Raw genomic sequence first — 55,547 nt, forward strand, 5'->3', positions numbered from 1 at the left:
ACCAACTGGCCTTTCAGGCTGCCCTGCGGCAAGCGCCCTTCCAGCACGTCGCTGGCGGAGATATAGCGAAACGAGCCACCGGCAACGTCACCCGGGCCGCGGTAGGGCACCAGGGTTGCCAGATTGGGATCGACCGGCAAGCGGATCCCGCGCTGGCCTTGGCGCAACAGGATGCCCTGCAACACGTCGTGGTCGAATTCCGACGAGGCATAGAGGGGCTCCACGTCCTTCACCCCCGTCGCCACACGCAGCATCGCCAAAGCCAGCGACTCGTAGTAGCGGCCCTGGAACTCGGCCAGCAGCGGCAGGGAGCGCACGACCCCATCGGGATCGGTGATGGAATTGAAAAACCCCGCCGCAGGCGCTGCCCGAGCCAGCACCCCGATATTGCTGCCATGGCCCTGCCAGGAGGTGGCCCTCAAGGGCTTGCCACGCAGCCGGTCCAGGGGCAGGGCAGGCTCGGGCAGGACGCCCCGGGCCTGTCCGTCCCGGTCGCTCGTGAAATAGTAGCCCAGCACCACGGGCCGACCCTGCAGCGACTGGGCAAACAAGGCGTCGTAGTCCAGCTCCGGTGACAACCGTGCCAGCTGTTCGGCAAAACCGGGATTCCCATTCAGCGGACCCTGCGCCAGGCGCTGCAGGCTGGCCAGGCCCGAACTGCCGTCGGGCTCGGCAAAGACCACGTCGAAGCCGAGCACGGACACCTGTTGGCGCTCCAGCAACTCGCCCGCGAAGCGGGCCATCTTGTCACGGCCCCAGGGCCACTGCCCGATGCGTTCCAGGCTGCGCTCGTCGATGTCGACGATGGTGATGCGCTCGTCCATCGTCCCCGGCATGGTGGCGCGCAGGCGGGTGTCGTAGATGATGTTTTCCAGCCGCTCGAGCACCTGCAGGTGCAGGACTCCGCCCACATGCAGCAGGGCGAACAGCAGCGGCAACAGGGTGACGGCGATGCGGCGCCAGCGGCGCGCCAACCAGGAGCCAGTCCGTGGCCGCATCAGAATGGCTCAGTGTGGTGGCGCCCGGCGCTGGGCAGACAGGGGGCCGAGCCAGGCGGGCGGCAAGGCGCGCGCCCGTCAGGTCTGCTCGAACTGCATCTCGGTGCCGGCCAGCTCCAGCTTGTCGCCGTGCTTGAGCGGTACCGGCGACAAACCGATGGCCGAGCCGTTGAGCAGCGGCATGTCCGGGCCTTCCACATGCGCCAGGACGAAACCGTGGTGGCGCTTGGTGATCGAGGCCACGGCCACGCCCGGCTTGCCGATGGTGGTCACCACCTTGAGCAGCGAGACCTCGCGCCCGGCGGCGGCGCCGGACATCACCTTGATCACGGCCGTGATCGGGGCAGGCGCGGGCGCTGCCGGCAGACCGGCAGGGCGCGACGCCGTGCCCAGCGGCGGCACCATGCCGGGCTTGAAGATCATGGTCTTCTCGAAGTTCTCGCCCTCGGCCTCGTGCAGGAAGCGGATCTTGTACTTGCCCACTTCCACCGTATCGCCATTGCGCAGTTCCTGGCGCTTGACGGCCTTGGCATTCACATAGGTGCCATTGGTGCTACCCAGGTCCTCGATCTCGACGTCATGCCCGACCATGTGGAAGATCGCGTGCTCGCCGCTCACCGCCAGGTTGTCGATCACGATATCGTTGTACGGCCTGCGTCCAAGGGTGGTGCGGTCCTTGGTCAACTGAACTTCCTTGATGACGACGCCGTCGATCGAAACGATCATTCTGGGCATGATCCACTCCTGATTTGAGATTTGTTATGGGGTCGGCACCGTCAGGCAGCGCCCAGCAGGCGGGACATGAGGCTGCGTTTCTTGCCCCCCGCGCCGGCCTGTACCAGCAGTACGCTAACGTTATCACGACCACCGTGTGCATTGGCGGTATCAATAAGCAATGTGGTTTTTTCCTCCAGCGGGAGGGCTGCACGCACCATCTCCGCCAGATCGGCATCCGACACCATGTCCGTGAGCCCGTCCGAGCACATCAGGAACAGGTCGTGCGGCGCCACCTGGAATTCATTGACTTCCATGAGCACGTTGGGCTCCACGCCCAGGGCGCGGGTGACCAGGTTGCGGTTGGAAGAGATCGCCGCCTGGTGCGGCGTGAGGATGCCGGCATCCACCTGTTCCTGCAGCCAAGAGTGGTCGCGCGTGATCTGCTGCAGCACCCCGCCGCGCAGGCGGTAGCAGCGTGAATCTCCGATGTGCCCCAGGATCAGCCGTGATCCCTGGAAGATGCCAGCCACCAGCGTGGTGCCCATGCCGGCATACTGGGGGTTCGACAGCGACGCCCCCAGAATGGCGTGATTGGCGTTTTCCACGCAGATTTCCAGCGCCCGGCGCACATCCGTCGATTGGGGCGTGCTTCCAGCCTGGGCCAGCCAGCGGGCCATTTCCGTGCGGATGAAGGTCGTGGCCATGCCGCTGGCCACCTCACCGGCGTTGTAGCCCCCCATGCCATCGGCCAGGATGGCCAGCTGGGCATCCCGGTCGATCGCGACGGCGTCTTCATTGTTGCTGCGCACCCGCCCCCGATCGGTGCGCGCAAAAAAATCGTAATTCATGGATTGAGCGGCACAGGCCTCATCGGGCGCTGGATGGCGGCAGTGAAGGATCCTTCTCTACAGGATATTCCATCACCGTTTCCTGAAAATCCGCCATGTCGTGCCCTGTTGCCTTGCGAGCCGCATCATAGACGACTGTCCGCTGCTTTGTGGCGCTTTCAGCGCCCACCAGCGCCGCCAGCGCACGCCGTATCTCGGCCGCAAACTGGCGCCCGGTCTGGTAACGGGCCTCGGGGCGCTTCATCATCGACAGCGCCACCACCTCGGCCACCTCGGCCGACAGCTCGGGCCGCAGCGTGCGCACATCGGGGGCCTGCACGCTGGCGATCTTGTGCATCAGCTCAGGCATGGAAGCCCCGCGCAAGGGCAGCGAGCCGGTGAGCATCTGGAACAGGGTCACGCCCAGCGAGTACAGGTCCGAGCGCCCGTCCACCTTCTTGCCGGCCAGTTGTTCGGGCGACATGAAGCTCGGCGTGCCCAGCACCAGCCCCGTACGGGTCTTGCTGGAGTCGGTGATGCGCGCGATGCCGAAGTCGGTCACCTTGACCGCGTCGGTCGCCGCGTCGAACATGACGTTGGCCGGCTTGATGTCACGGTGCACCACCTGGTTGGCGTGGGCATAGTCCAGCGCCTCGGCCACGCGGGCCGCCACCGACAGCGCCAGCGGCACCGGCAGCAGGTTGCCTTCCTTGCAGAAAGGCGACAGGTCGGTCCCCTTGAGGAACTCCATGGAGATGTAGGCCAGGTCATGCTCCTCGCCCGCATCAAAGATGGTCACGATGTAGGGATGCTGCAGCCGCCCCGCCGTCTCGGCCTCACGGAAGAATCGCGAGCGCGCGTCGATCAGCCCATCGCCTTCGAACTCCTGGCCCAGGGCCAGCGTCTTGATGGCGACCATGCGGCCGATCTTGGGATCGCGCCCCAGGTACACCACACCCATGGAGCCCTTGCCGATCTCCTTGGTGATCTCGTAACGGCCCAGCATGGGCAGGCCGATGGTCGCGTCGCCCGGCAGGCGCGGCTTGGCGGGCACGCTGGGCATGGGCATCGGTGCCGAACTGGGTGGTGCCGTGTCAGGCTGGCCCGAAGCGGACTTGGCACGGGCACGCATCTTCCGGTAGCGCAGCTTGGCATCCTTGTACTGGCGGTCATGGCGCAGGATGCGTTCGTACACCAGCTTGGCCATGGCGTAGTTGCGCTTGCGCTCGAAATCCTGGGCCAGATGGTAGAGGTTGTCCTTGAGGGCCTCGGTCATCGGCAGCCGGCGAAAGTGCTCGAACGCCTGCTCCAGCTTGCCCTGGCCGTGCAGCGCCAGGCCCAGCATGCGCCGGGACTCGGCGGCCTCGGCCGACTTCGCGCGCGAAGCACCGCCGCGGCCGCGCAACTTCAGCGCCAGCATGACAAGCTGCCCCACGGCCACTGCCAAAGCGGCCCCCAGCAGCGAGAACGACAGCAGCGCATGCTCCAGCGCCAGCCACTGGGCACCGGCCAGCGCCAGCAGCAAGGCCACGCTCACGGCCAGGCCGGCCAAGGCGCTCACCTGGGGCAGGGCCAGTGCCAGGTAACCCAGGGCGACCACGATGGCCAGCCATGCTGCCGGTGCCGCCCAGTCCGGCGCCGTCACGGCATGGCCCTGCCGGATGGCCGACACCATCTGCGCCAGCACTTCCACCGGGTACAGCGACTGGCCGCCCGGCGTTGCCATGGGCGCCGCCTGCGCGGCCGAGGTGAAACCCACCAGCACCGTCTTGCCCTGGAAACCGGGGGCGCCGGGCGCTGCAGAGAGCGCCTGCGCGAAGGCCGTTCGGGCAAACACCGGCTGCCCTCCTTCCGGGGCATGGAACAGGGGCCGCAGCACCGAGGTGCTGTCGGTGGCAATGCCCAGGCTGCCCAGGCGCAACCAGGGCGCGCTGGCCTGCAGGCGCAGATCGGTCGGCCCCAACTGCAGGCTGCGCAGCGCCGTCAGCAGGGCGACCGATGGCACGGCGGCCTTGTCATGGGCCAGCAGCAGGGGCATGTGGCGCAGCACGCCATCCGGGTCAGGGGTCAACTGCAGGTGGCCAATCGCGGATGCCGCGGCCCCCAGCACGGCAGGGGGATGCCGCCCGGAGGCGGCAGGCACGGCATGCTCACCCGGGTCCGCCAGCACGCTGCGGCGCACGTACGACGGCAGCGCGGCAGCCGGGCCGGCGGTCGCGTACTGCGACACCAACACCACATTGCCCGCGCGCTGCAGGCTCAGGGCCAGCCGGGCATCGCCGGTCGGTGCAGCGACTTCCGCGCCGGGCACGCCTCCAGCCGCCGGTGGCTCGCCAGGCACGGCGGGGACGGGCAGGGGGCGGGCTGGCGTTTCCGGCAGCGGCATGGTGTAGACGATGGCCCGGGCGCCAGCCGCAGTGAGCTGGTCCACAAAGCGCGCGTGCACCTCGGGTTGCCAGGGCCAGGGGCCCAGGGTCTTGAAGCTGCGGTCATCGATGCCCACGACCACCAAGTCCGCCGCAGGCTCGGCCGACGCACTGCCGACGGCCGCGTCGTACATGGCCAGATCCAGCCGGTGCACCCAGCCCATCGTGCTGGCAAGGGCCACCACGACGGCTGCCACCAGTGCGCAGACAAAGCCATCGGTACGCCACCAAACCAGCTGCTGTGCCGATGTTGTTCTGCCCACTTGCGATCGATCCACGGAGGTAATGAGATACCTTTAGAAGCAATTTCCAAGCCCGGCGCCCACCAGCCCCGATCAGCCCCTTGCAGTGGTCCCAAACCCTGTGGTGGCGGGTCTTGCCTGCCGTTCTTGTCGTTGGCCTGCAGCGCCTGGCGCTGCAAATGCCATTTTTGTCAGGTCGATGCGGCGGCGCGGCTGGCGCGGCGCTGCCAGAGCTTGCCACCACCCACCACCAGGATGGCACCCAGTGCCGCAGCCACGTAGTGCAGCGACGGATGGGCGGCCACCAGGCCTTGCAGTGCCGTGTCGCCGGCGATGGTCTCGCCCGCCACCCAACCGATGAGGGCCGCGCCCAGCACCACGATCACGGGGAAACGCTCCATCAGCTTGATCATCATCGTGCTGCCGAACACCACCAGCGGAATGCTGATGGCCAGGCCCAGGACCAGCAGCGTGGTGCTGCCCTGCGCCGCCGCGGCCACGGCGATCACGTTGTCCAGGCTCATGACCAGGTCGGCCATGAGGATGGTGCGCACCGCCGCCATCAGGCTGCCATAGGTCTTGGATTCGCCCTCGTCCTCGTCGCTGTCGCTGAGCAGCTGGAAGCCGATCCACAGCAGCAGGCAGCCGCCCACGACCTGCAGGAAGGACAGCGCCAGCAGCTTGGCCGCCACCACCGTGAGCAGAACGCGCAGCACCACGGCCGCGCCCGAGCCCCAGAACACCGCCTTGCGCTGCTGCTCAGGGGGCAGCGAGCGGGCGGCCAGGGCGATCACCACCGCGTTGTCACCCGAGAGGATGATGTTGATCCAGACGATCTTGACCAGGCCAATCCAGAAATCGGCCGCTTGCAGGAATTCCATTGTCGATGACTCCACTGTTATGAATGCAAGAAGCGCCCGGAACCGGGGTTCCGGGCGCTTCTCTTTTTTGGAGCGGCCAGTGTATCGGGCGCCTGCGCCCGATGCGTCCGTAATTGTGCTTACGAACGGATGCGCGTGGCTTACTTCAGCTGGGCCTTGAGCAGCTTGCCCAGTTCCGAGGGGTTGCGCGTGATGATGAAGCCGGACTCTTCCATGATGGCCAGCTTGGCATCGGCCGTGTCGGCACCACCGGAGATCAGCGCGCCGGCATGGCCCATGCGCTTGCCGGGAGGGGCCGTCACGCCAGCGATGAAGCCCACGATAGGCTTCTTCATGTTGGCCTTGCACCACTGGGCGGCCTCGGCTTCATCGGGTCCGCCGATTTCGCCGATCATGATCACGGCGTCGGTGTCCGGATCGTCGTTGAACGCCTTCATCACATCGATGTGCTTGAGGCCATTGATGGGGTCGCCACCAATGCCCACGGCGCTCGACTGGCCCAGACCCACTTCGGTCAGCATGGCCACGGCTTCGTAGGTCAGCGTGCCGGAACGGCTCACCACGCCGATGCGGCCCTTGCGGTGGATATGACCGGGCATGATGCCGATCTTGATCTCGTCAGGCGTGATCAGGCCGGGGCAGTTGGGGCCCAGCAGCAGGGTCTTCTTGCCACCGGCGGCTTCCTTGGCCTTCATCTTGTTGCGCACTTCGAGCATGTCACGCACGGGAATGCCTTCGGTGATGCAGATGGCCAGGTCCAGGTCGGCTTCGACGGCTTCCCAGATCGCGGCAGCAGCGCCTGCGGGCGGCACGTAGATCACCGACACGGTGGCGCCGGTCTGCGTCGCAGCTTCCTTGACGGAGGCGTAGATCGGGATGTTGAAGATCGACTCGCCGGCCTTCTTGGGGTTCACGCCTGCCACGAAGGCGTTCTTGCCGTTCGCGTATTCCTGGCACTTTTCAGTGTGGAACTGGCCCGTCTTGCCCGTGATGCCCTGGGTGATGACCTTGGTGTCTTTGTTGATGTAGATCGACATGTGTGTTCTCCGGGCTTACTTGACGGCAGCAACGATCTTGGTCGCAGCTTCGGCCATGGTGTCTGCGGCGATGATGGGCAGGCCGGACTCGGCCAGCATCTTCTTGCCCAGCTCTTCGTTGGTGCCCTTCATGCGCACGACCAGTGGCACGTTCAGGTTCACGGCCTTGCAGGCGGTGATCACGCCGGTGGCGATGGTGTCGCACTTCATGATGCCGCCGAAGATGTTGACCAGGATGCCTTCGACCTTGGGGTTCTTGAGCATGATCTTGAAGGCTTCGGTGACCTTCTCGGGGGTGGCACCGCCGCCCACGTCCAGGAAGTTGGCCGGCTCGCCGCCGAACAGCTTGATGGTGTCCATGGTGGCCATGGCCAGGCCGGCGCCGTTCACCAGGCAGCCGATGTTGCCGTCCAAGCTGATGTAGGCCAGGTCGAACTTGGAAGCTTCCACTTCGGCCGGATCTTCTTCGTCCAGGTCACGGAAGGCCACGATCTCGGGGTGGCGGAACAGCGCGTTGGCGTCGAAGTTGAACTTCGCGTCCAGGGCCATCAGGTCACCCTTGGAGTCGCAGTTCAGCGGGTTGATTTCCACCAGCGACGCATCGGTTTCCATGTAGCACTTGTAGATCTTCGCGAAGATGTCCAGGGCCTGGTCAACGGAAGCACCGGTCAGGCCGATGGCTGCAGCCACCTTCTTGCCTTGCTCGGGGGTGATGCCGGTCAGGGGATCGATCATCTCGGTGATGATCTTCTCGGGCGTGGAGTGGGCCACTTCCTCGATGTCCATGCCGCCTTCGCTCGAAGCGATCAGGGCGACCTTCTGCGTGGCGCGGTCGGTGACCAGCGAGACGTACAGTTCGTTCTTGATGTCGGCGCCGTCTTCGATGTACAGGCGGCGGACCTTCTGGCCTTCGGGGCCGGTCTGGTGCGTCTTGAGCTGCATGCCCAGGATCTCACCGGAGATGCGCTTGACGTCTTCAATGGTCTTGGCGACCTTGACGCCGCCGCCCTTGCCACGGCCACCGGCGTGGATCTGGGCCTTGACGACCCACACGGGGCCGCCGAGTTTCTGGGCTGCTTCGACGGCTTCTTGCACCGTGAACGCGGGAATGCCACGCGGAACGGGCACACCAAAATTGCGCAAGATTTCCTTGCCTTGGTATTCGTGAATCTTCATGAGGTCTCTCTCAGGGAAGGGTGGTATTTACCCGTTTACCATGAACAGGTGTCTGGCCGCGGGCTTGGGGCATGGCAACCTTCGACTGTATCATGCTGCGACGCACCATCCCTTGTGCCTAACACGTACAGCGTTTACGTCCATCCATTCTTACCCGGCAGTGCACGCTGCCAGACCAGCAGGAGCAACCCATGTCCAGAGTCTTTATTGATGGCGAAGCCGGCACCACGGGCCTGCAGATCCGCGAGCGCCTGCAGGCCATGCCCGAGGTCGAGCTGGTCAGCATCGCGCCCGAGCTGCGCAAGGACCCCGCCGCCAAGCGCGAGCTGATCGCCGGCGTGGACCTGGTGGTGTTGTGCCTGCACGACGACGCCGCGCGCGAGACCGTGGCCATGGTGGACGGTATCGAGCAGGCCGGCGGCCGCAAGATCAAGATCATCGACGCCAGCACCGCGCACCGCATCGCGCCCGGCTGGGTGTTCGGCTTTCCCGAACTCACCGCCGGCCAGCCCGAGGCCGTGGCCGCCGCCACGCGCGTGGCCAACCCCGGCTGCTATGCCACGGGCGCCATCGCCCTGTTGCGCCCCCTGGTCGACGCCGGCCTCATCCCTGCGGACTTCCCGCTGGCCCTGCCCTCGGTCAGTGGCTATTCGGGCGGCGGGCGCACCATGATCGAGGCCTACCAGAAAGGCGAGGCCCCGCTGTTCGAGCTGTATGCCCTGGGCCTGGCGCACAAGCACCTGCCCGAGATCATGCGCTACACCGGCATCACGCGCCGGCCCATCTTCGTGCCCTCGGTGGGCAATTTCGAGCAGGGCATGCTGGTGCAGTTGCCCCTGCACCTGGACACCCTGCCTGGCGCCCCCAAGGCCAGCGACCTGCACGACGCGCTGGCCGCCCACTACGCCAAGAGCAACACGCCCGAGCAGTGGGTCAGCGTGCTGCCGGCCACGGCCGACGGCAAGCTCGATGCCCTGGCGCTCAACGACACCAACAAGCTGGAGCTGCGCGTGTTCGCCAACGAGACCTACCGCCACGCGGTGCTGGTGGCGCGCCTCGACAACCTGGGCAAGGGCGCCAGCGGCGCCGCGGTGCAGAACCTCAAGCTGATGCTGGGCATCTAAACTTCATCATCCCCCACGCCGCGCACCACGCGGCGCACGACATCGCTGGAAAAACCGCGCGCCATCAGGAACCTGACCTGCTTGGCGCGCCCCTGGGGATCGGCAGCCGGCTCGCCGAAGCGGCGGCGCCACACCTCGCGGGCGCGGGCCAGTTCCGTGTCCTGCAGCTGTGCCAGGGCCTGCTGCACGGCCTCGCCGCCGATGCCCTTGGCCTGCAGCTCCTGGCGGATGCGCGCCGCCCCCATGCGGCCCGCGCGCTGGTGCACCACCGAGGCCACCACACGCTCCTCGCTGATGAAGTCCCTGGCCTCCAGCTCGCTCAGCACGGCCTCGAGGTCCTCGCCCTCCTGCACATGCGGGCGCAGCTTGCGCAGCAGCTCGGCGCGCGAGTGCTCGCGCTGGCCCAGCAGCCGCAGCGCGCGGCCCTTCAGGGAAACGGTTTCAAAGCCCATGGGTATGGTTGGCAGGCAGCCAGGCAATGGTCCAATGCACAGCGGCCATTGCCGCAACACTGCGCAATGGCCGCCCAGGTGTGTTGCGGTGGCGCCCAATGCGCCGCCGCATCACTCGTCCGAATCGCCTGCCGGGGCAGCCGCTTGCAGCCCGTCGGGCAGCAGCGCAATGCCCAGCCCTTCGCGCACCTTGTTCTCAATCTCGCGGGCGAGGTCGGGGTTCTCGCGCAGGAACTCGCGCGCGTTGTCACGGCCCTGGCCGATCTTCTCGCCGTTGTAGGCGTACCAGGCGCCCGACTTCTCCACGATCTTGGCGGTCACGCCCATGTCGATGATCTCGCCCTCGCGGCTGATGCCCTCACCGAACAGGATGTCGAACTCGGCCGTCTTGAAGGGCGGGCTCACCTTGTTCTTGACCACCTTGACCTTGGTCTCGTTGCCGATGGCTTCGTCGCCCTTCTTGATGGTGCCGGTGCGGCGGATGTCCAGGCGCACCGAGGCGTAGAACTTGAGCGCATTGCCGCCGGTGGTGGTTTCGGGGCTGCCGAACATCACGCCGATCTTCATGCGGATCTGGTTGATGAAGATGACCGTGCAGTTGGTCTTCTTGATCGTGGCCGTGAGCTTGCGCAGCGCCTGGCTCATCAGGCGGGCCTGCAGGCCCGGCAGGGCATCGCCCATCTCGCCTTCGATTTCGGCCTTGGGCGTGAGCGCGGCGACCGAGTCGATGACGATCAGGTCCACGGCGCCCGAGCGCACCAGGCTGTCCACGATTTCCAGGGCCTGCTCACCCGTGTCGGGCTGGCTGATCAGCATGTCGGACAGCTGCACGCCGAGCTTCTGGGCGTACTGCACGTCCAGCGCGTGCTCGGCGTCCACGAAGGCGCAGGTACCACCCAGTTTTTGCATCTCGGCAATCACCTGCAGGGTGAGCGTGGTCTTGCCCGAGGATTCCGGGCCGTAGATCTCGACCACACGGCCACGTGGCAGTCCGCCCACGCCCAGGGCGATGTCCAGGCCCAGCGAGCCGGTGGAGACGACCTGGATGTCCTCGATCACCTCGCCTTCGCCCAGGCGCATGATGGTGCCCTTGCCGAATTGCTTCTCGATCTGGGCGAGCGCAGCCGCCAGCGCCTTGGCCTTTTCGGTGTTGACGGGGAGGGGGGGGTTGGTGCCTTTGACTGCGACGTCCATGGAAAACTCCTTGAGAAACAACGGGTTGGGTGTTTGCACTTCGTCTGCAATTAACTACAGGCTGGATGCTTGAACAGTAGTTTATGCGAGCCATTGCACGGCAGCAATGCACTATTTAGTCAGTTTGCCTGACAATATTGCATGCCTGATTTCTTGCCTGCGGCACCGCCGCCCACCCCCGCCGAGGACGGCTGGCGCCAGACCCACCTGGGTCGCCTGCTCGGCCATGCCATGCGCCGCTTCGACGCCCGGGTGCTGCAGCTCATGGCGCACAACGTGGAGGTGCCACTGGCGCTGTCCAACCTGGCCGCGCGCGACCAGGTGAGCGCCGCGCACGTGCACATCACGCGCCACCTGGCGCTGCAGGGCGACCGTCTGACCGATCTGGCCCAGCGCGCCGGCATGACCAAGCAGGCCATGGCCACCCTGGTGGACCAGTGCGAGGCCTGGGGCCTGGTCACGCGCTCGGCGGACCCGCTGGACGCGCGCGCGCGCCGCGTGTGCTTCACCTCCACAGGCCTGGCGTGGCTGCAGGCCTTTCGCGATGCGGTGGCCCAGGCCGAGGCGGAGTTCCGCAGCGAGGTGGGCAAGGACGTGGCCACGGTGGTGGCCATCGGGCTGGAGGCCTATGCAGGCGGCGATGCCGCCGGCATGCAGGCGCCGTGAACCCCGCTCAGGCGGCCGACGGCACCTGGGCCCGGGCGGCAGCCACCAGCCTCGCGGCATCGATCCCCAGGGCCCGCAGCGTGCGCGCGGCCACGCCCTGCGGCATGGCCGCGATGGCGGCCACCACATGCGCCCCCAGCAAGGGGCCCGCCTGCTCCTTGCTAGAACGGGCGAGGGCCTGCACCAGTTCCTGGCCCGAGGGCTGGGCGCGGTAGAGGCCGGCCGCCGCTGGGGCGTCCAGAGCGGCCGCGGGCGCCAAAGGGCCTTGCACGCCCACGGCCTGCAAGGCCTCGCGGTACTGGCGCTCGATGGCCTCACCCACGGCCGCCGGATCGGCACCGACACTCTCGAAGGCACGCCGCGCCGAGCCGTCGGGCAGGTCCATGGCTGCGAGCAGAAAGTGCTCGGCGCCCGGCGCGGGCTGGCCACGCGAACGGGCATGGGCCTCGGCATCCGTGCACAGCCGGCTCAAGGTGCGCATGCTCTGGAAACGGTGCTGCAGCTTGCGGAACATGGTGGAACTCCTTTGTCTCAGGATCGGGGGACATGGGCGGACAGCCGCTTGTGCGCGGCCTGCTTGCTGACACCCAGCGCCTGCGCGATCTGCGCCCAGGACCAGCCCTGCCGCAGCGCCGCAGCGACGGCATTGGCCTCGAGCCGGTCGGCCATCTGGCGCAAGGCCACCACGGAAGCGAGCGCGGCTTCGGGATCTTCGGGCGACGGAAGGGAGGGGAGTGCCTGCATGACGTCAACTGTAGTTGACGACTCGAAATCCGTCAACAACAGTTGACCCTGGGCCAGCCAAGCTGCCTATGCAGGCGGCAGCAGTGCAGCGGCGGACGCAGGCTCGGCACAAGCCAGCAGCCACTGACGGAACTGCTGCAGGGTCTGCAGCTGGTTGCGCCCCTCGGGGTAGCAGAACCAGTAGCCCACCTCGCTCTGGTAGCCGCAGCCGGGCAGGGGCTCGCGCACCAGGCCGCTGGTGATCTCGTCCTGCACCAGGCAGCGCGGCACCAGTGCCAGGCCCATGCCGGCCATCACCGCACGGATCATCGACTGGAACTGGTCGAACTGCGGGCCGGCCAGCGGGTTGAGCCCCTGCACCCCATGCGTTTCGCTCCAGCGCAGCCAGGCCTCGGGCACCGTGACATGGCGCAGCAAGGTGTGGCGCGCCACATCGCGCGGGTGGTCGATGGCCCAGTCCGCCACGCGGGTGCGCGGTGCGATCAGCGCCACGTCCTGACCCGTGAGGTAGTGGGCATGGGCTCCAGGCCAGTGGCCGTCGCCGAAGAGGATGGCGCAATCGAGCTCGGGCCGCTCGAAGTTGTAGCTGTGCACATAGGGCACGAAGTGCAGCGTGACCTGCGGGTGCTGCTGCTGGAACTGCGGCAGCCGCGGGATGAGCCACTTGGCCGCGAAGGTCGGCAGGCTCGACAGGTGCAGCGCGCCACCCCCATCGTCGCTGGTGATCAGCTCCAACGTGGCCGCTTCGAGCTGCGCGAGCACGGCGCGCACGGCCTTTTCATAGCGCTCGCCCGCCGGGGTCAGGGCCAGGCGCTTGCGGCTGCGCTCGAACAGCGGCACACCCACCCAGCCCTCCAGCTCCTTGACCTGCTTGCTCACAGCGCTCTGGGTCAGGTGCAGCGCTTCGGCTGCGCGCGAGACGCCCCCGAACCGGGTCACGGTGGAGAACGCACGCAGCAAGTGCAGGGGTGGAGACAGGCGGCGAAGAGACGACATAGTAAGTTCTCAAATCATTCCATATTGGAATGTTATCAGGCACATCCATTGCTTGGTAGAGGGTACCGGATCCATTAACCTCAAAGCCCCTCCATAGGAAAACCGCTCATGAAACGCCGTCATCTGCTCACCACCCTGGCTGCCGCATCTTTCGTTCCTGGAATATCCCTGGCGCAAGATGCCAAGCCCCTGCGCATCGTCGTGCCCTTTCCGCCCGGGGGTGCCACCGACATCACCGTGCGCGCACTGCAGGAGTCGCTGGTGCGCATCCTCAAGCAGCCCGTGGTGCTGGACAACCGCGCCGGCGCAGGCGGCTCCATCGGCATGGCCGAGGTGGCGCGCGCCCCGGCCGACGGCCTCACGCTGGGTGTGGCCACCTTGTCCACCCATGGCGTGAACCCGGCCGTGTACAGCAAGCTGCCCTACAACCCGATCAAGGATTTCGTGGGCGTGACCGAGATCGTCAAGGCCCCCGGCGTGGTCGTGGTGAATCCGACCGCACTGCCCGTCAAGGACTTCGCCGACCTGGTGAAGTACCTCAAGGCCAACCCCGGCCGCGTGTCGTTCGCGACGCCCGGCAACGGCACCATCGGCCATATGTGGGGCGAGCTGTTCAAGAGCAGCACGGGCACCTCCATGGTGCACATCCCCTACCGTGGTGCAGGCCCGGCCATCAACGACGTGCTGGCCGGACAGGTGGCCGTGTACTTCGACCAGGTGGCCTCCTCGCTGCCGCACATCAAGGCCGGCAAGCTCAAGGCGCTGGCGGTCTCGTGGCCCACGCGGCTTGACGTGCTGCCCGACGTCCCCACCTATGCACAGCTGGGTTTTGCCAACAACAACGACCCGTCGTGGTTCGGCCTGGTGGCCCCTGCGGGCACGCCCGCGGCCGCCGTGGACCGCATCCAGCAGGCCGTGGCCCAGGCATTGCAGGAACCTGCGGTGCGCGAGCGCCTGGCCGGCCAGGGCCTGTACCCCTCGGGCACCACGCCCAAGGACTTCTCGGCCCAGCTGGTGCGCGAGATCGAGAAGATGAAGCGCGTGGCGGCCTACGCCAGGATCGCGCTGGACTGATTTTCCCCAGGTCCCCGACAGGGGGCCTGCAAAGGCCCTAGCTGGTGAGGCCCATGGCATCCCTTCAGGGATAACCATAGTCTCCAACCGGTCCGGGCGGCTAGGCCAGCCGCCCCTTATTGCGCACACTCTGCCTATGCATGCCGCTTTGAAACTGATCAACCGACGATTCCAGCAGGCCCAGCCCGGTGCCACCGGTTCCCCCGGCACCCCGCTGGCGCCTGCGACAACCTTCACCTACCTGCCCGGCACCACCGCCCTGGTGCTCGACTCGCCGCACAGCGGCACCCGCTACCCCGACGATTTCGGCTCCGCCTGCGAGCTGCCCACGCTGCGCCGCGCCGAAGACACCCACGTCGAAAAGATCTACGACTTCGCCCCGCCGCTGGGTGTGGCCTGGGTCGAAGCCCACTTCCCGCGCATCTACCTCGATGCCAACCGCGACACCACCGAACTGGACACCACGCTGCTCGACGGTGAGTGGCCCGACCCCATCTCCACCGACCCGCGCGTGCTCTCCAAGGTGCGCCTGGGCAAGGGCCTGATCTGGAAGTTCACCGACGAAGGCGAGCCCATCTACCAGCGCCTGCTCACGGTGGACGAGGTGCGCGCGCGCATCGAGCGCTGCTGGCGCCCCTACCACGGCGCGGTGCAGCAGGCCATCGATGCCGCGCACGCACGGCACGGCTACAGCATCCACATCAACTGCCACTCCATGCCCGCCGTGGCCGCCAGCCACGCCACCGACTTCCCGGGTCTGGTGCATGCCGACTTCGTGGTCGGGGACCGCGACGGCACCACCGCCAGCCCCGCCCTCTCGGCCCTGGTCTGCGAACACCTGCGCGGCTGCGGCTACAGCGTGGAGCACAACCACCCCTACAAGGGCGTGGAGCTGGTGCGCCGCTACAGCGACCCGGCTGCGCACCGCCACAGCATCCAGCTCGAGATCAACCGCCGGCTGTACATGGACGAGACCACCCTGGCCCAGCACCCCGAGGGCATGGCACGGCTGCGCACCGACCTGCGGGCGCTGGTGGACAAGCTGCTGGCCCACGACCCGCGCTGACCCTTCAGGACAGCAGCCCGGTGACCGCCTGGAACAGCCGCGGCAGGCTGTCCCCGGCGACCGCGTTGGAATGGGCCAGGCCGGCACGGGATCCGTCCAGGGCCACGACGGAGACGGCCTGGAATCCCAGCGTCTGCCCGGTGTGCACCAGCCACCCCGAACCCTGCTCGGTCTGCGCCACCCAGCCCAGCACACAGTTGTCGGCCGGTGTGCGGCCCAGCCCCTGCAGCGCCTGCACATAGCTTCGGGGCAGGGGTGTGGCCTCGCCGCGCAGGGCCCGCAGGTGCCACTGCAGCCACAGGGCATCGTCGCGCACGGTCAGGCTCACCGCTCCGGCGGGTTCCAGGATCTCGAACCAGGCCCGCTCCGGCGCCTCGGGCAGGGCCTGGGGCTGCAGGCGCCCACCCACGACCTCGTGGCCCTGGGGCTGGTGGCCCCCATGGCGCAGGGGGGCACCCACGAACAGGGCCAGGCCCAGGGGTTGGGCAACGCGCTGGCGCAGCAGGTCTGCCCAGCCGAGGCCCGTGGCAGCGCGCAGCATCCGGGCCGCCAGTGCATAGCCGGCGTTGGAGTAGGCATAGCCCGGCAACGCCCCCGTGGCAGGGATGGGCGGCTGCTGCAGCAGCCAGCGCAGAAAGAACGCCTCGACCTCGGCAGGCTGCTGCAGCCCCACCAGCACCGGCTCCCCGGCCTGCTGCTCGAACAGGCCAATGTCCGCCGGGGCCGTGAAGGCCATGACACCGGCACGGTGGTCCAGCAGAGCCCGCAGCGTGATGTGGCGGTAGGCGGGTAGCGCGTCACGGGCCAGTTCAGGCAGCACCTGCGCCAGCGTGCTGTCCCAGCGCAGCAGCCCCTGGTCCACCACGCTGGCCGCCACGCAGGCCGTCATGGCCTTGGTGTTGGAGCCGATGGCCATCAGGTCGCCTGGCTCCAGCAGTGCACGGCCCCCCAGGCGGCGCAGGCCGGCCACCGCCGTGCGGACCTCACGGACATCGGCCCAGCCCACGGCGGTGCCGACCAGCCCCTCGGTCACCAGGGCGCTGGCGTGCGACTGCAGGCGCACCTGCTCCGGATCGAAGGACTCACCAACACCACCGCCGCCGCAGGCGGTGAGCAGGGTACCCAGTCCCAGGAAGGCCAGCCACTGGCGGCGAGGGAGGGCGGCACGGGGCGCCGCGGGAAGGATCGGAAGCTGCATGGCATCTCGTACAAAAAAAGAAGATGCCCGATTGTTGGAACCCGAACCTTGGGCTCAGCCAAAGGCCGCGGGCCAGCGCAGCGTGAACCCCACGCCGCGCCCGTGCAGGCCCGGCCCCAGGGTGACGCTGCCGCCCAGGTGGGCCACGGCCTGCTGTGCGATGGTGAGCCCCAGGCCCGATCCGCTGCTGCGCGCGCGCGGCGAGCGCCAGAAGCGCTCGAACACCTGCGCCTGTTCGTTCACACCGATGCCCGGCCCGTCGTCCGCAATCCAGACCACCACCTCCGCGCCCTCCTGCGTGGCCCGCACCAGCACCTCGCGCCCGGCGCCTGGCCCGCATCCGTGCCGCAGGGCGTTGTCCAGCACATTGCCCAGCGCCGACCACAGCAGTTGGCGGTCAAGCGGCAGCACCCAGCGTTCCGGTGCCTCCAGGGACAGCTCCACGCCCAGGCCGTCGGCCCAGGGGCTGCGCTGCACCACGCAATCCTGGAGCAGGGCCACCAGGTCCAGTGGGCCCGCCCGCAGGCTGGGGGACTCCTCCAGTGCCGCCAGGGTGAGCAATTGCTCGCTCAGGTGCGCTGCACGCTGCAGGGCCTGCACCAGGGCGTCGGCGGCCTGCGCGCGCACCGGCCCCTCCGGTGCCTGCAGCAGGACATGGGCCTGGGCGGCGATCACCGCCATCGGCGTGCGCAATTCGTGGGCCGCGTCGTGCACCAGGGCTTTCTCACGCGCCAGGTGCCCGCGCAGCCGGCCCAGCAAGGCGTCGAAGGCCTGGGCCAGCCCCCGCAACTCCCGCTCGGCCGGCAGGTTCTGCAAGGGCCGCAGGTCCTGCGCCGAGCGCGCGGCAATCTGCGCCCCCAGCTTTTCCAGCGGGCGCAGGCCGGTGCGCACGGCCAGCCACAAGGGCAGGCCCACCAAGGGCAGCGCCAGCAGCACCGACATCGCCAGGTCTTCGCCCATGAAGCCCAGCAGGCGCGCATCGGACAGGCGCGGCTCGGCCACCAGCACGCGCCAGGCGCCGGCGGATTCCCAGGCCGCCCAGTAGGTTCGGCCGGCAATCTCCATGGGCGCATGGCCCGAAGGCCCGGCCAGGGCCACCCCGGGCACGTCTGCAGCGCTGCTGTGCACCAGCCGTCCCTGCGCGTCCTGCAGTTGCAGCACGACTTTATCGCCCTGCAGCAGGGCCACGTCGGTGCGCATGGCATTCAGGGCCTGGGCCATGCCGCGCACGAGCGCCCGCGCCTCGACCACATCGGGCATGGCCTTCAGAGGGACCGCCAGGCCCTGGGCCAGCTGGCGCACCCCCGGGTTGCTGTCCATCGCTGCGTAGTGGTTGCGAGCCTCCTGGGCCAGCAGCACCAGCCATACCAGCGCCATGGCCGCCAGCAGGGCCAGCAAGGTCCGGCGCGTGAGGCTGGGGCCCCACCAACGTGGCCGCAGCGCCGGCGCCGTCATGGCTGTTGCAGCCGGTAGCCGACGCCGCGCACGGTGGCGATGCGCTCCGCGCCGATCTTCTTGCGCAGGTTGGAGACATGCACCTCCAGCGTGGCGGCGTCCAGGGCATCGCCCAGCGGTTCGAGCCGCTGGGCCAGCACGTTCTTGGCGATCACCGTGCCGGGCTCGCGCGCCAGCTCCAGCAGCAGCCGGAATTCGCGCGGCGACAGCGCCAGGGGTACCTCGTCCAGCCAGGCTTCGTGCCGCCGCGGTGCGATCCGCAGGGCGCCCAGCATCCACTCGTCGCTGGTCTGCCGGGCGCTGCGCCGCAGCACGGCATGCAGCCGGGACAGCAGCTCGGGCACATGGAAGGGCTTGAGCACATAGTCATCGGCCCCGCCGTCCAGGCCGTCGATCCGGTCCTGCAGCGCCGTGCGGGCGGTGATGACGATCACGGGCAGCGCCAGGCCAGCGCGGCGCCAGCGGCGCAGCAGCGCCATGCCCTGGCCGTCGGGCAAGGTCAGGTCGAGCAGCACCGCGGCCACCTCGTCGGCATCGGGCACGGGCGGCGTCGCCGCCGCGCTGCGCAGCCATTGCACGGTGAAGCCATCGAGCTGCAGGGCCTGCAGCAGCGCCTGCCCCAGGTCCAGGTCGTCTTCGATGAGCAGGATGTGCATGGCGCGCATTGTCCATGCGCCAGGCTTGCACCCAGCCAAAGGCCGCGCGCTTTCGGCGCCAACCGGCGAGGGCCGGCACTGAACCGATGGCACGCCCTAGAATCCAACCCAGAACCTGCCCTACAGGCCGCCCACCAGGAGACACCCGCATGCGCATCCTCATTGCCGAAGACGACCAGGTGCTGGCCGATGGCCTGCTGCGCACCTTGCGCAGCTCCGGTGCCGTGGTGGACCACGTGGCCAGCGGCAGCGAGGCCGATGCCGCGCTGCTGACCAACAACGAGTTCGACCTCCTGATCCTGGACCTGGGCCTGCCGCGCATGCACGGGCTGGAGGTGCTCAAGAAGCTGCGCAGCCGGGGTTCGGCCCTGCCGGTGTTGATCCTCACCGCGGCCGACAGCGTGGAAGAGCGCGTCAAGGGCCTGGATTTCGGCGCCGACGACTACATGGCCAAGCCCTTCAGCCTGCAGGAGCTCGAAGCGCGCGTGCGCGCCCTCACGCGCCGCGGCATGGGCGGCACCAGCAGCGCCATCAAGCATGGCCCGCTGGTCTACGACCAGGCCGGCCGGGTGGCCACCATCGACGGCAAGATGGTGGAGCTGTCCGCGCGCGAGCTCGGCCTGCTGGAGGTGCTGCTGCAGCGCGCCGGGCGCCTGGTGAGCAAGGAGCAGTTGGTCGAGCGCCTGTGCGAATGGGGCGAGGAGGTGAGCAACAACGCCATCGAGGTCTACATCCACCGCCTGCGCAAGAAGATCGAGCGCGGCCCGATCCGCATTGCCACGGTGCGCGGCCTGGGTTACTGCCTCGAAAAGATCCCGGGCTAGTCCTTGAAAATCTTCCAGCGCGAGCAGCGCTCCCTGTTCGGCGAGATCCTGGACTGGATGCTCACCCCGCTGCTGCTGCTGTGGCCCGTGAGCCTGGCGCTGACTTGGCTGGTGGCCCAGGGCCTGGCCAACAAGCCATTCGACCGGGCGCTGGAGTACAACGCCCATGCCCTGGCCCAGCTCGTGGGCGTGCAAAAAGGGGCCGTGCAGTTCAACCTGCCCCAGCCGGCCAGCGAAATCCTGCGTGCCGACGATTCCGACGTGGTGTACTACCAGGTCAAGGGCGTGAGCGGCGAGTTCCTCTCGGGCGAGCGCGAACTGCCGGCACCCCCTTCCGACGAAGTGCCCATGCCCGGCGAGGTGCGGCTGCGCGATGCCGAGCTGCGCGGCATCGACATCCGCGTGGCCTACATCTGGGTGCGCCTGCCCCTGAAGGACAGCCCCCTGGCGCTGGTGCAGGTGGCCGAGACGCGCGAGAAGCGCAGCGTGCTGGCCACCGAAATCATCAAGGGCGTGATGCTGCCGCAGTTCGTGATCCTGCCGCTGGCTGTGCTGCTGGTGTGGCTGGCGCTGGCGCGCGGCATCCAGCCGCTGAACCAGCTCGAGCAGCGCATCCGCGCGCGCAACCCCGACGACCTGTCGCCGCTGGACGACCGCACCGTGCCGCTGGAGGTGGCGCCCCTGGTCTCCTCGGTGAACGACCTGCTCACGCGCCTGCACGATTCGCTGGCCACGCAAAAGCGCTTTCTGGCCGATGCGGCGCACCAGCTCAAGACCCCGCTGGCAGGCCTGCGCATGCAGGCCGACCTGGCCCAGCGCGAGGGCACCAGCACCGAGGAGCTCAAGCGCTCGCTGCAGCAGATCGGGCGCTCCAGCATCCGCGCCACGCACACCGTCAACCAGCTGCTGGCCCTGGCGCGCGCCGAGGGCAGCGGTGTGGGGTTTGCGCGCCAGCCCTGCGACCTGGCGCGCCTGGCCATCGAGGTGGTGCGTGACTCGGTGCCGCGCGCGCTCGAAAAACGCATCGACCTGGGCTACGACGGGGCCGAGCCCGGCTCGCCCGGCGTCTGGGTGGACGGCAACCCCACGCTGCTCAAGGAACTGGTGCGCAACCTGGTGGACAACGCGCTCAACTACACCCCGTCGGCACCCGACCGGCCCGGCGTGGTGACCGCGCGCGTGCTGGCCGACACCTTCGGCCGGGTGCTGCTGCTGCAGGTGGAGGACTCGGGCCCGGGCGTGCCCGAATCCGAGCGCGATCTGGTCTTCCAGCCCTTCTACCGCGCGCTCGGCAGCGACGCCGACGGCTCGGGCCTGGGCCTGCCCATCGTGCTGGAGATCGCGCGCAAGCACGGGGCCGAGGTGCAGCTCGAAGACGCCCACCCGGGCATGCAGCCGCCAGGGGCACGTTTCAGCGTGCGCTTTGCAGCCAGCGAGCACGCCCCCACCTGAGCAAGCACCGGGAACGCCAGTCCAAGGCACCATGCAACCCCCTTCCGCCAGAGACCCCATGCCCCCTTCCGCTTCGCCGCCGCGCCGCTTTCGTAACACCGATGCCCAGGTCGTGATCGGCAACTTCCCCTGGTACGAGATGGCCTGGCGCTCGCTGCGCGGTGATTTCAAGCCGCGCACCGAGCCCGCCGGGGGTTACGCACGCTTCGTGCGCGACTGGACGCAGCCCGTGGACCATGCGCTGCTGGCGCAGCGGCACGGGGCGCCGGTGGTGACCTGGCTGGGCCATGTCTCCATGCTGCTGCAGGTGGCGGGCCTGAATGTGCTGATCGACCCCACGCTGGCCAGCCATGCCGGGCCGCTGGGCCGTTTTGGCGCGCCGCGGCGCGTACCGCCGCCGCTCACGCCCGAGCAATTGCCGCGCATCGACGCGGTGCTGGTCTCGCACAACCACTACGACCACCTGTGCAGCGCCACCTTGAAGCGTTTGCGCGCAGCGGGGCAAAACCCGCGCTTCATCGTGCCCCTGGGGCTCAGGGACTGGTTCCTGCGCCGCGGGATGGCCGACACCACGGAGCTCGGCTGGTGGGACAGCGTGGAGCTGGCGCCCGGTGTACGCGTGCACTTCACCCCGGCCCAGCACTGGAGCCGGCGCAGCCTGAACGACACCAATGCCTCGCTGTGGGGCGGCTACCTGCTGGAATGGAACCGGCCGGATGTGGCGCAGCCCTGGCGCTTCCTGTTCCCGGGCGACACGGGCTACAGCGGCGATTTCAAGGCCATCCGCCAGCGCCTGGGCGCCGTGGACTTCCTGGCCCTGCCGATCGGCGCCTACCTGCCGCGCGACTTCATGAAGCCCATGCACGTGAACCCCGCGGATGCCGTGCAGCTGATGCTGGACGTCGAGGCACGCCAGGCCATGGGCGTGCACTGGGGCACCTTTGCACTCACCCAGGAGGCCTTCGACCACCCGCCGCGCGACCTGGCCGCGGCGCTGGCCGAGCGCGGCGTGCCGGCCGAGCGCGTCTGGCTGCTGCGGCACGGGGAGACGCGGGCGATCCCGCTGTAGCCAGGGCGCCGCACCAGGCGGCCCTCAGAGCCTGTTCAAAGTCTTTTTGAAACCGCGCAAGTCCCTTTTCGGGATGGGATGCTAGGCGCGGTGCGCAGTTGATAGCTCAGCTATCAACAAGCGCCGCAACGCCGCAAACCGCCCGAAAAGGCACTTGCCCGAAGGGTTGGGGCGAAATCGGGCGATTGGACGCCCCGGCTGCTTGTATGGGCATGAGCCCATGCAGCGCATCCAAAGCATCCACTCATCCCGATTGCGCCCCAACGCGGCTGCAAAAAGACTTTGAACAGGCTCTTACCCCACCGCACGCACCGACATCAGCGCCATGAAGAGGTAGCCATTGTCGGAGGGCGCGCGGTACACCCCGCGCGCACCGAGCACCTGGGCGGCGACGCCCGAGAGCTCCCAGCCGTCCGTCACGTCCGCATCCCAGCGTGGCACGGTCAATGGCAGAAAGCCCTGCACCTCACCCCATTCGCGCACGGCCGGTATGCGGGTGCTCACCTTGGCATGGTTGCCGAAGTTCGCCCAGGCCCAGAGCCAGGTGCCGCTGGCCTTGGAGACCGAGCCGATGAACTCGATGTCCGCCACGACCTTGGGGACCCCCTCGTGCGAGAAGGTCAGCGTGCCCTGCGCCTGGTCGTAATCCCAGCGCTCGAAGCGCGAGATGCCGTGGTCCGCTTCGAGCGCCTGCTGCTTGTGGACCAGCGCATGGTGGGCGTCGACCACGGCATCTTCCCAGGCATGCTGCTGCGGCTCGGCCATGGCGCCGACGCTCTGGGCCATGGCGTTTTGGTAGCAATGGTGGCAGAGGATCTTCAGGTCCAGACAGCCTTCGTTGCGCTCGTTCCACTCGCCGCCTTCCTTCATCAGCTCGGCATTGCAACTGGCGCACCAGGCGTCGGGAAAGGGGTAGTCGACCTCGGGGGCGTCGCAGAACCAGCGCTGCGCGGGGTTGCCGTGCAGGTGGCCGCAGACATAGGTGGGTGTGGCTTCGCCGTGCTCGCCGCACTGGATGGAAGAGGCTTCTTCGGTCATGGGATCAGGTTCGCAAGGAAAAAGGGGACGGCATCGGACGCCTGTGTGCGCACGGCCCGCATGCGCCGGCAGCTCAGCTGCAGCTGCGCAGCGCCTTGCCGGCCAGCGCGCCGCGCAGCGTATCGAGTTGCGGACGCAGCCCCTCGGTCACGGCCGGCAGGCGCAGCGTGAAGCCCGTGGACTCGGGCCGCTCCTGGATCACGCGGGCGGTGCGCACACCTTTCTCGCCCAGGGCCACCAGCTCGCGCTTGGCGGCCTCCTCGGTCGCAAAGCGGCCCAGGGACAGGCCGATCTCGAGCGTGCCGCCCGGCCGGTCGAAATCCACCTTGCGCGCACGCAGCTCGGCGCGCTTCTTGTCCAGGGCCTCCTGGTCTTCGAAGCGGCCCATGTAAACCATCCAGCGGCCGGGCAGGGGCGTGGACTCCAGCGCCCAGCTGCCCTGCGGCAGGCCACCGGCAGCGCTGCGCAGTGCATCGGCCTGGCGCTCGTCGAACACACCGGCCTGCAGGCACTCGGTGGCCGTTGAGGCAGGTGCGGCTTCGGCCACGGGGGGCGGGGGAGTCGGGCTGTTGGAGCGGGCCCGCAGGATCTGCAGCGTCTCGGGGCGCAGCTGCTGGCCCATGCGCTGGGGCTCGCCTTCCTGCACGGGCGCCAGGCCCCATTCGCGCAGATGCCCATGCGACCAGGCGAAATAGCCGCCATTGGCCAGCAGCAGGATCAGGATGAGCAGGCGCAGCATGCAGCTCCCTCTTTCATGACGGCAGCACGGGGCTGGGCCGCACGCTGATTTCCGAGCTCGTGACGGCCTGCATGCCGCTGGCGGTCTGTACCAGCAGGGCACCATCCTCGCCCACGCCGTGGGCCGTGCCCGCCTGCCCATCGCTGAGCGCCACGGCGCGGCCCTGCAGGATGTCGCGCTGCGCGAAGCGGGCCTGCATCGGGGAGAAGCCGTAGCCCTCGAAGGACTGCAGCATGGCCACCAGGGGCGGCACGATGCGCAGCAAGGCCTCGGGGGCCGTGAGGCCAGGTTCCAGCTCCTGCAGACTGGCCGGCGGCATGCTCATGCCCTCGCCGCTGCGCGGCAGCACATTGATGCCGATGCCCACGACCACATAGCGGATCGCCGGGGCGCGCTCCGCCGGGGCACCCTGCGGCGCCACGAAGCTCGCGGTTTCGACCAGGATGCCGCCGAGCTTGCGGTCGCCGGTGATCCACAGATCATTGGGCCACTTGAGTCCGACGCGGGGCGCCTGCCCGGCGGCAGGCAGTACGGGCTGCAGGCTCTCGGCCACGCTGACCCCCACGGCCAGCGACAGGCCCGACCAGTCGGCCGGAGCCAGGGGCAGGCCCAGGCTCATCATGAGCGAGGCGCCCACGTCGCTCTGCCAGGCCCGGCCCAGGCGCCCACGCCCGGCCGTCTGCTGCTCGGCCACGAGCAGGGTGGGGTCGCACAGGCCCGCGCGCGCACGGCGCATGAGTTCGGTGTTGGTGGAGTCGATGCTGGGCAGCACCTCGACGGAAAAGCCCGGCAGTTGGGGCACCACGGCTTCCCAGAGGGCTTCGGCAGGCCAGCGCAGGGAGAGTGCGGTCATGGCCTGGCGCCCTGCGCGGGCTGCGCCGTCTGGAGGGCCTCGGCGCCGCCGTCGCTCTTTTTGTTACTTTTTTTACGCGCCGGTGCAGCAGGCTCGGGCGGCATCGGAGGACGCCAGCCGCGCTTGGGCGCCAGCAGGGTACCCCGGCAGTTGTCGCTGCCGCACCAGCAGGGGTACTCGGCCTTGAGCTTCTTGGTGTAGGGTTCGTCGATGATCAGGCCATAGTCGTAGTTGAGCTCTTCACCGGCAGCGATGTTGCGCAGCGCGGTGATGAAGATGCGGCCATCGCGCTCGTCGGCGTAGCAGTTGGGGTTGCAGCTGTGGTTGATCCAGCGCGAGGAGTTGCCGCCGAACTTCGCGTCGATCACGCGGTCTTCATCCACATGGAAATAGAAGGTATGGTTGGGCTGCAGGGGATCGTGGGGGTGGCGGTCTTGCGCCTCCTCCCAGCCGATCACTTCGCCCGTGTATTCAACAAGGACTTCGCCCTCTGCAATATCCTGCACGGCAAAAACGCCGTTGCCGTGCACGCCCGAGCGCCTGGTCTGGATGCGGCGGCCCGATGGATGGGAAGGGGCGGCGGTCGATGCGGTGCGGGGCATGGCAAAAACTCTGTTAACTTGAATATGCACACATGCGCGTGCGCGTGTACGCGTGAGGCAACGAATTGTAGAAGCGACCGGCCGGATGCCGGACAGCCAGACTGGCGAGAAACCAAAAAATGACCAAGACCCTGGTAATTGCAGAAAAACCTTCGGTGGCGCAGGACATCGTGCGCGCACTGACCCCGGTGGCGGGCAAGTTCGACAAGCACGACGACCACTTCGAGAACGACCGCTATGTGGTCACCAGCGCCGTGGGCCACCTGGTGGAGATCCAGGCGCCCGAGGAATTCGACGTGAAGCGCGGCAAGTGGAGCTTTGCCCACCTGCCGGTGATCCCGCCGTACTTCGACCTCAAGCCGGTGGACAAGACCAAGACGCGCCTGAACGCGGTGGTCAAGCAGGCCAAGCGCAAGGACGTGACGCAGCTCATCAACGCCTGTGACGCGGGCCGCGAAGGGGAGCTGATCTTTCGCCTGATCGAGCAGTACGCCGGCGGCGCCAAGCCCCTGGGCAAGCCCGTCAAGCGGCTGTGGCTGCAGTCCATGACGCCCCAGGCCATCCGCGATGGCTTCGACGCCCTGCGCAGCGAGCAGCAGATGGCGGGCCTGGCGCATGCCGCGCGCAGCCGCAGCGAGGCCGACTGGCTGGTGGGCATCAACGGCACGCGGGCCATGACGGCCTTCAATTCACGTGACGGGGGCTTCTTCCTGACCACCGTGGGCCGGGTGCAGACGCCCACGCTGTCGCTGGTGGTGGAGCGCGAGGAGAAGATCCGCAAGTTCGTGAGCCGCGACTACTGGGAAGTGCACGCCAGCTTCGCCGCCGAGGCGGGCGAGTACCCCGCCAAGTGGTTCGACCCGAAGTGGAAGAAAAGCGAGGACGTGGAGCTGCGCGCCGACCGCGTCTGGTCGCAGCGCGAGGCCCAGGCGATTGCCGATGCCGTGCGCGGCCAGAAGGCCACCGTCACCGAGGAAAGCAAGCCCACGACCCAGGCATCGCCCCTGCTGTTCGACCTGACCAGCCTGCAGCGCGAGGCCAACGGCAAGTTCGGCTACTCGGCCAAGACCACGCTGGCGCTGGCACAAAGCCTGTACGAGCGCCACAAGGCGCTGACCTACCCGCGTACCGATTCGCGCGCGCTGCCCGAGGACTACCTGCCCGTGGCGCGCCAGACCTTCGAGATGCTGGCCGACAGCAGCATGCGCCACCTGGCACCGCACGCGCGCACGGCGCTGACCAACAACTACGTGCGCCCTTCCAAGCGCATCTTCGACAACGCCAAGGTGAGCGATCACTTTGCCATCATCCCCACGCTGCAGGCGCCGAGCGGCCTGTCCGAGGCCGAGCAGAAGCTGTACGACCTGGTGGTGCGCCGCTTCATGGCGGTGTTCTTCCCGAGCGCCGAGTACACGGTGACCACGCGCATCAGCACCGCCGTGGGCCACAGCTTCAAGACCGAGGGCAAGGTCCTGGTCAAGCCGGGCTGGCTGGCCATCTACGGCAAGGAAGCGGCCGACGAGGTCGAGGGTGGTAAGGACGGCGACAAGGGCCAGAACCTGGTGCCCGTGAAGCCCGGCGAGACCGTGCGCACCGAGCAGGTAGACCCCAAGGGCCTCAAGACCAAGCCCCCGGCACGCTACTCCGAAGCCACGCTGCTGGGCGCCATGGAAAGCGCCGGCAAGCAGATCGACGACGACGAGCTGCGCGAGGCCATGCAGGAAAAAGGCCTGGGCACGCCTGCCACGCGCGCGGCCATCATCGAAGGCCTGCTGACCGAGAAGTACATGCTGCGCGAAGGCCGCGAGATCATCCCCACGGCCAAGGCCTTCCAGCTCATGACGCTGCTGCGCGGGCTGGAGGTCGAGGAGCTGTGCCGCGCCGACCTGACGGGCGAATGGGAGTTCAAGCTCTCGCAGATGGAAAAGGGGCAACTGAGCCGCGAGTCCTTCATGGCCGACATCGCCGCCATGACCGAGCGCATGGTCAAGAAGGCCAAGGAATACGACCGCGACACCATCCCGGGCGACTACGCCACACTGGAAACCCCGTGCCCCAACTGCGGCGGCGTGGTCAAGGAAAACTACCGCCGCTTCGCCTGCGTGGGCAAGCCCGGTGCCGAGCCCTGCGGCTTCAGCTTCGGCAAGTCGCCTGCGGGCCGCACCTTCGAGACCGCCGAGGCCGAGGCCCTGCTGCGCGACAAGAAGATCGGGCCACTCGAAGGATTCCGCTCCAAGGCGGGCTGGCCGTTCACGTCCGAGATCGTCATCAAGTACGACGACGAGGCGCACAACTACAAGCTCGAGTTCGATTTCGGCGACGACAAGAACGCCGAGGAATCGGGCGAGCTGGTGGAGTTTGCCGATGCGTCCCTGGGCCCCTGCCCGATCTGCGGTGCCGGCGTGCACGAGCACGGCGCCAACTACGTGTGCAGCAAGGCCGTGCCCACCGCCGCCCAGCCCACGCCGAGCTGCACCTTCAAGAGCGGCAAGATCATCCTGCAGCAGCCGGTGGAGCGCGAGCAGATGCACAAGCTGCTGGAAACGGGCAAGACCGATCTGCTCGACAAGTTCGTCTCCATGCGCACGCGCCGCGCGTTCAAGGCCTTCCTGGCCTGGGACAAGGAAGCCGGCAAGGTGAACTTCGAGTTCGCGCCGAGCAAGTTCCCGCCGCGCAAGCCCGCCGCTGGCGCCTTTGCCGGCAAGACGGCCGCAGCCAAGGCCCCGGCCAAGGCGGCTGCCGCGAAGAAAGCGCCGGCCAAGAAGGCCGCGGCCACCAAGACCGCCGCCGCCAAGGCGCCGCGCAAGGCCACCGCAGGCGCTGCCCCCAGTGCCGCGCTGGCGGCCGTCATCGGCACCGAGCCGGTGGCCCGGCCCGAGGCCGTGAAGAAGCTCTGGGAGTACATCAAGGCGAACAACCTGCAGGACCCCAAGGACAAGCGCACCATCGTCGCCGACGACAAGCTGCGCGCGGTGTTCGGCAAGGACTCGGCCGGCATGTTCGAGCTGGCCGGCATCCTGGGCCAGCACCTGGGCTGATGGGAGGGGGCCACGGCCATGCGCAACCCCTGGAAACCCACGCTCTGGACACTGGCCGTGCTGGCGGCCGCCGGGACGGCCTGGTGGACGGCCGACCAATGGCTGCCCCAGGTCCGGCCCTGGGTCGACAAGGCCTGGAGCAAGATGAACCGCCCCGGTGAGGATTCCCTGCCTCCCGAGAAGAAAACCGCGCAGGGTGCTGCCGCGGGTACGCGTGGGGCAGCCTCGGCCCCAGTGCCCCAGCTGCGCAAATGCACCCAGGACGGCCGCACGGTCTATACCGACGAGGCCTGCCCGCCGGGCAGCCAGGAACAGAAGGTGGAAGGTTCGGTCACCTCCTTCCCGCGCGCACAGTGAGCACGGAGCCGGCACGCAGCGCGCCGGCCATGTCGCATTTTTCCTATCGCCAGAGGGCTTGCAAGCCTAGTCTCAGGGGTCCTTGATCCACCCAACGCCTGCCACGGTGCGGGCCCCTGACACATGCAGCAAAAACACCTGCGCGGTTTTCTTTTCCTCCTGGCCATTGCCGGCATGGCCGTCCCCTGGTACTTCAACCTGGTGTATTTCCAGGGCGGGGGCAGCGTCGCGCCCGACGTGTACTGGCGCGATGCCGCCGCCAACGCGTTGACCACCGGCATCACCGTGGACGTGTACCTCGCAGCCGTGGCGTTCTCGGCCTGGGTGGCCAGTGACCGCCGCCTCGGGGCGTGGCGCTGGGCCTACGTGGCGGCCTGCTTCGGCATCGGCCTGGCGTTCGCGCTGCCCCTGTACCTGGCTCAGCGCCTGCGCGGCGAATCTGCCGCCTGATGCGCCTGCGCGCCGACCTGCAAGGGCCAATGCGCGCTGGGTGAACTCCGGGCCGCCTCCTGCACCAGCCCCTGCAGGGGCTGGCCTGCCAGCCTGCGCATGTCACGCGCCATGTGCGATTGGTCGTAGTAGCCCTGGTCGGCCGCGAGGTGCGCACCGGGCTCCGTCGGTACGGCCATCGCGTGCTGCAGCGTGGCGCTGAACCGGGCGATGACCTGGAACTGCTTGGGCGTCATGCCCCACTCGGCGACAAAGCGCCGCTCGAACTGGCGCGGCCCCACGCCCGAAAACGACGCTGTGCCCTGCGCGCTCGCGCCTGCGTGCTCCAGCAAGGCCCTGGCCTGCACCAGGCGCTCTTCGCACTGCGCTTGTGAGGCCCGCTCCTGGCGCACGAACTGCCACAGCGCGCCGATGCGGCCCTCGTCATCGGGCGCCGCACGGATGGCCTGCTCGGCAAGGGCCCAGGACGCTGCGGCCATTGTCGCCATGGGCCGCACCGCGTTCACGACGCCCCGCCCGGCGGCCAGCAGCGACGGCACCGCCTCGGGCCGCAGCATCAGCCCCACGGCGCGCACACGGCCCTGGTGCACATAGGCCGTGGCCACCGTGCTGGCACTGATCCAGGCCGCGGCAGGCAGCACCGTGCCGTCACGCAGCACCTCGCCTTCGAGGCGCACGACCAGCATGCTGCCCACCATGGCCGGGAACTGCGAGCCCTGCAGTTCGGCCGGGCTGTCCACGGCCACCGCCCCCTCCAGCCAGGGCTGCAAATCGCAAGGGGAAGGGACAAAGCGCTGCACCGCCCAATTTTGCACAATTTGGCACAACTTCGGCAGCACCGACGGGGGGTGGCAGGCCCGGGGCCTGGGCCAGAATGGCGGCTCCTTCGCCGCCCCTCCTGCATGAACCGCTCTCTGCTCCGCACCTTTGCGCTCCTGACCATGTCTGCCATGCTGCCCCTGGCCGCCGGCGCCAGGCCGTCGGCACCGCCTCCCGACTACCCGCGCCTGTCCGACAACACCGCGGCATCGCAGAACCTGGAAGTGCGCAAGGTGCTGCACGGCCAGGTGGAGGGCCTGTTCGCGCTGCCGCGCACACGCCAGCTGGTGGCCGTGGCCGGTGGCTACCTGTGGAAATTCGGCCCGCAAGGGGAACTGCTGGACAGCCTGCGCGTGCCCAGCGGAATCCACACCTCGGGCATCGTCTTCACGCCGCAGTACTACACCGACTGGGTGTACAGCGGCGAGCGGCAGCGCAAAGCGTACGCCCCCACCGTGGACGGCAACCGGCTGTCGCAGGGCGAGCTGTTTGCCGAGCTGGACCGCGCCGAACACGTGGAATTCGGCCGCAACGAAACCAGCGCCTGGGCCTACCTGCTGTCGGGCGGCAAGGCATGGGTCCTGGACATCACCCGCTGGCGCGACAAGGTGGACACCTACTGCCGCCAGCGCAGCCATTCGGACGAGAAACTGGGCTGGAACGCCACCTGCCTTGATGGCTACCGCCCCGCCCGCAAGGGCTGGCAGGAGATCGAGCCCGAGGACTTCTACCGCTCGCCGCCAGATGCCTCGCACGCCCGGGTGGTGGACTTCCAGCGCCGCCGTCTGCACCTGGAGGAGGGCATCAGCGGGCAATTGCTCGGTGCCACCGTAGGCGTGGCCCTCAAGGCCCTGGGCGTGCCTGGCAACCTGCCCAGCCGCTACTGGTTCGGCGATGCCTCCACGGAGCTGCGCGTGGGCGGCGAGGTGCTCAGGTTCAAGGCTTTCATCCCCCGCGAGGATGGCAAGTACCACTTTCCCAACATGGCCTGGTGGGACCTGTCACCGGCACTGCCGGGCGCGAACCCCTGGTTCACGGTGCACCCGCGCAGCTACCTGCACCACCCGGGCGAGGAGGCCTTGCTGCGCCACTACGAGAAGGACATCGGCCTGTACGTGGTGCGCCCCCGCGGGGCCGTGCCGGCGCCTGCCACGGACCGCGAGGCCGGCACCTGGCGCCCGGTGTTCAACGGACCCACGACCCACTCGTACGCGGTGAGCGGCAACGTGGAGTTTGCGGCCGCGCCTGCCGCACACACCTGGCTGCGCAAGCCCGAGGCACGCCAGCGCATCGCCGGCCTGGGACCGCAGATCCCGATGGAAGCGCTGTGGCCTGCGCTGCGCGAACCACCGGTTGCGCTGACGCTGCAGTGGACCGCATCGTCCGAGGAAGAAGAGACCCGGCTGCGCATCGACCTGCCCGCGGCGCCAACCCGAGCGGCCTTCGAGCGGCTCGCTGGCGGCAAAGGCCCCGTGGAGCTGGTGGTGCAGGTGCCCGACCTGCAAGGCCCGGTGTCGGGCATATCGGTGCTGCTGCGCAGCGGCAGCCTGCAGCAGGCCCTGCCAGGCGCCCGCATCGCCTACCTGGGCCAGCCGCCACGCCCCGCGTCCACGCGCGCCGAGACGCTCCGCGTGCTCAGGGAAGCGAACAGCGCCGCGCAGCGCTCGCCCGGTGCACTGCCCGCCTTCCTGCAGGCCGCCCAGGACCTGGCGCAGGACCTGCAGCGCGCGCAGGACCTGTCCTCGGACATCACCCACGCCTATGCGCAGCTGGTCAACCACTTCAACGGCCAGCGGGATTTCGCCTCGTCCTCGCGCCTGGTGCGCCACTACCTGGCCCAGGTCTACCCGCACGTGGGCAAGTACCGCCGCGACGACAAGGAGGTCTACAACGTCGGGGTGATCGCCAGCCAGACCCTGGCCTTTGCCCTGCACACCAACGAGCCCGACCTGGCCCAGGCCGTGATGGCAACCCTGATCGGTTCCGGCTTCGACCCGGCGGTGCAGACCAACGCAACGCTGATGTACAACCTGGCCTGCTACTACGCCCTCACGGGCGACAAGGCGCGCATGCTGCAGGCGGCAGCCAGGGCGCGCAGCCTGGGCAAGCCCCCTTCACAATTCCTGCAGGACACGGATTTCGACCGGTACCGGCAGGACGCCGACTTCCTGCAGGTCGTCAACGCCAGCTAGCCCTCAGTGGGCTGTGCCTGCAGCGGGGCGGGCGGCCTCCACCTGGGCGTTCACACGCTCGGCCAGGGCCATGTCGCCCGGAGTCTCGGGCGTGAACTTGTCCACCGCACGGGGTGCACCGTCCTCGTCCAGTGCTGCGTAGACGGCTGCGCAATGGGTGACCTGGCGCAGCTCCTTTTCCCGGATGCCGCCGCTGCGCACCTCGATCAGCATGTTCATGCTGGTCTCGCCCGTGTGGGCCAGGCTGGCCTGCACCTCCACCAGGTCACCGGGGTGGATGGGCCGGTCGAAACTGGCGTTGCCCATGAAGGCCGTCACGCAGTTGTCCCCGGCCCAGGCGCTGGCACAGGCAAAGCCGGCCTCGTCCATCCAGCGCAGCACCGTGCCGCCGTAGATGCGGCCGGACGCCGACGGGGCGGTGTGCGACGCCAGAAAGCGCAGGGTGATGGAATGCATGCGGTGGTCTCCTCGGAAGCTGCTGTCGGTATATCCGATTAAGCGCCCTGCACCCTGTAGGAACGCACCGCCACCCACCGAACGGGCGTGTTGGGGCGACCTGCGGCGCAGCACCGGCGCATCTGGCATGTCGCTTGCTGAAAGGCCGGGGACCCCCCCTGCCCCCGACCCGGCGCCGCGCCGGGGCCGCAACCCCGCGCATGCAACGGCTGCCGCTCTTCGCCATGTCCTCCTTGCACCGCCTGCCTCTGGCCCGCAAATTCCTGGTTCTCGGGCTGATCGCCCTGGGGATGATCGCCTTGCCGACCTCCATGCACGTGCGCGATGCGCTGCAGGACATGGCCGCCGCACGCCAGGAGGCGCGCGGCGCCCCTGCGCTGCTGGCGCTCAACAAGCTGGTGCAGGGCATGCAGGTGCACCGGGGTCTCTCGGCCAGCATGCTGGGCGGCAACGAGGCCCTGGCCGCGCGCCGGCCCGCCGCGCGCGAGGCGGTGGACAAGGCCCTGGCAGAGGCGAGCACCCGGCTGGCACAGGCCGGCGCGCCCGCTGCCGAAGACAGCACCTTGAAGCAGCTGCACCAGACCTGGCAGGCCCTGGAGCAGGCTGTGGCGGCGCGCAACCTGCAGCCGGCCCAGAGCACAGCGCAGCACACCCAGCTCATTGCCGGGGTGATGCGCCTGAACGAGACCCTGCTCCACCACTACGGACTGGCGCTCGACCCCGGCCAGGACACGAATGCCCTGGTCCAGGCCTCGCTGGTGCACGTGCCCATGCTCGGAGAAAAGCTCGGCGTGATGCGCGCGCAAGGCTCTGCCGCGCTGAGCAGCAAGGCCCTGGCCCCCGAGGGCAAGGGTGGGCTGGTGGCGCTGCAGCAGCGCGTGGTGGAGCTGCAGGGCGACACGCTGCGCAGCCTGGAACGCGCCATGGGCCACAACCCGGCCTTTCGCCTGGCCCTGGGCGGCGCGGCCCAGGCGGTGGACACGCAGGTCCAGCAGGCGCTGCAGCGCGCCGGCAGGGACATCCTCCAGGCCACCGAGCTCTCGGCGCCGGCCTCGGACTATTTCGACGAGTTCACGCGCACCATCGACGCACTCTATGCCCTCAATGCCCAGGCCATGGACCTGCTCAACGGCGCCCTGCAGGAGCGCGTCGCAGGCCTGCAGCGGCAGTTGCTGTGGCAGCTCGGCCTGCTGGCGCTGGCCCTGGTGGCGGCCATCGTGCTGGCACGCGGCTTCGCGCGCTCCATCACCGTGCCGCTGGCACAGGCGGTGCAGCTGTCCAATGCCGTGGCCCAGGGCGACCTGCGCGCCACGGCCACGGCAGAGCCCCATGGCAGCGATGAAGTGGGCCAGCTCATGGCGGCCCTGGTGCAGATGCGCCGCCAACTGACCGACGTGGTGGGCCAGGTGCGCGCGGGCTCCGAGGGCGTGGCCACGGCCAGCGCCCAGATCGCGCAGGGCAACCACGACCTGTCGGCACGCACCGAGAGCCAGGCCAGCGCTCTGGAAGAAACCGCCGCCTCGATGGAGGAACTGGGCTCCACCGTGCGCCAGAATGCGGACAGCGCGCGCCAGGCCAGTGCATTGGCCGGCGAAGCGCGCACCGTTGCAGTGCAAAGCGGCGAGGTCGTCACCCAGGTGGTGCAGACCATGCAGGGCATCAGCGCCGCGTCGCAGAAGATCGCCGACATCATCGGCGTGATCGACTCCATCGCCTTCCAGACCAACATCCTGGCGCTCAATGCCGCCGTCGAGGCGGCCCGCGCCGGCGAGCAGGGCCGGGGCTTTGCCGTGGTGGCCAGCGAGGTGCGCAGCCTGGCCGGGCGCAGTGCCGAGGCCGCGCGCGAGATCCGCACGCTGATCCATGCCAGCGTGGAGCGTGTGCAGCAGGGCAACCAGCTGGTGGAGCGCGCCGGCAGCACCATGCACGAGGTGGTGACGGCCATCGGCCGGGTGAACGACCTCATGGGCGAGATCAGTGCCGCCAGCCACGAGCAGTCGCTGGGCGTGGCCCAGGTGGGCGAGGCCGTGACGCAGATGGACCAGGCCACGCAGCAGAACGCCGCCCTGGTCGAGGAGATGGCGGCGGCCGCGGGCAGCCTGCAAAGCCAGGCCGAGGAACTGGTGCAGGTGGTTTCGGTGTTCCGCATCGGCGATACGGTCCCCACGGCACCCTCCATGCCGCGCCTGCGCTGAGGCTGAGCAGGCCTCGGGACCTGTTCCAGAGCTCAGGCCGACCGCGGCAGCACCAGCCGGGCGCGCACGCCGGCGCCCGCGGCGCTGTGCAGCTCCAGCGTGCCGCCATGGGCGCGCGCCACCCTTTCCGCGATGGCCAGGCCCAGGCCGGCCCCTGGAGTGCCCGAACGCGCCGCCCCGCCCCCACGGGCAAAGGGCTGGCGCAGGCGCTCCAGCTCGTCCGGGGCCATGCCGGCACCATGGTCTGCCACCTCGATCCATGCATGCTGCGCGCTGGCGCCGGTGCGCAGCACCACGGGCGCAGCGCCATGGCGCCAGGCGTTCTCGACCAGGTTGTCCAGCGCGCGCCGCAGCGCCTGGGCGTGCACCGGCACGGCTGGCACGTTGCCCAGCTCCAGCAGCACCACACGGCCATGGTCGGCCTGCGCCTCGGCCACGGCCTGGGCCAGTTCATCGAGCGAGGCCGCAGTGGCCGCTTCACCATCGCCCAGGCGCGCGAAATCGAGGAACTGCCCGACGATGGCGTCCATCTCCTCGATGCTGCGCGCCATGCTGGCCGCCAGCGGCGCATCCACCTGGGCCTGGGCGATCTCCACCCCCAGGCGCAGCTTGGTGAGCGGGGTGCGCAGGTCGTGCGAGACACCGGCCAGCATCAGCGCGCGCTCGCGATCGGCCTCGGCCAGGCTGCGCGCCATCAGGTTGAAGCTGCGCGCCACGGTGGCAATCTCCTGTGGCCCATCCTCGGGCAAGGCCTTGGGTGGCTGCCCGCGGGACAGTTGCTGCGCGGCGGCCACCACGCGGGCCAATGGCCGGTTCAGGTGGCGCTGCAGCCACCAGGCGCCGAGCAGCGCGAGCAGCCCACCGGCCACCGTGGCCATGAGCCAGGCCCCCGTGAATTCGCGCGCAGGAAAGACATGGGGCAGCGTGAGCCAGTAATCGGTGCCGCCATGCGCCACGCGCAGCGCCAGCAGGCCCGCGCCATCGCGGCGCCAGCGCGGCCCGGCATCGCCGCCGGGCTCGGCCTGCTGTTCCAGCCGCCGCACGACGGCCTGCACGAAGCGCCGCTCCAGCGGGGAGAGCAGGGCGCGCTGGCGCGGGGAGGGCGGCTCGCCGGTCTGCATGGCGGCATGGCTCGCCTGGCGGTTGAAGGCCTCGACGAAGGCGGCACGCTGTGCGGGCGGCAGCACCCCCAGCCCGGCGCGCAGGGCCACCACATTGCGCGCCACGCCGTCGGCCGCCTGGGCCACGCGCGGCTGCAAGACCATCTGGCGCACCAGCACCACGGCACACAGCTGGCTCAGCACCACCAGCGCGGCAATGAGCAACAGGTTGCGCCCCAGCAGGCTGCGCGGCCACCCGCTGTGCACGGGCGCAGCGGCGGTCATCCCGCGCCCCCGGCAGGCGCGGAGCCGTCCGGCATGAAGACATAGCCCACGCCCCAGACGGTGCGGATGTGGCGCGGCTGCGCCGGGTCGGCCTCGATCAGCTTGCGCAGGCGCATCACCTGCACGTCGATGCTGCGGTCCGTGGCCTCGTGGTCGGGCCCGTAGGCCAGGGCCATCAGCCGGTCGCGGCCCAGGGGGCGGCGCGGCTGCCGGGCCAGTGCCTGCAGCAGGGCGAATTCGCCGCTGGTCAGCGGCAGGTCCTGCCCATCGCGGGACAGCCGGCGCTCGTCCACCCACAGGGTGAAGTCGCCGAAGCGGATACAGCCACCGGCCTGCACCGGGCCGGTGTGTGCGCCCAGCATGCGCTGGCGCCGCACCATGGCCTGCACGCGGGCCAGCAGCTCGCGCGGGTTGAAGGGCTTGGGCAGGTAGTCGTCGGCCCCCATCTCCAGGCCGACGATGCGGTCCACCGGGTCGCCGCGCGCGGTGAGCATGAGGATGGGAATGGTCTCGCCCTGGGCGCGCAGGCGCCGGCAGATGGACAGGCCGTCCTCTCCCGGCATCATCACGTCGAGCACCAGCACGTCGAAGCGCTCGCGCGCCAGCAGCGTGTCGAGCGGGCCGGCACCGTCCACCGTGCGCACGGCGTAGCCCTGGTCGCCCAGGTAGCGCTGCAGCAGGGCGCGCAGGTCGGGCTCGTCATCGGCCACCAGGATACGGGCCAGGGCATCGGTCATGGGGAGGGTGCATGCAAACGGGATGGGGCAATGGTAGGGCGCAAAGCCCTGCGGCAGGCCGCTTCGTCATGCTTTGTCATACATCGGGCCGCCCACGCCACAAACGGCTCACACCTGGGCGCGAAAGTCCGGCCATCCCAACCCAGGAGCCCCCCATGACCCCTTTTTCCATCCGCGCACTGGCCGTCGCCGGCTGGCTTGCCATTGGCCTCGTGGCCGGCGCCTGCGCGCAGGCCGCGCCCCCGGGCCAGCGCGCGCAGCAGGTGCAGCAGGCGCGCGAGCAGCTGCACCTGCGCTTCGTGGCCGCCGACAGGGACGGCAACGGCCAACTCACCCGCGCCGAGGCCCAGGCCGGCATGCCGCGCGTGCACCGCGCCTTCGACCAGATCGATACCGCGCGCAAGGGCCATGTGACCGAGGCCGAGATCACCGCCGCCATCGTGGCCCGGCTGGCCAGCCACCGGGCCCTGCAGCAGTAACCACCTTTCACTACCATTGCAGGAGAAAACGACCATGGCCTTCCATCCCTTTGCCCACCTTCGCTCCTGGGCCTGCCGGGCCGCACTGCCCCTGGCCCTGGCCTCGCTCGCCGCCGTGGCACCGGCCCAGGCGCAGTTGGCCGACCCGGGCATCTTTCTCGAGGATGGCAGCGGCGCCCTCGCCACCCTGCCGGCCGGCGTGCAGCGCATTGCCGACGTGCCCTACGGCGCCGACCCGCTGCAGCGCATGGACGTCTACCTGCCCAGCGCGCCGCGCAGCGGCGTGGACGGACCGGCCCCGGTGATCTTCATGGTGCACGGCGGCGGCTGGCGCACAGGCGACAAGGCCATGGGCCGCGTGGTGCAGGAAAAGGCCGCGCGCTGGGTGCCGCGTGGCTTCATCTTCATCTCCGTCAACTACCGGCTGCACCCGGCCGTCGACGTGCTGCAGGAGGCCATCGACGTGGCCCTGGCGCTCGACACCGCGCAGAAGCAGGCCGCGCAATGGGGGGCCGACCCTACGAAGTTCATCCTCATGGGCCACTCGGCGGGGGCGCACCTGGTGTCCTTCGTCAACGCGCATGCGCCGCTTTTGCGCCAACTGGGCGTCACGCCCTGGCTGGGCACGGTGTCGCTGGACAGCGCGCTACTCAACGCACCGGTGGTCATGGCGCTGCCCCACTACCCGCTGTACGACGATGTGCTGGGCAGCGACCCCGCCTACTGGCTCGCGATCTCGCCCTACCAGGCCGTGAGCGGGGCCCAGCCGCCCTGGCAGTTCGTGTGCTCCACCCGCCGGCCCGACCGCCCCTGCCTGCAGGCCCAGGGCATGGCCGCCCACGTGCAGGCCCTGGGCGGCCGCGCCGAGGTGCTGCCGCAGGACCTCACGCACGGCGAGATCAATGCCGACCTGGGGCTGGAGGGCAGCTACACGCGCGCCGTCGAAGCGTTCATGGGATCGCTCGACCCCACCGTCGCCCAGCGCCTGCGCTAGGTGAGGTAGCGCGCGAGGTACTTGCCCGTATGGCTGGCGGGATTGGCCGCCAGGTCCTCGGGCGTGCCCACACCCACCACGGTGCCGCCACCGGCACCGCCCTCGGGCCCCATGTCGATGAGCCAGTCGGCGGTCTTGATGACGTCCAGGTTGTGCTCGATGATGACGATGGTGTTGCCCGCGTCGCGCAGCTGGTGCAGCACCTTGAGCAGGAGGTCGATGTCGGCGAAGTGCAGGCCGGTGGTCGGCTCGTCCAGGATGTAGAGCGTGCGGCCGGTGTCGCGCTTGGACAGCTCCTGCGCCAGTTTCACGCGCTGCGCCTCGCCGCCCGAGAGCGTGGTCGCCGCCTGGCCCAGGCGGATGTAGGACAGGCCCACGTCCAGCAGGGTCTGCAGCTTGCGCGCCAGGGCCGGCACGTCCTTGAAGAAGGCGAAGGCATCCTCCACCGTGAGCTCCAGGATCTGCGCGATGTTGCGGCCCTTCCAGAGCACTTCCAGCGTCTCGCGGTTGTAGCGCTGGCCGTGGCAGACGTCGCAGGGCACATAGACGTCGGGCAGGAAGTGCATCTCCACCTTCACCACGCCGTCGCCCTGGCAGGCCTCGCAGCGGCCGCCGGCGACGTTGAAGGAGAAGCGCCCGGGCCCGTAGCCGCGTTCCTTGGCCGTGTTGACCTCGGCCATGAGCTCGCGGATCGGCGTGAACAGACCGGTGTAGGTCGCCGGGTTGCTGCGCGGCGTGCGGCCGATGGGCGACTGGTCGACGTTGATGACCTTGTCGAAGTACTCGATGCCCACGATCTCGTCGTGCGCGGCCGGCTCTTCGTGGGCGCGGTAGATCTGGCGCGCCACGGCGGCATACAGCGTGTCGTTGACCAGCGTGCTCTTGCCCGAACCCGAGACCCCCGTCACGCAGGTCAGCAGGCCCACGGGGAAGTCCACCGTCACGTTCTTGAGGTTGTTGCCCGTGGCGCCGGCCACGCGCAGCGCCTGCACGGCGCCCTGGCGCGCATGGTGGGCGGCCATGCGCTCGGCGCGGCGCTTGCTGGCCTCGGTCTCCGGGAAGCGCGACTTGCCCTTGGCCGGCGCGGGGGCCGGCGCGGCCGCCTCCACCACCGGCAGCCAGGGCGTGCGGCGCCTGGGCACGGCGATGGACAGCGTACCCGACAGGTACTTGCCGGTGAGCGATTCGGGGTGGCTGCGCACCGTGTCGTAGCTGCCCTGGGCCATGACGCGGCCGCCGTGCACACCGGCGCCCGGGCCCATGTCGATCACGTGGTCAGCGGCGCGCATCATGTCCTCGTCGTGCTCGACCACGATCACGCTGTTGCCGATGTCGCGCAGGTGCTGCAGGGTGGCGATGAGGCGGTCGTTGTCGCGCTGGTGCAGGCCGATGCTGGGCTCGTCGAGCACGTACATCACGCCCGTGAGGCCCGAGCCAATCTGGCTGGCCAGGCGGATGCGCTGAGCCTCGCCGCCCGACAGCGTCTCGGCGCTGCGGTCCAGGCTCAGGTAGTTCAGGCCCACGTCGTTGAGGAACTGCAGCCGCGTGGTGATCTCGCGCACCACCTTGTCGGCGATCTCGGCCTTGGCGCCGCTGAGCCGGAGCCCGCGGAACCAGCCATGCGCATCGTTGAGCGTGGCGTGGCTCACCTCGAAGATGGCGCGCGCCTGCTCGCCTTCGCCCACCTTCACGTGGCGCGCTTCGCGGCGCAGTCGCGTGCCATGGCATTCGGGGCAGGGCTGGGTGCTGCGGTAGCGTGCCAGGTCCTCGCGCACCACCACCGAATCGGTCTCGCGGTAGCGCCGCGCCATGTTCGGCAGGATGCCCTCGAAGGTGTGCTTGCGGCTCAGCACCTTGCCCTTGGAGGGGCCGCTGTCCATGATGTAGCTGAAGGCGATCTCTTCCTCGCCCGAGCCGTGCAGCACCGCGTTCTGCACCTTGGTAGGCAGCGACTCGAAGGGCGCCTCGACATCGAAACCATAGTGCCGGCCCAGGCTTTCGAGCATGGCGAAGTAATAGCCGTTGCGCCGGTCCCAGCCCTTGATGGCGCCGCTGGCCAGGCTCAGCGTGGGGAAGGCCACCACGCGCAGCGGGTCGAACACCTCGCGCTGGCCGATGCCGTCGCAGGCCGGGCAGGCGCCCATGGGCGAGTTGAAGGAGAACAGGCGCGGCTCCAGCTCGGCCAGCGAGTAGCTGCACACAGGGCACGAGAACTTGGAGCTGAACAGGTGCTCCTGGCCCGAATCCATCTCCAGCACGAGCACGCGGCCATTGCCTTCGTTGCCACCCACGCGCAGCACGGCCTCGATGCTCTCGGCCAGGCGCTGCTGCATCTCGGGGCGCACCTTGAGGCGGTCGATCACCACGTCGATGCTGTGCTTCTCGGTCTTCTTCAAGGCCGGCAGGCTCTCGTACTCGTAGATGGCGCCGTCCACCCGGAAGCGGATGTAGCCCAGGGCCTGCATCTGCGCGAAGAGCTCGGTGAACTCGCCCTTCTTCTCGCGTGCCATGGGGGCCAGCAGCATCAGGCGCGTGTCCTCGGGCAGGGCCAGCACGGCATCCACCATCTGGCTCACGGTCTGGGCCGCCAGCGGCAGGCCGTGGTCGGGGCAGAACGGCGTGCCGGCGCGCGCGTACAACAGGCGCAGGTAGTCGTGGATCTCGGTGACGGTGCCCACGGTGGAGCGCGGGTTGTGGCTGGTGGCCTTTTGCTCGATGCTGATGGCGGGCGACAGGCCCTCGATCAGGTCGACGTCGGGCTTGTCCAGCCGGCCGAGGAACTGGCGCGCATAGGCCGACAGGCTTTCCACGTAGCGGCGCTGGCCTTCGGCATAGAGCGTGTCGAAGGCCAGGCTGGACTTGCCCGAGCCCGACAGCCCGGTGATCACCACGAGCTGGTTGCGCGGGATGTCGAGGTCGATGTTCTTGAGGTTGTGCGTGCGCGCCCCGCGGATGCTGATGCGCTGCTCCCGCAGCACGCGGGCCAGGTAAGCGCCGTCGGAAGATCGGCCGTCGTCGGCAACAGGGTCGTTTTTCACGGGGGCGGGCTCAATGCAGGACAACCCACCATGATAGGCCACCGGCCTGCCCCGTACCTGCCACCCTGCTGCCAGGGCACAGGCGGTTGCCGATGCAACCGGAAATTACGCCAGAGGCCGACCTCGCGCCACGGGAATGCAGACACCCATAAAATGACAATCATTCTCATTTAAGTAGTTTGTCGCCAGAGCATGTCCCATGCCCCGGCGGTGGACCGCTCTCCCCCGCCACGCAACATGGCCAGCGAACGCACCCTTTCCGCCGCATCCACGGCGGCCACCACCGACACCGCCGTGCCCGTCTCCAGCCCCGGCACGCAGCCCCGCGGCCGCTGGCGCCTGCCGGCCTTGCCCACCCTGCGCCAGGCCTGGTTCCAGGTGCACTGGTTCATCGGCATCACGGCCGGCACAGTGCTGGTGGTCATCGGGCTCACGGGGGCGCTGCTGGCCTTCCACGAAGAGATCCTGGACCTGATGAACCCCGGTGTGCGCCACGTGGCGCCCTCGGCCGGGCCCATGCTCACGCCCCAGCAGACCGTGGACGCCGTGCTGCGCGCCGGCCGCACCGAGCGCATCAGCAGCGTGGCCGTGCAGGCCGAGCCGGGCAGCTCGGCGCGCGTGACCTTCGTGCCGCGCCCGGGCGAGCGGCGCGGCGATGTGGTCTATGTGCACCCCTATAGCGGCAGCGTGCTGGGCGAACTGCAGGGGCACGGCTTCTTCGAATGGATCGAGTCGCTGCACCGCTGGCTGCTGCTGCCGCGCGAGCCCGGCCGCGTGGTGGCCGGCGTGCTGGCGATCTGCCTGCTGGGCCTGTCGCTCTCGGGCCTGTACCTGCGCTGGCCGCGCAACCCGCTGCGCTGGCGCACCTGGCTGACCTTCGACCCGGCGCTCAAGGGCCGCTCCTTCCTCTGGGGCCTGCACTCGGTCATCGGCACCTGGGCGCTGGTGCTGTACGTGGCGCTCACGGCCACGGGCATCTACTGGTGCTTCGATGCGGTGCGCGACACGGTGGACGGCTGGGCCGGCCAGAAGCGCCCGCCACGCGTGGCCGCCCCCGCCAAGCCACCGGCATCCGCCAACGCGGAGCCCAAGGCCGCCGAGCCCGCACTGCCGGACCTGGCCCGCACCTGGGCCGTGTTCCAGCAGCAGGCCGGCGACTGGGCCGAGGCCAGCCTGCGCATGCCGGCCAAGCCCGGCCAGCCGGTGCAGGTCACCTGGCTGGATGCCAAGGCACCGCATGAACGCGCGCGCAGCCGCATGTCCATCGATCCCGTGACCGGCAAGCTCAGCGCCGAGGACCGCTATGCCGACCGCAGCCTGGGCGCACGCGCGCTGAGCACCATCTACCCGGTGCACATGGGCACCTATTTCGGCCTGCCGGGGCGCGTGGCGATGCTGCTGGCCAGCCTGGGCCTGCCGCTCTTCGCCATCACCGGCTGGATGCTCTACCTGGACCGCCGGCGCCAGCGCCGCGCCACCGCAGCCGCGCGCGCCGCCCACGGCCAGGGCGTGCCCGGCGCGGTGGCCGGCACCCTTGCCGCCGACACCTTGCTGGTGGCCTACGCCAGCCAGGCCGGGCAGGCCGAGCGCATCGCCCTGCAAAGCGCCACCGCCTTGCAGCAGGCCGGGCTGCGCGTGGCCGTGCAGTCGGTGGCGCAACTCACGCCCGAGGCGCTGCGCGCTCACCGCCGCGTGCTGCTGGTGGCCAGCAGCTTCGGCGAAGGAGAGCCGCCCGACAGCGCCCGGCGCTTCTCGCGCCTGCTGGAACAGCAGGGCACCGGCGGCCTGGCCGGCCTGCGCTACGGCCTGCTGGCCCTGGGCGATCGCAACTACGCACGCTTCTGTGGCTACGGCCACGCCCTCGACGACGCCCTGCGCAAAGGCAGTGCCGAGCCCCTGTTCCCGCTGATCGAGGTGGACAGCGGCGATGCCGCCGCCCTGGCACGCTGGATGCAGACCCTGGCCACGCTGGAAGGCGCCGAGCATCTGGCGCTGGATACTCCGCTGGCCGATGCCGGTCCCGAATTGCCCTACGCCCCCTGGCGCCTGGCGGGCCGCGAACGCCTGAACCCCGGCAGCGAGGGCGGTCCGCTGTTCGAGCTGTCGCTGACCGCTGACACCCCCGCCACCTGGCACCCCGGTGCTCTGGTGGAAATACAGGCACGCCACTCCACCGAGGCGGTGGATGCCTGGCTAGCGGCCGCCGGACTGGCAGGTGCCCATGCCGTGCGCCTGGCCGGCCAGCCCTGCACCCTGGCTGAGGCCCTGGCGCAGTGCGTGCTGCCGGTGCCGCCGCTGCACTTTGCCGATGCCCAGGCCTGCGCCGACGCCCTGGTGCCCCTGGCGCCGCGCACCTATTCGGTGGCCTCGCTGCCGCAGGACGGCGCGCTGCAGCTGCTGGTGCGCCAGGAGCACCATGCGGGCGGGCTGGGACTGGCCTCGGGCTGGCTCACCGCGCATGCGCCGCTCTCCACCCTGGTGCCGGTGCGGCTGTTGGCCAACCCGCGTTTCGACGCGGCGCCGGGCGACGTGCCCTGCCTGTTCATCGGCAATGGCTCGGGCCTGGCGGGCCTGCGCGCTCACCTGCGCGAGCGCGTGCGCACCGGGCACCGGCGCAACTGGCTGCTGTTCGGCGAGCGCCACAGCGCCCACGACACCCTGTGCGCCGCCGAGATCGACGGCTGGCAGGCCGGGGGCTTCCTGGCCCGGCTGGACCGCGTGTTCTCGCTCGACGGCGGCGAGCACCGCTATGTGCAGGACCGCCTGCGCGCCGCGGCGGGCGACTTGCGCGCCTGGGTGGCCGATGGCGCCATCCTCTATGTCTGCGGCAGTGCGCAGGGCATGGGCTCAGGGGTGGATGCCGTGCTGGCCGAGGTGCTGGGCGCCGATGCGCTCGACGCGCTGATCGCTGATGGGCGCTACCAAAGGGACGTGTACTGAGCCGGGCCACAAGGCCGGTTTGTTCTTGATCAAAGTCAATGGACGGGGCGATGGGCGAGAATCGGGGTTTGCGCCAGCCGTCCACCGAGCCCCTTTCCTTGTTCATGCCTTCCCCGGCCCCGAGTGCCGCCCCATCCCCCTCTGCCCCCCTGCCGCCGACGGCCGCGCACGCCATGACGCCGCTGGAGCGCCGCGCCAGCGTGAGCCTGGCGCTGATCTTCGCGCTGCGCATGCTCGGCCTGTTCCTGGTGCTGCCGGTGTTCGCGCTGGAGGCACGCAAGTACCCGGGGGGCGATGACCCGGCCCTGGTGGGCCTCGCCATGGGCATCTACGGGCTCACGCAGGCACTGCTGCAGCTGCCGCTGGGCATGGCCTCGGACCGTTTCGGGCGCAAGCGCGTGATCGTGCTCGGCCTGCTGGTGTTCGCGGGCGGCAGCCTGCTGGCGGCCCTGGCCGATTCGCTCACCGGGCTGCTGCTGGGCCGGGCGCTGCAGGGCGCGGGCGCCGTGTCGGCCGCGGTCACTGCCCTGCTGGCCGACCAGACGCGCGATGCGGTGCGCACCAAGGCCATGGCCCTGGTGGGCGGCAGCATCGGCCTGATGTTCGCCGTGGCCCTGGTGGCCGCGCCGCTGCTCACGGCCCACATCGGCCTGTCGGGCCTGTTCGGGCTGACCTGCGCGCTGGCGCTGGCCGGCGTGGCCGTGGTGCTGTGGCTGGTTCCGCCCGAGCCCACGGAGCACCGCAATGCCCCGCGCGGCCGCCTGGCCGACGTCTGGGCCCACCCCGACCTGCTGCGCCTGAACCTGGGCGTCTTCGTGCTGCACACGGTGCAACTGTCCATGTGGGTGGCCGTGCCCGCCATGCTGGTGCAGGCCGGCCTGCCCAAGGACCACCACTGGCAGGCCTACCTGCCGGCCGTGGTGCTGTCGTTCGTGGCCATGGGCGGGCTGTTCGCGCTGGAGCGCGCCGGGCACCTGCGCGCGGCCCTGCTGGGTTCCATCGCCCTGGTGCTGGTGGTGCAACTGGGCCTGGGTGGCCTGGCGGCCAGCGGCGCCACGCCCACGCTGTGGGTGCTGGGGCCGCTGCTGTTCGTGTTCTTCTGCGGTTTCAACGCGCTGGAGGCCAGCCAGCCCAGCCTGGTCTCGCGCATGGCTCCCGCCGCGCTGCGTGGCGCGGCCCTGGGCAGCTACAACACCCTGCAGTCGCTGGGGCTGTTCGCCGGCGGCGCACTGGGCGGCGCACTGGTCAAGTGGGCGGGAGCCCCGGGCCTGTTTGCCACCACGGCGGTGCTCACGGCCCTGTGGCTGGCGCTGACCTGGCCGCTGCGGCCCACCGGACGCGGTCAGGGACACTGAGCCTGCCCAGGGCGCCCGGCTTGCGGCACAATGGTACGTTTGGCGCGCAGCCTCTCCACCGGCCGGAGAGGGCACCGACGCCCCCCAACATCAAGTAGGTAGAGCAGCACATGGCATCCGTGAACAAAGTCATCATCGTCGGCAACCTCGGCCGCGACCCTGAAATGCGCACTTTCCCCAGTGGCGACCAGGTGGCGAACGTGACGATTGCCACCACCGACAAGTGGAAAGACAAGCAAAGCGGCGAAATGAAGGAAGCCACCGAGTGGCACCGCGTGGTCTTCAACGGCCGTCTGGCCGAGATCGCCGGCCAGTACCTGCGCAAGGGCTCGCAGGTCTATGTGGAAGGCAGCCTGCGCACGCGCAAATGGACCGACCAGGCGGGCGTGGAAAAGTACAGCACCGAAATCCGTGCCGACCAGATGCAGATGCTGGGCAGCCGCCAGGGCATGGGCGGTGGCGGCCAGGGTGGCGGTGGCCAGCAGGGCGGCGGCTATGACGATGGCGGCGGCTACGGCGGCGACCAGGGCGGTGGTGGCGGCTACGACGCACCCCCCCAGCGCCGCGCCGCCCCGCCCCAGCAGCAACGCCCTGCGGCACCTGCCGCGCGCCCGGCACCCGCGCCGGCACCGCGTGCGGCCTCGGGCTTCGACGACATGGACGACGATATTCCGTTCTGATCCCCGACAGGACAGGCATTCCGGGCACACCAGGCCCGCGCTCCCCGGGGCGCGGGCCTTTTTCTTGGCGCTGGCGGCTCAGGCCGCGGGCTGCTTCATGCGCCGCGCGGTCTCCACCACCACGCCGCGCAGCGACCGCACCGTGGGGTGCGCTTCGAGTTCCTTGGTTGTGAAGAAGCTCACCGGCGGCAGGTTCCAGTTGAGCTTGTAGGGCAGTGCGGCCCAGTGGCCGGCGCGCTCCATCTCGGCCACCACGTCGCGCGCGAAGATGGTGATCGCGTTGGGTTCCTGGCGCAGCACCATCTCCATGCTGCGGATCGCCGTGGTCTCCAGGATGGGCAGCGGCGGCTGCACGCCCGCGCCGACGAAGATCGCGTTGTAGGTGCGGCGCATGGGCGTGTTGGGCGGCGGCAGGATCCAGTCGAGCTGCGCCAGCCGCGCCCAGTCCAGCGGGCCGCGCGAGAGGCGCTCGACATTCTTCGCGCCGACCACGAGGCAGGGCTCCTGCTCGTAGATGGCCTCCTGCACCAGCCCGCTGGCGTCGCCGTCGTACGAGCGGCCGATGGCGCAGTCGAGCTCGCGCGCCAGCAGGCCGGCGACCAGCTCGTCCGTGGTGCCTTCGCGCGCCATCACCGAAATGCGCGGCGAGCGGTCCAGCAGGTGCGTGAGCGCGGCCGACATGAGCTGCTGCGGCACCTGCTGCGTCAGGCCCAGCCGCAGCCGGCCGCTGCGGCCCGCCCCGAGCGAAGTGAGCACGCGCGTGGTCGCATCGAGCTCGGCCAGCCAGCGCTTGGCATAGAGCAGCACCGCCTCGCCCGCCGCCGTCGGCACCAGCCCCCGGCTGGAGCGGTCGAACAGCCGGCTGCCGAAGATGTCCTCCACCTCGTGCAGCGCCTTGGTGATCGCCGGCTGGCTGAGCTGCATTTCGGCCGCCACCCGGCCCAGCGTGCGGTGCCGGTCGATGGCCTGCAGCAGCGACAGCTGCCGGAGCTTGAGGCGCGACAGCAGCGCGTGCTGCAGTTCGGCGGCGGGATCGCGGGCGGTGGGCAAAGTCATAACTCCTGAGTTATCGGACCATCAGCAATTATTTCACTTTGGTGAATTGCCAGTCCTAGAATTTTTCCCATGCACTCGAATCACGACACGCCGATGACCCATCCCCTCAGCGCCGGGTTTCTGGACGCGCTGGCCGATGCCGCCAACACCGGCGAGGCCTTGCAGCAGATCAACCGCCGCCGCCTGGAGATCGCCCCCGGCAGCATCTTCAGCATCCAGCAGAACGTGACCACCGCCGGCGACGGCGCCAACCAGGTCCTGCTGCGCCGCTTCTATTCCTCCGAAGCGACGAGCTTTCCCATCAACGGCGCCAAGCGCAAGACGATGACCCCCTGGACCGAGTGCCTGTTCGTGCAGGGCCGGGTGTTCGTCGGCGAAGGCGAGCAGGTGCTGGCGCAGCACTTCGACGACTTCGGGCAGATGCGCGCCTACGGTCTGTGCAGCGTGGTCAACGTGCCGCTGCTGCAGGGCCGGGTGTGCTACGCCACCTTCAACGTCTTCGGCACCCGCGCCCGCTGGCAGCCGCAGGAGCTGCTGGGCCTGCGGCTGCTGGCGCTGGCCGCCGCGCGCTGGGTGCCGGCCATTCCCGGGCTCGCCTACCGCTTCACGGATGCTCCCGCCGCCCTGCCTTCGGCAGCCTGATTGAAAAAAGAAGGAATCCGCCATGCCAGTGACCGCCTTGCACCACTTCACCATCCGCTGTGCGCCTGAGGAGCTGCCGCTGCTGGTGGACTTCTACGTGCGCGTGATGCGCCTCACGGTGGGCGCGCGGCCGGACATCCCGGCACCGGGTGCCTGGCTGTATGCCCAAGGGCAGCCCATCGTGCACCTCTACGCCCACCTGTCGACGCCGGACGCGCCAGCGCAGCCTGCAACGGGCCATGTGGACCATATCTCGTTCCGCTCGCACGGCCTGGCCGAGGTGCGCGAACACCTGCACAGCCAGGGCATTGCCTTCGAGGAAGCGCCGATCCCCGGCTGGGCGATCCACCAGCTGTTCTTCAAGGACCCGCGCGGCCTGAAGATCGAGATGACCTTCTGGATGGACCAGGAAGACGCAGGGGCTGCGGCATGACGGCGACGCACGTCCTCGGCACCGGCGAGGTGCGCACCGCCTTCGACCGCGAAGGCGAAGGCCCGCCGCTGCTGCTGATGCACGGCGCCGAAGCCTCGCGCCAGATGTTCGCGGCGCTGGTGCCGCACCTGGCAAGGCACTTCACCGTGATCGCCTACGACCAGCGCGACTGCGGCCAGACCGAAGGACCGGAACACGCGTCGACGCTCACTGACCTGGCGAACGATGCGCAGCAGCTCATCAAGGCCCTGGGCTTCAAGCGCGCGCATGTGTTCGGCTCTTCCTTCGGCGGCCGGGTGGCCCAGGCGCTGGCGCTGCTGCACCCGCGCTCGGTCGACCGCCTGGTGCTGGGCAGCACCTGGCCGCTGCCCAGGCCCTATGAAGAGCTGTGCCCGGACGCCCCGCGCCTGGACGCGCTGCGGCGCGGCCTGCCGGCCACCGCCGAGGAACTGGCCACCTGGTTCTTCCCCGGGGACTTCCTGGCGCAGCGGCCCGAGCTGCAGCGCGTGTTCGCCACCGCGCGGCCGGCGTCGGAGCGCTCTGCCCGGCGCATGGCCACGGTGCAGACCCTGCTGGCGCAGGGCGTGGCCGACATCGTCGCCCCCACGCTGGTGCTGGCCGGCGAGCTCGACCGGGTGGTGCCGCCCAGCGTGACCCTGGCGATGGCCGGCCGCATCCGCGGTGCCGACGCCGTGCTGCTGCCGGCCATCGGCCATGTCGCCGCCGTGCAGGCGCCCGAGGTGCTCGCGCACCACATCGTCCGTTTCCTGAAACCCGAAGGAGCCAATCCATGACCACGATCACCGCAGAGCGCCCGCGCGGGCGGGCCGACTACATCCGCTTCGAAGGGCTGTCCAAGCACTTCGGCGATGGCGACACGGGCGTGCTCGCGCTCAAGGACATCGATTTCTGCATCGAGGAAGGCAGCTTCGTGACCATCGTCGGGCCGAGCGGCTGCGGCAAGAGCACGCTGCTGCGCATCCTCGCCGGCCTGCTCGACTACAGCACCGGCCGCGTGCTGCTCGACGGCCAGCCGATCCGCGGCACGCGGCGCGATGTGGGCTTGGTGTTCCAGGGCTCGATCCTGCTGCCCTGGCGCACCATTCTCGAGAACGTGATGCTGCCTGCCGAGGTGATCGGCCTGCCGATGAAACAGGCGCGCGAGCGCGCCATGGAGCTGCTGCACATGGTGCGGCTCGATGGCTTCGAGCACAAGCTGCCGCGCCAGTTGAGCGGCGGCATGCAGCAGCGCGCATCGATCGCCCGGGCGCTGCTGCACGACCCGAAGTTCCTCTTGATGGACGAGCCCTTCGGCGCCCTGGACGCCATGACGCGCGAGCGCATGAACGTGGAGCTGCAGCGCATCTGGATGGAGAGCGGCAAGACCGTGGTGCTGATCACCCACTCGATCCCCGAGGCGGTGTTCCTCGGTGACAAGGTGTTCGTGATGTCGCCGCGCCCCGGCACGCTGGAACGCGTGCTGCCCATCGACCTGCCGCGCCCGCGGGCCATGGAGGTGATGTCGCACCCGGCCTTCGCGGCCGCTTCGGCATCGATCCGCGAACGCTTCTCCCACGCCGCTTCGTTCGACTGACACAAACAAAAAGAGGCTCCCCATGACCACCGCCATGCTCGACAAGACCGATTCCATCGCCGCGCCAAAGGACCCGGCACCGCCTTCCGTGCCGGCGAACCCGCGGCGTCGCCGCCACCCCCTGGCCTCGACGCGGGTGCAATCCGTGCTGCTGCTCGTCACGCTGCTGGGTTCGTGGGAGGCCGCCGTGCGACTCTTCAAGCTGCCCCGGCACCTGGTGCCGCCGGTCAGCGACATCGCCGTCGCCCTGTGGCGCGGCCTGGCGACCCACCCGCTGGCCAAGGACGGCTTCTGGTACCACGGCGGGGTGACGGTGACCGAGATCCTGCTGGGCTTCGTGATCGGCAGCGGCGTGGGCCTGGCCATCGGCATCGCGGTATCGCAGATGCCGCGGGTCGAAGCGCTGCTGGAGCCCTACGTCGCCGCGCTGCAGAGCGTGCCCAAGGTGGCCATCGCGCCCATCATCGTGGTCTGGCTGGGCTTCGGCATCAGCTCCAAGGTGGTGATCATCTGCATGCTCACCTTCTTCCCGGTGCTGGTCACCAGCATCGCCGGCTTCAAGGCGGTGGACCCGGACCGCATCGACCTGCTGCGCTCACTCTCGGCAACGCCCTGGCAGATCTTTCGCAAGGCCAAGTTCCCGAGCGCCATGCCCTACATCTTCGCGGGGCTGAACATGGCCGCGGCCTTCAGCGTGGTCGGCGCGGTGGTCGGCGAGTTCGTCGGCGCACAGGCCGGCCTCGGCGTGCTCATCCTGCAGATGGAGGCCCAGGCCGACAGCGGCGGCAGCTTCGCGGTGTGTGTGGTGCTGTCGGTGATCGGCATCGTGCTGACCGGCCTCTTGCGCCGCCTGGAGCGCCGCGTGCTCCATTGGATGCCCGCCGATACCTCCCAGCGTGCGGTGAACGCATGAGCAGACCCGATTCCCCCCATTCTTTGTCAAGGAGTGAACACCATGGTGACGCGACGTGATTTCGGCCTGGGCCTCGGTGCCCTGGGCTTCGCTGCCGGCCTGCCGGCGCTGGCGCAGAGTGTGCGCATGATGAAGGTGGCCAACACCGCGGCGGTGAACGACCCGCAGCAGTGCTTCTGCACCGCGGGCCAGCACCCCCGGCTCAACTTCTACAAGCCGAGCGGCGTGGACGTGGAATACGTCAACATGTCGAGCATGACGCAGGCGCTGCAGAGCCTGCGCGCCGGGCATGTGGACTTCGGGCCGGCGGTGCCGGGCATCCTGCTGCCGGCAATGGCCAAGGACCCGTCGCTCGACCTGGTGAGCGTCTACAAATGGCTGCCGCGCAACAGCAACGTGATCGTGGTCAAGCCCGGCAGCCCGATCCGGTCGGCAGCCGACCTGGCGGGCAAGCGCATCGGCGTGCGCAGCCAGGGCGACACCGGTATCGTCGTCACCCGGACCCTGCTGGCCGAGCTCGGCCTCAAGGACGACCGATGCGAGTACATCGCCATCGGCGACGGCGCACCGGCTGGCGCCGCGATCGACAACGACCGGGTGGACGCGATGGTGGCCTTCGACACGGCCGCCGCCCGCATCGAGCTGGTGGGCACGAAACTGCGCTATGTGCCGCTCACGCCGAAGTTCGCGCAGGTGGGCTCGGGCTGGCTGTGCGTGCCGCGCAAGCTGCTCAAGGAAGAGCGCAAGGCGCTGGTCGCGCTGTTCCAGGGCGTCGCCAAGTCGACCCTTTTTTCCAACGCGAACCTGGATGCCGCCATCGACGCCCACTGGGCGGTCTACCCTGAAAGCCGGCCCAAGGGCCGCAGCGAGGACGAGGCGCGCAAGGAGCTGGGCTTCATCCTCAAGGACCGCAAGAACAGCTGGATGCGCCGGCCCGACGACCCGGACCAGCGCATGGGTGCATCGACGCTGGCCGAATGGAAGGCCAACATCGAGATGGCCGCCGAGGGCAGCAAGAACCCCAGGCTCGCCGAGGAGCTGGGCGACCCGAACCGCCTGTTCACCAACGAGCTGATCGACGACATCAACGCCTTCGACAAGCAGGCCGTGGTGCAGATGGCCCGGACCTTCAAGGCCTGAGCCTTGCCATCCCAGAGGAGTTTCCCCATGGACGTTCTCATTTCCGGTGCCAGCATGGCAGGCCTGTCGGCCGCCTGGTGGTTCGCACACCACGGCCACCGGGTCACCGTGGTCGAGCGCTCCGAGGGCCTCAGGCCCGGTGGCGCACCCATCGACGTGCGCGGGCGCGCGCTCGCAACCGCGCAGCGCATGGGCCTGCTCGCGCAGATCGAGCGCGAGAAGGTGCGCCTGCTGGAACCCTCGCCCGTGCTCGACGGCACAGGCGCGCAGGTGGCGACGCTGGACCTGCGCTGGTTCGCCAACGAGACCGATGAGGACATGGAGATCACGCGCGACCGGCTCAACCGCATCCTGCGCGACGCCGTTCCGCCCGAGGTGGAGTTCCGCTTCCAGGCCTCCATCGCCTCGCTCGCCGACAGTGCGCAGGGCGTGGACATCAGTTTCGCGGACGGCCGGCAGAAACGCTACGACCTGGTGGTCGGTGCCGACGGCCTGCACTCCAGCGTGCGCCGGCTCGCCTTCGGGCCCGAGAAGGACTATGTGCGGCACTTCGGCCACTACGTCGCACTGGTCGACCTGCCCGCCGGCCGGGACTGGCAGCGCGCCATGCTCAACGTGCCCGGCCTCACGGTCGCCGTGCGCGACGCGGGCGATGGCCCGCAGGCCATGGTGCTCGCCGCCAGTCCCGCGATCGACTACGACTACCGCGACCCGGCGGCGCAGCGCCGATTGCTCGACCAGTTCCTGGCGCGCGTCGATGCCTGGCAGGTGCCCGCCATCCGCGCCGCCTTCGCCGACCCGGCGGCCCGGGGCTTCTACTTCGACTCGGTGAGCCAGACCCATATGCCGGCCTGGATTCACGGCCATGTCGCGGTCATCGGTGACGCAGGCCACTGCGCGGCGCTGCTGTCGGGCATGGGCACCACGCTGGCCATGGTGTCCGCCGAGAGCCTGGCCACGGCGTGGACCGAGCATGGCGGCGACATGCAGGCCACGGCCGCCGCGCACGAAGCGCGCCTGCGCCCCTACGTGGAACAGTGCCAGGCCTTCGCCAGCCACGGTGCGCCCATCATGGTGCCGGCCACGCAGCAGGCGCTGGATGAACGCAATGCGATGTTCCGCGCGACCGCCGCCCGGTTCGCGCAGTGATGCGTACTGGCACGGGTGGTAAGCTTTCGCTGCCCATGCCAAGCCCCGAGTTCGACGACACCCGCCCCGACGAGGCCCTGCGCCGCTGGCGCCTGATCCTGGGCCGCTATGCCGCGCAGCCACTGTCGCATGCGCAGTTCGATGCGGGCGACTGGAAGCTCGACCAGGCCCTCGAATACCTCTACGGCCGTGAGTACGATGGCCGCGGCCTGGCACGGCCCCCGGGCGGCCTGGGCGGTGCCGGTTCGCTCGACCCGAGCCAGCTGCGCGCCATCGACTGGCTCAACCGCTCGCGCACGCTGTTCCCGCAGGAGGTCTTCGAGCGCATGCAGACCCAGGCGATCGACCGCTACCAGCTCACCGACCTGCTCAAGGACCCGGCCGTGCTGCGCTCCATGGACCCCACGCCGGGCCTGGCCAAGGCGCTGCTGGGCATGCGCGGGCGCCTGTCGGGCAGCATGCGCGACGCCGTGCGCGAGGTGATCCAGAAGACGGTGGACGAGATCACCCGCCGGCTGAAGAACGACTTCGTCAACGCCCTGGTGGGCCGGCGCAACCGCCAGCGCCGCTCGCTGATCAAGAATGCGCAGAACTTCGATGCGCGCGCCACCATTGCCGCCAACCTCAAGAACTACAGCGCCGAGCGCCGCCAACTGGTCATCCAGCGCCCGCTGTTCAACGCCCGCGTCAAGCGCAACCTGCCCTGGGACGTGGTGCTGTGCGTGGACCAGAGCGGCTCGATGATGGATTCGGTGATCTACAGCGCCGTGATCGCCGGCATCATGAGCTCGCTGCCCGCCGTGCGCGTGAAGCTCGTGGTGTTCGACACCGCCGTGGTCGACCTCACGCACCTGGCGCACGACCCGGTGGAGGTGCTGCTTACGGTGCAGCTGGGCGGCGGCACCGACATCGGCCGCGCCGTGCACTACTGCGAGTCGCTGATCGCCAACCCGCAGCGCACGGTGTTCACGCTGATCAGCGACTTCGAGGAGGGCGCCGCCCCCGGCCCGCTGCTGTCGGCCGTGGCACGCATGGCCGAGGCGCGCGTGAAGCTGCTCGGCCTGGCCGCGCTCGATGAAGGTGCCAACCCGGTCTACGACCGGCAGATGGCCCAGCGCCTGGCCAACAAGGGCATGCATGTGGCGGCGCTCACGCCCACCCACTTCGCCCAGTGGCTCGCAGAAGTGATGGAGTGACGATGGCCGCCTGGTTCGAGGGCTACCGCGCCTACGACGACGACACCCTCACGGCCCTGGCCAATGCAGGCCTGCTGCGCCGCGCCGCCAAGGACGTCGAGGCGGGCAAGGTGCAATGGGCAGAGCAGGGCACCGAGGGCGGCGTGGTCGAGGCCGATGGCCAGCGCGTGCAGCTCGACGCCCGGGGCCCGCAGAAGGCGCGGTGCGACTGCCCGGCTCCCGGCATCTGCAAGCACATCCTGGGCGCGGCGCTGTGGCTGCGCGCGCTGGATCCCGTTGCCGGCACCGCTGCGCCGGCGGCAACGCAAGCGACCGAGGCCCCGGCAGAACCAGGCCCGGCAACCACGGCCGACCCGCTGGCTGAAGTGAAAGCCCTGCAGGCCCCGGCCCTGTTCAAGCAGGCCGGCGTGGCCGCCGTGCGCCGCGCCGTGCAGGCGCTGCCCTGCGGCATCGAATGGCGCGTGCAGGGCGGCACGCTGGTGATGGAGCTGCCGGCGCTGAACGCCACCTGCCGCTACGTGGCAGGCGCGGGCTACGAGGGCATGGTGTCCGAAGTGCCGGCGCGCGAGCGCAAGGCCGTGCACCTGATCGCGCTGGCGGCCCTGCGCGAGGCGCTCGGCGAGCCGCTGGCGTGGCCCGAGGGCATGGCGCCCGCCGCGGCGGCAGAGCAGCCCACGGCCGCACTGGGCGAGCGCGAACGCGCCTTTCTCGCCCAGGTGGAGGCCATGCTGCACGAGCTGCTCACCGGCGGCCTGTCGCACGTGAGCGAGCAGGCCTCGGCACGGCTGCTGGCGCTCAACATG

General features: G+C 69.4%; 51 protein-coding genes (2 of these 51 running past the window's edge). 26 read left to right on the forward strand and 25 right to left on the reverse strand.

Annotation, left to right across the window (positions count from 1 at the left end):
* The 7 genes from AC07PF_RS05445 to sucC all read right to left on the reverse strand — a co-directional run.
* Positions 1-998: the start of a CHASE2 domain-containing protein gene (locus AC07PF_RS05445; RefSeq protein WP_494611114.1), read on the reverse strand. The gene continues 1,264 nt to the left of window position 1, outside the view; 998 of the gene's 2,262 nt are visible here — the first part of the coding sequence; it begins with the start codon at positions 996-998; its stop codon lies off the left edge, out of view.
* Positions 999-1,076: 78 nt separating this feature from the next.
* Complete coding sequence (locus AC07PF_RS05450; RefSeq protein WP_007860725.1) at positions 1,077-1,733, reverse strand: FHA domain-containing protein; 657 nt, start codon at positions 1,731-1,733, stop codon at positions 1,077-1,079.
* A gap of 41 nt (positions 1,734-1,774) precedes the next feature.
* Positions 1,775-2,563, reverse strand: coding sequence for a Stp1/IreP family PP2C-type Ser/Thr phosphatase (locus AC07PF_RS05455; RefSeq protein ID WP_007860723.1), 789 nt, complete (start codon positions 2,561-2,563; stop codon positions 1,775-1,777).
* Between the two features lie 19 nt (positions 2,564-2,582).
* On the reverse strand, positions 2,583-5,231 hold the full coding sequence (locus tag AC07PF_RS05460) for a CHASE2 domain-containing serine/threonine-protein kinase (RefSeq protein ID WP_494611115.1): 2,649 nt from the start codon (positions 5,229-5,231) through the stop codon (positions 2,583-2,585).
* A 170-nt stretch (positions 5,232-5,401) separates the two neighbouring features.
* Complete coding sequence (locus tag AC07PF_RS05465) at positions 5,402-6,091, reverse strand: TerC family protein (RefSeq protein WP_007860713.1); 690 nt, start codon at positions 6,089-6,091, stop codon at positions 5,402-5,404.
* A gap of 140 nt (positions 6,092-6,231) precedes the next feature.
* On the reverse strand, positions 6,232-7,128 hold the full coding sequence (sucD, locus tag AC07PF_RS05470) for a succinate--CoA ligase subunit alpha (protein WP_007860711.1): 897 nt from the start codon (positions 7,126-7,128) through the stop codon (positions 6,232-6,234).
* 15 nt (positions 7,129-7,143) lie between these two features.
* On the reverse strand, positions 7,144-8,304 hold the full coding sequence (gene sucC, locus AC07PF_RS05475; protein WP_007860710.1) for an ADP-forming succinate--CoA ligase subunit beta: 1,161 nt from the start codon (positions 8,302-8,304) through the stop codon (positions 7,144-7,146).
* 191 nt (positions 8,305-8,495) lie between these two features.
* Between sucC and argC the strand changes: the two genes are divergently transcribed.
* Positions 8,496-9,428, forward strand: a complete 933-nt coding sequence (argC, locus tag AC07PF_RS05480; protein WP_145693980.1) for an N-acetyl-gamma-glutamyl-phosphate reductase — start codon at positions 8,496-8,498, stop codon at positions 9,426-9,428.
* On the opposite strand, the gene recX is transcribed toward argC, so the two are convergent.
* Both recX and recA read right to left on the reverse strand, forming a co-directional pair.
* Complete coding sequence (gene recX / locus AC07PF_RS05485) at positions 9,425-9,880, reverse strand: recombination regulator RecX (RefSeq protein WP_494611116.1); 456 nt, start codon at positions 9,878-9,880, stop codon at positions 9,425-9,427. The two genes, argC and recX, sit on opposite strands and share 4 nt — an antisense overlap.
* A gap of 111 nt (positions 9,881-9,991) precedes the next feature.
* Positions 9,992-11,074: a recombinase RecA gene (gene recA / locus AC07PF_RS05490; RefSeq protein ID WP_007860707.1), complete on the reverse strand. Its 1,083-nt coding sequence runs from the start codon at positions 11,072-11,074 to the stop codon at positions 9,992-9,994.
* Between the two features lie 141 nt (positions 11,075-11,215).
* On the opposite strand from recA, the gene AC07PF_RS05495 reads away from it, so the two are divergent.
* The gene (locus AC07PF_RS05495) at positions 11,216-11,740 is read left to right on the forward strand and encodes a MarR family winged helix-turn-helix transcriptional regulator (protein ID WP_494611117.1); all 525 of its coding nucleotides are present in this window, start codon (positions 11,216-11,218) and stop codon (positions 11,738-11,740) included.
* Positions 11,741-11,747: 7 nt separating this feature from the next.
* Here the strand turns inward: AC07PF_RS05495 and AC07PF_RS05500 are convergent, their stop codons facing one another.
* The 3 genes from AC07PF_RS05500 to AC07PF_RS05510 form a co-directional block, all read right to left on the reverse strand.
* Positions 11,748-12,254: a Clp protease N-terminal domain-containing protein gene (locus AC07PF_RS05500; protein WP_494611118.1), complete on the reverse strand. Its 507-nt coding sequence runs from the start codon at positions 12,252-12,254 to the stop codon at positions 11,748-11,750.
* Between the two features lie 17 nt (positions 12,255-12,271).
* Positions 12,272-12,484, reverse strand: a complete 213-nt coding sequence (locus AC07PF_RS05505; RefSeq protein WP_007860703.1) for a helix-turn-helix domain-containing protein — start codon at positions 12,482-12,484, stop codon at positions 12,272-12,274.
* Between the two features lie 66 nt (positions 12,485-12,550).
* Positions 12,551-13,480 (reverse strand): LysR substrate-binding domain-containing protein, encoded by a 930-nt coding sequence (locus AC07PF_RS05510; protein ID WP_007860700.1) that lies wholly within the window; start codon positions 13,478-13,480, stop codon positions 12,551-12,553.
* Positions 13,481-13,588: 108 nt separating this feature from the next.
* Here AC07PF_RS05510 and AC07PF_RS05515 point away from each other — a divergent pair, with 108 nt between their 5' ends.
* Positions 13,589-14,554, forward strand: coding sequence for a tripartite tricarboxylate transporter substrate binding protein BugE (locus AC07PF_RS05515; RefSeq protein ID WP_007860698.1), 966 nt, complete (start codon positions 13,589-13,591; stop codon positions 14,552-14,554).
* A gap of 136 nt (positions 14,555-14,690) precedes the next feature.
* Positions 14,691-15,620: an N-formylglutamate amidohydrolase gene (locus tag AC07PF_RS05520; protein ID WP_494603835.1), complete on the forward strand. Its 930-nt coding sequence runs from the start codon at positions 14,691-14,693 to the stop codon at positions 15,618-15,620.
* A gap of 4 nt (positions 15,621-15,624) precedes the next feature.
* Here the strand turns inward: AC07PF_RS05520 and AC07PF_RS05525 are convergent, their stop codons facing one another.
* The 3 genes from AC07PF_RS05525 to AC07PF_RS05535 are packed head-to-tail and all read right to left on the reverse strand — an operon-like array spanning position 15,625 to position 18,929.
* Entirely contained in the window at positions 15,625-16,818 is a 1,194-nt protein-coding gene (locus AC07PF_RS05525) for a serine hydrolase domain-containing protein (RefSeq protein WP_494611119.1), read from the reverse strand.
* A gap of 54 nt (positions 16,819-16,872) precedes the next feature.
* Positions 16,873-18,273, reverse strand: coding sequence for a sensor histidine kinase (locus AC07PF_RS05530; RefSeq protein ID WP_494611120.1), 1,401 nt, complete (start codon positions 18,271-18,273; stop codon positions 16,873-16,875).
* Positions 18,270-18,929 (reverse strand): response regulator, encoded by a 660-nt coding sequence (locus AC07PF_RS05535; RefSeq protein WP_494603829.1) that lies wholly within the window; start codon positions 18,927-18,929, stop codon positions 18,270-18,272. The genes AC07PF_RS05530 and AC07PF_RS05535 overlap by 4 nt, the downstream gene beginning before the upstream one ends.
* A gap of 149 nt (positions 18,930-19,078) precedes the next feature.
* Between AC07PF_RS05535 and AC07PF_RS05540 the strand changes: the two genes are divergently transcribed.
* The 3 genes from AC07PF_RS05540 to AC07PF_RS05550 are packed head-to-tail and all read left to right on the forward strand — an operon-like array spanning position 19,079 to position 22,274.
* Entirely contained in the window at positions 19,079-19,753 is a 675-nt protein-coding gene (locus AC07PF_RS05540) for a response regulator (protein WP_007860685.1), read from the forward strand.
* 3 nt (positions 19,754-19,756) lie between these two features.
* Positions 19,757-21,205 carry a sensor histidine kinase gene (locus AC07PF_RS05545; RefSeq protein ID WP_108016577.1) on the forward strand — a complete coding sequence of 483 codons (1,449 nt, stop codon included), beginning with the start codon at positions 19,757-19,759 and terminating at the stop codon, positions 21,203-21,205.
* Positions 21,206-21,263: 58 nt separating this feature from the next.
* Positions 21,264-22,274, forward strand: coding sequence for an MBL fold metallo-hydrolase (locus AC07PF_RS05550; RefSeq protein ID WP_494611121.1), 1,011 nt, complete (start codon positions 21,264-21,266; stop codon positions 22,272-22,274).
* Positions 22,275-22,568: 294 nt separating this feature from the next.
* Here the strand turns inward: AC07PF_RS05550 and AC07PF_RS05555 are convergent, their stop codons facing one another.
* From AC07PF_RS05555 to AC07PF_RS05570, 4 genes are all read right to left on the reverse strand, one after another.
* Positions 22,569-23,312: a DUF6882 domain-containing protein gene (locus tag AC07PF_RS05555; protein ID WP_494611122.1), complete on the reverse strand. Its 744-nt coding sequence runs from the start codon at positions 23,310-23,312 to the stop codon at positions 22,569-22,571.
* Positions 23,313-23,385: 73 nt separating this feature from the next.
* Positions 23,386-24,051: an SPOR domain-containing protein gene (locus AC07PF_RS05560; protein ID WP_007856130.1), complete on the reverse strand. Its 666-nt coding sequence runs from the start codon at positions 24,049-24,051 to the stop codon at positions 23,386-23,388.
* Between the two features lie 13 nt (positions 24,052-24,064).
* Positions 24,065-24,904 carry a biotin--[acetyl-CoA-carboxylase] ligase gene (locus AC07PF_RS05565; RefSeq protein WP_145693995.1) on the reverse strand — a complete coding sequence of 280 codons (840 nt, stop codon included), beginning with the start codon at positions 24,902-24,904 and terminating at the stop codon, positions 24,065-24,067.
* Positions 24,901-25,506 carry an SET domain-containing protein gene (locus AC07PF_RS05570; RefSeq protein ID WP_007856132.1) on the reverse strand — a complete coding sequence of 202 codons (606 nt, stop codon included), beginning with the start codon at positions 25,504-25,506 and terminating at the stop codon, positions 24,901-24,903. Before AC07PF_RS05570 ends, AC07PF_RS05565 begins: the two co-directional genes overlap by 4 nt.
* A 119-nt stretch (positions 25,507-25,625) precedes the next feature.
* Here AC07PF_RS05570 and AC07PF_RS05575 point away from each other — a divergent pair, with 119 nt between their 5' ends.
* The 3 genes from AC07PF_RS05575 to AC07PF_RS05585 all read left to right on the forward strand — a co-directional run bounded on the left by AC07PF_RS05575 (position 25,626) and on the right by AC07PF_RS05585 (position 29,351).
* Positions 25,626-28,544: a DNA topoisomerase III gene (locus AC07PF_RS05575; protein WP_494611123.1), complete on the forward strand. Its 2,919-nt coding sequence runs from the start codon at positions 25,626-25,628 to the stop codon at positions 28,542-28,544.
* A gap of 18 nt (positions 28,545-28,562) precedes the next feature.
* Entirely contained in the window at positions 28,563-28,901 is a 339-nt protein-coding gene (locus tag AC07PF_RS05580; RefSeq protein WP_494611124.1) for a DUF4124 domain-containing protein, read from the forward strand.
* 123 nt (positions 28,902-29,024) lie between these two features.
* Positions 29,025-29,351: a DUF2834 domain-containing protein gene (locus AC07PF_RS05585; RefSeq protein WP_145693999.1), complete on the forward strand. Its 327-nt coding sequence runs from the start codon at positions 29,025-29,027 to the stop codon at positions 29,349-29,351.
* Here AC07PF_RS05585 and AC07PF_RS05590 read toward each other — a convergent pair.
* A complete protein-coding gene (locus AC07PF_RS05590) occupies positions 29,321-30,151 on the reverse strand; it encodes an AraC family transcriptional regulator (RefSeq protein ID WP_494611125.1) in 831 nt (276 codons plus the stop codon). The two genes, AC07PF_RS05585 and AC07PF_RS05590, sit on opposite strands and share 31 nt — an antisense overlap.
* Before the next feature lie 141 nt (positions 30,152-30,292).
* Here AC07PF_RS05590 and AC07PF_RS05595 point away from each other — a divergent pair, with 141 nt between their 5' ends.
* Positions 30,293-32,362 (forward strand): TPR end-of-group domain-containing protein, encoded by a 2,070-nt coding sequence (locus tag AC07PF_RS05595; protein ID WP_494611126.1) that lies wholly within the window; start codon positions 30,293-30,295, stop codon positions 32,360-32,362.
* A 3-nt stretch (positions 32,363-32,365) separates the two neighbouring features.
* On the opposite strand, the gene AC07PF_RS05600 is transcribed toward AC07PF_RS05595, so the two are convergent.
* A complete protein-coding gene (locus tag AC07PF_RS05600) occupies positions 32,366-32,818 on the reverse strand; it encodes an acyl-CoA thioesterase (protein WP_007860216.1) in 453 nt (150 codons plus the stop codon).
* A gap of 224 nt (positions 32,819-33,042) precedes the next feature.
* On the opposite strand from AC07PF_RS05600, the gene AC07PF_RS05605 reads away from it, so the two are divergent.
* Positions 33,043-35,013 (forward strand): methyl-accepting chemotaxis protein, encoded by a 1,971-nt coding sequence (locus AC07PF_RS05605; RefSeq protein ID WP_494611127.1) that lies wholly within the window; start codon positions 33,043-33,045, stop codon positions 35,011-35,013.
* A 32-nt stretch (positions 35,014-35,045) separates the two neighbouring features.
* On the opposite strand, the gene AC07PF_RS05610 is transcribed toward AC07PF_RS05605, so the two are convergent.
* Together AC07PF_RS05610 and ompR are read right to left on the reverse strand one after the other, a co-directional pair.
* Entirely contained in the window at positions 35,046-36,398 is a 1,353-nt protein-coding gene (locus AC07PF_RS05610; RefSeq protein ID WP_494611128.1) for an ATP-binding protein, read from the reverse strand.
* On the reverse strand, positions 36,395-37,135 hold the full coding sequence (ompR, locus tag AC07PF_RS05615; protein WP_494611129.1) for an osmolarity response regulator transcription factor OmpR: 741 nt from the start codon (positions 37,133-37,135) through the stop codon (positions 36,395-36,397). Before ompR ends, AC07PF_RS05610 begins: the two co-directional genes overlap by 4 nt.
* A 155-nt stretch (positions 37,136-37,290) precedes the next feature.
* Here ompR and AC07PF_RS05620 point away from each other — a divergent pair, with 155 nt between their 5' ends.
* Positions 37,291-37,614 carry an EF-hand domain-containing protein gene (locus AC07PF_RS05620; protein WP_494611130.1) on the forward strand — a complete coding sequence of 108 codons (324 nt, stop codon included), beginning with the start codon at positions 37,291-37,293 and terminating at the stop codon, positions 37,612-37,614.
* A gap of 34 nt (positions 37,615-37,648) precedes the next feature.
* Positions 37,649-38,608 (forward strand): alpha/beta hydrolase, encoded by a 960-nt coding sequence (locus AC07PF_RS05625; RefSeq protein WP_494611132.1) that lies wholly within the window; start codon positions 37,649-37,651, stop codon positions 38,606-38,608.
* Here AC07PF_RS05625 and uvrA read toward each other — a convergent pair.
* Complete coding sequence (gene uvrA, locus AC07PF_RS05630) at positions 38,605-41,586, reverse strand: excinuclease ABC subunit UvrA (RefSeq protein ID WP_494611400.1); 2,982 nt, start codon at positions 41,584-41,586, stop codon at positions 38,605-38,607. The two genes, AC07PF_RS05625 and uvrA, sit on opposite strands and share 4 nt — an antisense overlap.
* 252 nt (positions 41,587-41,838) lie before the next feature.
* Here uvrA and AC07PF_RS05635 point away from each other — a divergent pair, with 252 nt between their 5' ends.
* The 3 genes from AC07PF_RS05635 (at position 41,839) to ssb (ending at position 46,621) form a co-directional block, all read left to right on the forward strand.
* Entirely contained in the window at positions 41,839-44,586 is a 2,748-nt protein-coding gene (locus AC07PF_RS05635; protein WP_494611133.1) for a PepSY domain-containing protein, read from the forward strand.
* A 173-nt stretch (positions 44,587-44,759) separates the two neighbouring features.
* A complete protein-coding gene (locus AC07PF_RS05640) occupies positions 44,760-45,941 on the forward strand; it encodes an MFS transporter (protein WP_494611401.1) in 1,182 nt (393 codons plus the stop codon).
* Positions 45,942-46,051: 110 nt separating this feature from the next.
* Complete coding sequence (gene ssb, locus AC07PF_RS05645) at positions 46,052-46,621, forward strand: single-stranded DNA-binding protein (RefSeq protein WP_007852929.1); 570 nt, start codon at positions 46,052-46,054, stop codon at positions 46,619-46,621.
* Positions 46,622-46,699: 78 nt separating this feature from the next.
* Here ssb and AC07PF_RS05650 read toward each other — a convergent pair whose 3' ends face one another.
* Complete coding sequence (locus AC07PF_RS05650; protein ID WP_494603801.1) at positions 46,700-47,677, reverse strand: LysR family transcriptional regulator; 978 nt, start codon at positions 47,675-47,677, stop codon at positions 46,700-46,702.
* Between the two features lie 69 nt (positions 47,678-47,746).
* Here AC07PF_RS05650 and AC07PF_RS05655 point away from each other — a divergent pair, with 69 nt between their 5' ends.
* The 9 genes in view from AC07PF_RS05655 to AC07PF_RS05695 are tightly spaced (at most 42 nt apart) and all read left to right on the forward strand, a layout consistent with a single transcriptional unit that may run on beyond the window.
* On the forward strand, positions 47,747-48,319 hold the full coding sequence (locus AC07PF_RS05655) for a GAF domain-containing protein (protein ID WP_494611134.1): 573 nt from the start codon (positions 47,747-47,749) through the stop codon (positions 48,317-48,319).
* Between the two features lie 22 nt (positions 48,320-48,341).
* Entirely contained in the window at positions 48,342-48,752 is a 411-nt protein-coding gene (locus AC07PF_RS05660) for a VOC family protein (RefSeq protein ID WP_494611135.1), read from the forward strand.
* Positions 48,749-49,546, forward strand: coding sequence for an alpha/beta fold hydrolase (locus AC07PF_RS05665; RefSeq protein WP_494611136.1), 798 nt, complete (start codon positions 48,749-48,751; stop codon positions 49,544-49,546). The genes AC07PF_RS05660 and AC07PF_RS05665 overlap by 4 nt, the downstream gene beginning before the upstream one ends.
* Positions 49,543-50,346, forward strand: coding sequence for an ABC transporter ATP-binding protein (locus tag AC07PF_RS05670; protein WP_494611137.1), 804 nt, complete (start codon positions 49,543-49,545; stop codon positions 50,344-50,346). Before AC07PF_RS05665 ends, AC07PF_RS05670 begins: the two co-directional genes overlap by 4 nt.
* A gap of 22 nt (positions 50,347-50,368) precedes the next feature.
* Positions 50,369-51,259 carry an ABC transporter permease gene (locus AC07PF_RS05675; protein ID WP_494611138.1) on the forward strand — a complete coding sequence of 297 codons (891 nt, stop codon included), beginning with the start codon at positions 50,369-50,371 and terminating at the stop codon, positions 51,257-51,259.
* A gap of 42 nt (positions 51,260-51,301) precedes the next feature.
* A complete protein-coding gene (locus tag AC07PF_RS05680; RefSeq protein ID WP_494611139.1) occupies positions 51,302-52,399 on the forward strand; it encodes an ABC transporter substrate-binding protein in 1,098 nt (365 codons plus the stop codon).
* Positions 52,400-52,426: 27 nt separating this feature from the next.
* On the forward strand, positions 52,427-53,548 hold the full coding sequence (locus AC07PF_RS05685; RefSeq protein ID WP_494611140.1) for an FAD-dependent monooxygenase: 1,122 nt from the start codon (positions 52,427-52,429) through the stop codon (positions 53,546-53,548).
* A 35-nt stretch (positions 53,549-53,583) separates the two neighbouring features.
* Complete coding sequence (locus AC07PF_RS05690; protein ID WP_494603785.1) at positions 53,584-54,744, forward strand: VWA domain-containing protein; 1,161 nt, start codon at positions 53,584-53,586, stop codon at positions 54,742-54,744.
* Positions 54,745-54,746: 2 nt separating this feature from the next.
* A protein-coding gene (locus tag AC07PF_RS05695; protein WP_494611141.1) for a YehQ family protein crosses the window boundary here: on the forward strand, positions 54,747-55,547 show its 5' end (the start). It continues 1,284 nt past the right edge of the window; 801 of the gene's 2,085 nt are visible here — the first part of the coding sequence; it begins with the start codon at positions 54,747-54,749; the stop codon falls past the right edge of the window.

This window comes from Acidovorax sp. GW821-FHT10A04, assembly GCF_059415825.1.

Excerpts from the sequence above, each read along its gene's own strand:
- AC07PF_RS05450 (WP_007860725.1), bottom strand. The coding sequence starts at position 1,733 with ATGCCCAGAATGATCGTTTCGATCGACGGCGTCGTCATCAAGGAAGTT.
- AC07PF_RS05455 (WP_007860723.1), bottom strand. The coding sequence starts at position 2,563 with ATGAATTACGATTTTTTTGCGCGCACCGATCGGGGGCGGGTGCGCAGC.
- AC07PF_RS05465 (WP_007860713.1), bottom strand. The coding sequence starts at position 6,091 with ATGGAATTCCTGCAAGCGGCCGATTTCTGGATTGGCCTGGTCAAGATC.
- sucD (WP_007860711.1), bottom strand. The coding sequence starts at position 7,128 with ATGTCGATCTACATCAACAAAGACACCAAGGTCATCACCCAGGGCATC.
- sucC (WP_007860710.1), bottom strand. The coding sequence starts at position 8,304 with ATGAAGATTCACGAATACCAAGGCAAGGAAATCTTGCGCAATTTTGGT.
- argC (WP_145693980.1), top strand. The coding sequence starts at position 8,496 with ATGTCCAGAGTCTTTATTGATGGCGAAGCCGGCACCACGGGCCTGCAG.
- recX (WP_494611116.1), bottom strand. The coding sequence starts at position 9,880 with ATGGGCTTTGAAACCGTTTCCCTGAAGGGCCGCGCGCTGCGGCTGCTG.
- recA (WP_007860707.1), bottom strand. The coding sequence starts at position 11,074 with ATGGACGTCGCAGTCAAAGGCACCAACCCCCCCCTCCCCGTCAACACC.
- AC07PF_RS05495 (WP_494611117.1), top strand. The coding sequence starts at position 11,216 with ATGCCTGATTTCTTGCCTGCGGCACCGCCGCCCACCCCCGCCGAGGAC.
- AC07PF_RS05500 (WP_494611118.1), bottom strand. The coding sequence starts at position 12,254 with ATGTTCCGCAAGCTGCAGCACCGTTTCCAGAGCATGCGCACCTTGAGC.
- AC07PF_RS05505 (WP_007860703.1), bottom strand. The coding sequence starts at position 12,484 with ATGCAGGCACTCCCCTCCCTTCCGTCGCCCGAAGATCCCGAAGCCGCG.
- AC07PF_RS05510 (WP_007860700.1), bottom strand. The coding sequence starts at position 13,480 with ATGTCGTCTCTTCGCCGCCTGTCTCCACCCCTGCACTTGCTGCGTGCG.
- AC07PF_RS05515 (WP_007860698.1), top strand. The coding sequence starts at position 13,589 with ATGAAACGCCGTCATCTGCTCACCACCCTGGCTGCCGCATCTTTCGTT.
- AC07PF_RS05520 (WP_494603835.1), top strand. The coding sequence starts at position 14,691 with ATGCATGCCGCTTTGAAACTGATCAACCGACGATTCCAGCAGGCCCAG.
- AC07PF_RS05525 (WP_494611119.1), bottom strand. The coding sequence starts at position 16,818 with ATGCAGCTTCCGATCCTTCCCGCGGCGCCCCGTGCCGCCCTCCCTCGC.
- AC07PF_RS05530 (WP_494611120.1), bottom strand. The coding sequence starts at position 18,273 with ATGACGGCGCCGGCGCTGCGGCCACGTTGGTGGGGCCCCAGCCTCACG.
- AC07PF_RS05535 (WP_494603829.1), bottom strand. The coding sequence starts at position 18,929 with ATGCACATCCTGCTCATCGAAGACGACCTGGACCTGGGGCAGGCGCTG.
- AC07PF_RS05540 (WP_007860685.1), top strand. The coding sequence starts at position 19,079 with ATGCGCATCCTCATTGCCGAAGACGACCAGGTGCTGGCCGATGGCCTG.
- AC07PF_RS05550 (WP_494611121.1), top strand. The coding sequence starts at position 21,264 with ATGCCCCCTTCCGCTTCGCCGCCGCGCCGCTTTCGTAACACCGATGCC.
- AC07PF_RS05555 (WP_494611122.1), bottom strand. The coding sequence starts at position 23,312 with ATGACCGAAGAAGCCTCTTCCATCCAGTGCGGCGAGCACGGCGAAGCC.
- AC07PF_RS05560 (WP_007856130.1), bottom strand. The coding sequence starts at position 24,051 with ATGCTGCGCCTGCTCATCCTGATCCTGCTGCTGGCCAATGGCGGCTAT.
- AC07PF_RS05565 (WP_145693995.1), bottom strand. The coding sequence starts at position 24,904 with ATGACCGCACTCTCCCTGCGCTGGCCTGCCGAAGCCCTCTGGGAAGCC.
- AC07PF_RS05570 (WP_007856132.1), bottom strand. The coding sequence starts at position 25,506 with ATGCCCCGCACCGCATCGACCGCCGCCCCTTCCCATCCATCGGGCCGC.
- AC07PF_RS05575 (WP_494611123.1), top strand. The coding sequence starts at position 25,626 with ATGACCAAGACCCTGGTAATTGCAGAAAAACCTTCGGTGGCGCAGGAC.
- AC07PF_RS05580 (WP_494611124.1), top strand. The coding sequence starts at position 28,563 with ATGCGCAACCCCTGGAAACCCACGCTCTGGACACTGGCCGTGCTGGCG.
- AC07PF_RS05585 (WP_145693999.1), top strand. The coding sequence starts at position 29,025 with ATGCAGCAAAAACACCTGCGCGGTTTTCTTTTCCTCCTGGCCATTGCC.
- AC07PF_RS05595 (WP_494611126.1), top strand. The coding sequence starts at position 30,293 with ATGTCTGCCATGCTGCCCCTGGCCGCCGGCGCCAGGCCGTCGGCACCG.
- AC07PF_RS05600 (WP_007860216.1), bottom strand. The coding sequence starts at position 32,818 with ATGCATTCCATCACCCTGCGCTTTCTGGCGTCGCACACCGCCCCGTCG.
- AC07PF_RS05605 (WP_494611127.1), top strand. The coding sequence starts at position 33,043 with ATGTCCTCCTTGCACCGCCTGCCTCTGGCCCGCAAATTCCTGGTTCTC.
- AC07PF_RS05610 (WP_494611128.1), bottom strand. The coding sequence starts at position 36,398 with ATGACCGCCGCTGCGCCCGTGCACAGCGGGTGGCCGCGCAGCCTGCTG.
- ompR (WP_494611129.1), bottom strand. The coding sequence starts at position 37,135 with ATGACCGATGCCCTGGCCCGTATCCTGGTGGCCGATGACGAGCCCGAC.
- AC07PF_RS05620 (WP_494611130.1), top strand. The coding sequence starts at position 37,291 with ATGACCCCTTTTTCCATCCGCGCACTGGCCGTCGCCGGCTGGCTTGCC.
- AC07PF_RS05625 (WP_494611132.1), top strand. The coding sequence starts at position 37,649 with ATGGCCTTCCATCCCTTTGCCCACCTTCGCTCCTGGGCCTGCCGGGCC.
- AC07PF_RS05635 (WP_494611133.1), top strand. The coding sequence starts at position 41,839 with ATGTCCCATGCCCCGGCGGTGGACCGCTCTCCCCCGCCACGCAACATG.
- AC07PF_RS05640 (WP_494611401.1), top strand. The coding sequence starts at position 44,760 with ATGACGCCGCTGGAGCGCCGCGCCAGCGTGAGCCTGGCGCTGATCTTC.
- ssb (WP_007852929.1), top strand. The coding sequence starts at position 46,052 with ATGGCATCCGTGAACAAAGTCATCATCGTCGGCAACCTCGGCCGCGAC.
- AC07PF_RS05650 (WP_494603801.1), bottom strand. The coding sequence starts at position 47,677 with ATGACTTTGCCCACCGCCCGCGATCCCGCCGCCGAACTGCAGCACGCG.
- AC07PF_RS05655 (WP_494611134.1), top strand. The coding sequence starts at position 47,747 with ATGCACTCGAATCACGACACGCCGATGACCCATCCCCTCAGCGCCGGG.
- AC07PF_RS05660 (WP_494611135.1), top strand. The coding sequence starts at position 48,342 with ATGCCAGTGACCGCCTTGCACCACTTCACCATCCGCTGTGCGCCTGAG.
- AC07PF_RS05665 (WP_494611136.1), top strand. The coding sequence starts at position 48,749 with ATGACGGCGACGCACGTCCTCGGCACCGGCGAGGTGCGCACCGCCTTC.
- AC07PF_RS05670 (WP_494611137.1), top strand. The coding sequence starts at position 49,543 with ATGACCACGATCACCGCAGAGCGCCCGCGCGGGCGGGCCGACTACATC.
- AC07PF_RS05675 (WP_494611138.1), top strand. The coding sequence starts at position 50,369 with ATGACCACCGCCATGCTCGACAAGACCGATTCCATCGCCGCGCCAAAG.
- AC07PF_RS05680 (WP_494611139.1), top strand. The coding sequence starts at position 51,302 with ATGGTGACGCGACGTGATTTCGGCCTGGGCCTCGGTGCCCTGGGCTTC.
- AC07PF_RS05685 (WP_494611140.1), top strand. The coding sequence starts at position 52,427 with ATGGACGTTCTCATTTCCGGTGCCAGCATGGCAGGCCTGTCGGCCGCC.
- AC07PF_RS05690 (WP_494603785.1), top strand. The coding sequence starts at position 53,584 with ATGCCAAGCCCCGAGTTCGACGACACCCGCCCCGACGAGGCCCTGCGC.